56 protein-coding genes are annotated in these 49,828 nt (G+C 37.7%); 1 reads left to right on the top strand and 55 read right to left on the bottom strand.

What is annotated here, in order from left to right:
- Positions 1-111: 111 nt before the first annotated feature.
- From FJ218_02895 to FJ218_02880, 4 genes are all read right to left on the bottom strand, one after another.
- The gene (locus tag FJ218_02895; GenBank protein MBM4165859.1) at positions 112-468 is read right to left on the bottom strand and encodes a YraN family protein; all 357 of its coding nucleotides are present in this window, start codon (positions 466-468) and stop codon (positions 112-114) included.
- 27 nt (positions 469-495) lie between these two features.
- Entirely contained in the window at positions 496-1,098 is a 603-nt protein-coding gene (locus FJ218_02890) for a ribonuclease HII (GenBank protein ID MBM4165858.1), read from the bottom strand.
- Between the two features lie 71 nt (positions 1,099-1,169).
- Positions 1,170-2,669 (bottom strand): hypothetical protein, encoded by a 1,500-nt coding sequence (locus FJ218_02885; protein ID MBM4165857.1) that lies wholly within the window; start codon positions 2,667-2,669, stop codon positions 1,170-1,172.
- Between the two features lie 39 nt (positions 2,670-2,708).
- Positions 2,709-3,227 (bottom strand): redoxin domain-containing protein, encoded by a 519-nt coding sequence (locus FJ218_02880; GenBank protein ID MBM4165856.1) that lies wholly within the window; start codon positions 3,225-3,227, stop codon positions 2,709-2,711.
- Between the two features lie 178 nt (positions 3,228-3,405).
- Here FJ218_02880 and FJ218_02875 point away from each other — a divergent pair, with 178 nt between their 5' ends.
- Positions 3,406-4,593, top strand: coding sequence for a cysteine desulfurase (locus FJ218_02875; protein MBM4165855.1), 1,188 nt, complete (start codon positions 3,406-3,408; stop codon positions 4,591-4,593).
- A gap of 32 nt (positions 4,594-4,625) precedes the next feature.
- Here the strand turns inward: FJ218_02875 and FJ218_02870 are convergent, their stop codons facing one another.
- From FJ218_02870 to FJ218_02620, 51 genes are all read right to left on the bottom strand, one after another.
- A complete protein-coding gene (locus tag FJ218_02870) occupies positions 4,626-4,919 on the bottom strand; it encodes a hypothetical protein (GenBank protein MBM4165854.1) in 294 nt (97 codons plus the stop codon).
- Positions 4,920-5,090: 171 nt separating this feature from the next.
- A complete protein-coding gene (locus FJ218_02865) occupies positions 5,091-6,614 on the bottom strand; it encodes a HAMP domain-containing protein (GenBank protein MBM4165853.1) in 1,524 nt (507 codons plus the stop codon).
- An 87-nt stretch (positions 6,615-6,701) separates the two neighbouring features.
- Positions 6,702-7,385, bottom strand: a complete 684-nt coding sequence (locus FJ218_02860; protein MBM4165852.1) for a response regulator transcription factor — start codon at positions 7,383-7,385, stop codon at positions 6,702-6,704.
- A gap of 198 nt (positions 7,386-7,583) precedes the next feature.
- Positions 7,584-8,312 (bottom strand): hypothetical protein, encoded by a 729-nt coding sequence (locus FJ218_02855; GenBank protein ID MBM4165851.1) that lies wholly within the window; start codon positions 8,310-8,312, stop codon positions 7,584-7,586.
- A 30-nt stretch (positions 8,313-8,342) separates the two neighbouring features.
- A complete protein-coding gene (locus tag FJ218_02850) occupies positions 8,343-9,140 on the bottom strand; it encodes a chemotaxis protein MotA (GenBank protein ID MBM4165850.1) in 798 nt (265 codons plus the stop codon).
- A gap of 42 nt (positions 9,141-9,182) precedes the next feature.
- Complete coding sequence (gene flgL, locus FJ218_02845) at positions 9,183-10,211, bottom strand: flagellar hook-associated protein 3 (protein ID MBM4165849.1); 1,029 nt, start codon at positions 10,209-10,211, stop codon at positions 9,183-9,185.
- A gap of 7 nt (positions 10,212-10,218) precedes the next feature.
- On the bottom strand, positions 10,219-11,784 hold the full coding sequence (gene flgK, locus FJ218_02840; GenBank protein MBM4165848.1) for a flagellar hook-associated protein FlgK: 1,566 nt from the start codon (positions 11,782-11,784) through the stop codon (positions 10,219-10,221).
- Between the two features lie 12 nt (positions 11,785-11,796).
- Positions 11,797-12,279, bottom strand: a complete 483-nt coding sequence (locus FJ218_02835; protein MBM4165847.1) for a flagellar protein FlgN — start codon at positions 12,277-12,279, stop codon at positions 11,797-11,799.
- A 2-nt stretch (positions 12,280-12,281) separates the two neighbouring features.
- Complete coding sequence (locus FJ218_02830) at positions 12,282-13,124, bottom strand: murein transglycosylase (GenBank protein ID MBM4165846.1); 843 nt, start codon at positions 13,122-13,124, stop codon at positions 12,282-12,284.
- A gap of 10 nt (positions 13,125-13,134) precedes the next feature.
- The gene (locus FJ218_02825) at positions 13,135-14,235 is read right to left on the bottom strand and encodes a flagellar basal body P-ring protein FlgI (protein ID MBM4165845.1); all 1,101 of its coding nucleotides are present in this window, start codon (positions 14,233-14,235) and stop codon (positions 13,135-13,137) included.
- A 6-nt stretch (positions 14,236-14,241) separates the two neighbouring features.
- Positions 14,242-14,838: a flagellar basal body L-ring protein FlgH gene (locus FJ218_02820; GenBank protein ID MBM4165844.1), complete on the bottom strand. Its 597-nt coding sequence runs from the start codon at positions 14,836-14,838 to the stop codon at positions 14,242-14,244.
- A gap of 18 nt (positions 14,839-14,856) precedes the next feature.
- Positions 14,857-15,540, bottom strand: a complete 684-nt coding sequence (flgA, locus tag FJ218_02815) for a flagellar basal body P-ring formation protein FlgA (protein ID MBM4165843.1) — start codon at positions 15,538-15,540, stop codon at positions 14,857-14,859.
- Positions 15,540-16,334, bottom strand: coding sequence for a flagellar basal-body rod protein FlgG (flgG, locus tag FJ218_02810; GenBank protein MBM4165842.1), 795 nt, complete (start codon positions 16,332-16,334; stop codon positions 15,540-15,542). Before flgG ends, flgA begins: the two co-directional genes overlap by 1 nt.
- Before the next feature lie 56 nt (positions 16,335-16,390).
- Positions 16,391-17,158 (bottom strand): flagellar hook-basal body protein, encoded by a 768-nt coding sequence (locus tag FJ218_02805; GenBank protein MBM4165841.1) that lies wholly within the window; start codon positions 17,156-17,158, stop codon positions 16,391-16,393.
- Between the two features lie 6 nt (positions 17,159-17,164).
- Complete coding sequence (locus FJ218_02800) at positions 17,165-18,175, bottom strand: hypothetical protein (protein ID MBM4165840.1); 1,011 nt, start codon at positions 18,173-18,175, stop codon at positions 17,165-17,167.
- The gene (locus FJ218_02795; protein ID MBM4165839.1) at positions 18,165-19,202 is read right to left on the bottom strand and encodes a hypothetical protein; all 1,038 of its coding nucleotides are present in this window, start codon (positions 19,200-19,202) and stop codon (positions 18,165-18,167) included. The genes FJ218_02800 and FJ218_02795 overlap by 11 nt, the downstream gene beginning before the upstream one ends.
- A complete protein-coding gene (locus FJ218_02790) occupies positions 19,199-20,083 on the bottom strand; it encodes an HDOD domain-containing protein (protein MBM4165838.1) in 885 nt (294 codons plus the stop codon). The genes FJ218_02795 and FJ218_02790 overlap by 4 nt, the downstream gene beginning before the upstream one ends.
- Positions 20,076-20,849: a FliA/WhiG family RNA polymerase sigma factor gene (locus FJ218_02785; GenBank protein ID MBM4165837.1), complete on the bottom strand. Its 774-nt coding sequence runs from the start codon at positions 20,847-20,849 to the stop codon at positions 20,076-20,078. The genes FJ218_02790 and FJ218_02785 overlap by 8 nt, the downstream gene beginning before the upstream one ends.
- A gap of 21 nt (positions 20,850-20,870) precedes the next feature.
- Positions 20,871-21,110, bottom strand: a complete 240-nt coding sequence (locus FJ218_02780) for a hypothetical protein (protein MBM4165836.1) — start codon at positions 21,108-21,110, stop codon at positions 20,871-20,873.
- Positions 21,111-21,173: 63 nt separating this feature from the next.
- A complete protein-coding gene (locus FJ218_02775; protein MBM4165835.1) occupies positions 21,174-21,998 on the bottom strand; it encodes a MinD/ParA family protein in 825 nt (274 codons plus the stop codon).
- Entirely contained in the window at positions 21,991-23,310 is a 1,320-nt protein-coding gene (flhF, locus tag FJ218_02770; GenBank protein MBM4165834.1) for a flagellar biosynthesis protein FlhF, read from the bottom strand. Before flhF ends, FJ218_02775 begins: the two co-directional genes overlap by 8 nt.
- Complete coding sequence (flhA, locus tag FJ218_02765) at positions 23,300-25,324, bottom strand: flagellar biosynthesis protein FlhA (protein ID MBM4165833.1); 2,025 nt, start codon at positions 25,322-25,324, stop codon at positions 23,300-23,302. The genes flhF and flhA overlap by 11 nt, the downstream gene beginning before the upstream one ends.
- A gap of 163 nt (positions 25,325-25,487) precedes the next feature.
- Positions 25,488-26,606, bottom strand: coding sequence for a flagellar biosynthesis protein FlhB (flhB, locus tag FJ218_02760; protein MBM4165832.1), 1,119 nt, complete (start codon positions 26,604-26,606; stop codon positions 25,488-25,490).
- Positions 26,607-26,608: 2 nt separating this feature from the next.
- Positions 26,609-27,379, bottom strand: coding sequence for a flagellar biosynthetic protein FliR (gene fliR, locus FJ218_02755; GenBank protein ID MBM4165831.1), 771 nt, complete (start codon positions 27,377-27,379; stop codon positions 26,609-26,611).
- 4 nt (positions 27,380-27,383) lie between these two features.
- Complete coding sequence (fliQ, locus tag FJ218_02750; GenBank protein ID MBM4165830.1) at positions 27,384-27,653, bottom strand: flagellar biosynthesis protein FliQ; 270 nt, start codon at positions 27,651-27,653, stop codon at positions 27,384-27,386.
- Between the two features lie 7 nt (positions 27,654-27,660).
- Entirely contained in the window at positions 27,661-28,410 is a 750-nt protein-coding gene (fliP, locus tag FJ218_02745) for a flagellar type III secretion system pore protein FliP (protein MBM4165829.1), read from the bottom strand.
- A gap of 7 nt (positions 28,411-28,417) precedes the next feature.
- Positions 28,418-28,831, bottom strand: a complete 414-nt coding sequence (gene fliO / locus FJ218_02740) for a flagellar biosynthetic protein FliO (GenBank protein MBM4165828.1) — start codon at positions 28,829-28,831, stop codon at positions 28,418-28,420.
- Positions 28,832-28,833: 2 nt separating this feature from the next.
- Complete coding sequence (gene fliN, locus FJ218_02735; protein MBM4165827.1) at positions 28,834-29,184, bottom strand: flagellar motor switch protein FliN; 351 nt, start codon at positions 29,182-29,184, stop codon at positions 28,834-28,836.
- A gap of 65 nt (positions 29,185-29,249) precedes the next feature.
- Positions 29,250-30,299: a flagellar motor switch protein FliM gene (gene fliM, locus FJ218_02730; GenBank protein MBM4165826.1), complete on the bottom strand. Its 1,050-nt coding sequence runs from the start codon at positions 30,297-30,299 to the stop codon at positions 29,250-29,252.
- Positions 30,275-30,748 (bottom strand): flagellar basal body-associated FliL family protein, encoded by a 474-nt coding sequence (locus FJ218_02725; GenBank protein MBM4165825.1) that lies wholly within the window; start codon positions 30,746-30,748, stop codon positions 30,275-30,277. Before FJ218_02725 ends, fliM begins: the two co-directional genes overlap by 25 nt.
- Positions 30,749-30,767: 19 nt before the next feature.
- Positions 30,768-30,968, bottom strand: a complete 201-nt coding sequence (locus tag FJ218_02720; protein MBM4165824.1) for a flagellar protein FlbD — start codon at positions 30,966-30,968, stop codon at positions 30,768-30,770.
- A gap of 82 nt (positions 30,969-31,050) precedes the next feature.
- Positions 31,051-32,484: a flagellar hook protein FlgE gene (locus FJ218_02715; GenBank protein ID MBM4165823.1), complete on the bottom strand. Its 1,434-nt coding sequence runs from the start codon at positions 32,482-32,484 to the stop codon at positions 31,051-31,053.
- Positions 32,485-32,595: 111 nt separating this feature from the next.
- On the bottom strand, positions 32,596-32,988 hold the full coding sequence (locus FJ218_02710; GenBank protein ID MBM4165822.1) for a flagellar protein: 393 nt from the start codon (positions 32,986-32,988) through the stop codon (positions 32,596-32,598).
- A gap of 4 nt (positions 32,989-32,992) precedes the next feature.
- On the bottom strand, positions 32,993-33,661 hold the full coding sequence (locus FJ218_02705) for a flagellar hook capping protein (protein ID MBM4165821.1): 669 nt from the start codon (positions 33,659-33,661) through the stop codon (positions 32,993-32,995).
- Positions 33,662-33,677: 16 nt separating this feature from the next.
- The gene (locus tag FJ218_02700; protein MBM4165820.1) at positions 33,678-35,747 is read right to left on the bottom strand and encodes a flagellar hook-length control protein FliK; all 2,070 of its coding nucleotides are present in this window, start codon (positions 35,745-35,747) and stop codon (positions 33,678-33,680) included.
- Positions 35,748-35,753: 6 nt separating this feature from the next.
- Positions 35,754-36,353, bottom strand: coding sequence for a hypothetical protein (locus FJ218_02695; GenBank protein ID MBM4165819.1), 600 nt, complete (start codon positions 36,351-36,353; stop codon positions 35,754-35,756).
- A complete protein-coding gene (locus FJ218_02690; GenBank protein ID MBM4165818.1) occupies positions 36,350-36,805 on the bottom strand; it encodes a hypothetical protein in 456 nt (151 codons plus the stop codon). The genes FJ218_02695 and FJ218_02690 overlap by 4 nt, the downstream gene beginning before the upstream one ends.
- A complete protein-coding gene (locus FJ218_02685) occupies positions 36,802-38,190 on the bottom strand; it encodes a FliI/YscN family ATPase (protein MBM4165817.1) in 1,389 nt (462 codons plus the stop codon). Before FJ218_02685 ends, FJ218_02690 begins: the two co-directional genes overlap by 4 nt.
- A gap of 5 nt (positions 38,191-38,195) precedes the next feature.
- Entirely contained in the window at positions 38,196-38,891 is a 696-nt protein-coding gene (locus FJ218_02680; protein ID MBM4165816.1) for a hypothetical protein, read from the bottom strand.
- Between the two features lie 2 nt (positions 38,892-38,893).
- Complete coding sequence (gene fliG, locus FJ218_02675; protein ID MBM4165815.1) at positions 38,894-39,940, bottom strand: flagellar motor switch protein FliG; 1,047 nt, start codon at positions 39,938-39,940, stop codon at positions 38,894-38,896.
- A 2-nt stretch (positions 39,941-39,942) separates the two neighbouring features.
- On the bottom strand, positions 39,943-41,586 hold the full coding sequence (fliF, locus tag FJ218_02670; protein ID MBM4165814.1) for a flagellar M-ring protein FliF: 1,644 nt from the start codon (positions 41,584-41,586) through the stop codon (positions 39,943-39,945).
- A 9-nt stretch (positions 41,587-41,595) separates the two neighbouring features.
- Entirely contained in the window at positions 41,596-41,886 is a 291-nt protein-coding gene (gene fliE, locus FJ218_02665; GenBank protein MBM4165813.1) for a flagellar hook-basal body complex protein FliE, read from the bottom strand.
- Positions 41,887-41,924: 38 nt separating this feature from the next.
- Positions 41,925-42,428, bottom strand: coding sequence for a flagellar basal body rod protein FlgC (flgC, locus tag FJ218_02660; GenBank protein MBM4165812.1), 504 nt, complete (start codon positions 42,426-42,428; stop codon positions 41,925-41,927).
- 7 nt (positions 42,429-42,435) lie between these two features.
- Positions 42,436-42,846 carry a flagellar basal body rod protein FlgB gene (gene flgB / locus FJ218_02655; GenBank protein ID MBM4165811.1) on the bottom strand — a complete coding sequence of 137 codons (411 nt, stop codon included), beginning with the start codon at positions 42,844-42,846 and terminating at the stop codon, positions 42,436-42,438.
- 157 nt (positions 42,847-43,003) lie between these two features.
- A complete protein-coding gene (locus tag FJ218_02650) occupies positions 43,004-43,306 on the bottom strand; it encodes a hypothetical protein (GenBank protein ID MBM4165810.1) in 303 nt (100 codons plus the stop codon).
- A gap of 536 nt (positions 43,307-43,842) precedes the next feature.
- Positions 43,843-45,162 carry an FAD-dependent oxidoreductase gene (locus FJ218_02645; GenBank protein MBM4165809.1) on the bottom strand — a complete coding sequence of 440 codons (1,320 nt, stop codon included), beginning with the start codon at positions 45,160-45,162 and terminating at the stop codon, positions 43,843-43,845.
- 130 nt (positions 45,163-45,292) lie between these two features.
- Positions 45,293-46,135: a presqualene diphosphate synthase HpnD gene (gene hpnD / locus FJ218_02640; GenBank protein MBM4165808.1), complete on the bottom strand. Its 843-nt coding sequence runs from the start codon at positions 46,133-46,135 to the stop codon at positions 45,293-45,295.
- Positions 46,126-47,061, bottom strand: coding sequence for a squalene synthase HpnC (gene hpnC, locus FJ218_02635; protein MBM4165807.1), 936 nt, complete (start codon positions 47,059-47,061; stop codon positions 46,126-46,128). The genes hpnD and hpnC overlap by 10 nt, the downstream gene beginning before the upstream one ends.
- Before the next feature lie 46 nt (positions 47,062-47,107).
- Positions 47,108-47,605: a YajQ family cyclic di-GMP-binding protein gene (locus FJ218_02630; protein ID MBM4165806.1), complete on the bottom strand. Its 498-nt coding sequence runs from the start codon at positions 47,603-47,605 to the stop codon at positions 47,108-47,110.
- Positions 47,606-47,706: 101 nt separating this feature from the next.
- The gene (locus FJ218_02625) at positions 47,707-48,882 is read right to left on the bottom strand and encodes a caspase family protein (GenBank protein MBM4165805.1); all 1,176 of its coding nucleotides are present in this window, start codon (positions 48,880-48,882) and stop codon (positions 47,707-47,709) included.
- Positions 48,883-48,891: 9 nt separating this feature from the next.
- Positions 48,892-49,752, bottom strand: a complete 861-nt coding sequence (locus FJ218_02620) for a hypothetical protein (GenBank protein MBM4165804.1) — start codon at positions 49,750-49,752, stop codon at positions 48,892-48,894.
- Positions 49,753-49,828 lie beyond the last annotated feature (76 nt).

Raw genomic sequence — 49,828 nt, 5'->3', positions numbered from 1 at the left:
TTTTATATTTTAGATTGGGATAAGATGGAGTCCACCTTGCTTAATAGAATCATTGCATCTTAAAAACTTTACGTTGGTATTAAAAAAAGGTGGACTCCATCTTTCCGCATTTTAAAATGCTTCTATCAAATGTCGAATTTGAATTTCGCCGTTGTTGTTTTCAATTGCGATTACGTCGAAGCGAGATTCTTTGAATTGAATTTCGGGATGTTTGAATAAAAATCCTTCGGCGGTTTTGCGAAGTGCTTGTTGTTTCTTCGGCGTAATGGATTCTTCAGGAGTTCCGTGTGAATCGTTTGTTCGTGCTTTTACTTCAATAAATACAAGTATGGAATTATCTTTCGCAATAATATCAATTTCTCCGTGATGAATATTGAAATTGCGAGTAATGATTTCATAATTCTTTTGTTGAAGAAATTTTACAGCGATGTCTTCGTAGTTGTTGCCGGTGGTTTTTGTGTTTACCATTTCTAATTATCAATTGTCAATTGGAAATTATTTCCATCCCTTCACAACAAAACTTTTTCGGTGAAACTCACTCAATCCGAATTTTCGTATTGCTTCTACGTGCGCTTTTGTCGGATAACCTTTGTGTTGTGCAAAACCGTAATGCGGCAAATGTTGGTGAAGTTCTTTCATCATTCTATCGCGTGTAACTTTTGCTATAATGGAAGCGGCGGCAATTGAATAACATTTCGCGTCTCCTTTAACAATAGTTGTAAATGGAATATTTGAATCTTTTGAAAATCTATTTCCGTCAATCAATAAATGCTGCGGTGAAATGGAAAGTTTTTTTACCGCCCGATGCATTGCTTCAAATGTCGCATTGAGAATGTTGAGTTCATCAATTTCTTCGTGCGATACAATTCCGACACCGACAGAAATTGCGTTTTCGTAAATCTTGTCAAATAATTCTTCGCGTTTTTTTTCTGAAAGTTTTTTTGAATCGTTAATTCCGTTCAAAGAAATATTTTGGGGAAATAAAACTGCAGATGCAACAACCGGTCCTGCAAGAGGTCCGCGTCCCACTTCATCAATTCCAGCAACGAAATTCATGTTGTTGTTCCAAAATTCGTTTTCAAAATTCAAAGAAAGCATAAAGCATAGAGCGAAGAGCGAAGAGCGAAGAGAAGAGATTTTACTCTATGCTCTACGCTCGTTGCTCTTTGCTAAAATTGGTTGATGAGTTGAATATGAATTTTCATTTGCGAAAACGTATCGCCTTTTCCCAATGCAAAACTTACGCCGAGTAAACCTACACGGGTTTCCAATCGAACGCCGGCTCCGTAACCGAATAAAAATTCTTTTGTGGAAAAAAGAAATGGAGCAAGCGCTGAACGCGAATAATACCCCGCGTCAAAAAATCCGAAGAAAAATGATTGCTGCGAAAACAGAAAACGATATTCGGTATTCGACCAAACAATACTCGAAGCGAGAAATTGTTTTTCTCTGTAACCGCGAATTGTTGTTGCGCCGCCGAAACGAAACAAATCAGAGAATTCAAGTTTTGTGCTTTTTATTTCTTTCGTGTGAAGCGCCACAGAAAGTACCTGATGTGTTGTAGGAGAAAAATATTGCTCGACGTTCGTAAACAATCTTTGTAGAGAAAAACGTGACGACGCGATCGTTTTATTTCCCCATTCAATTTGTACATGGTACAAACCTCCATTGGTTGGCGAGAGAATATCATCGCGTGAATCGAACTGTGCTTGTATTCCGCCGGTAATTATTGTATTTGAGAACACTGATGAAGTGGTTGTAAGCGATGGAAGTGTTTGTTCATAAGAAAATATTGTGCCGAGAGAAAAACTTTCGTTGAACAAAAAATCTGTATTCACATCAGTAACCCTCTGGACAAACGTGGAATCCTGTTTTCGCTGAGCGAATCCAATAATTGCGGAAAGTGGAATGTTGAACAGCCACGGTTCTGAATATCGCAACGCAATTTCTTGTGTGAGTTCACTTTCGCGTTGCCAATGAATTGTTGCTTTTCGCGCTGTGCCAAATAAATTCCGCATCGAAATATCAATTTGTCCTGTAACGATTCCGTGCTGATTATTTGTAGAAGGAACGTAACCAATAATCCCATTGAAATTATTGAACGAACCTTCTTCGACTTTGATGAATAAATTTCCTCCGTTGTTATCGAGTAAAAGTTGCGGTTTATTTACAGAAGAAAAAATATTTAAACGGCGAAGATTTTTTTCAATACGGTTGATTTTCGTTTGGTTGTAGAGTTCTCCATTGTTCATTCGCAACTCACGAAGAATGATATCGCGATTGGTTTTTTTATTTCCTTCGATGGAATATTGTTCGATGTACACAATTTGTCCTTCGTTGATTTCAAGTTCGATGGAAATTCTTTCTTCGTTGTTTATCGAAAGTAAAGAAATATTGGCCACCGAAACAGAAGTAAAAGGATAGCCGTTGTTTTCGTATAACTGAAGCAACTGTTCAATACAGTTTTCAATTATTGGTTCGCTTAGTTGTACTTTGATTGATGACGCGAAGTGCTGCAACAGATATTCTTGGGAAAAAGCAGTATTTCCCGAAAATAGAATTGTGTCTATGTTGTAAGATGGAACAGTATCAACAACGCCTGAAAAATGTTGAAAAGTTCGTATGTTCGGTTCACTTCGTAAAAAAGAAAAACCGAAGAAAGAGGACAAGAAAAAAATGTGCGCAAATTTTACAAAGAAAATATCTGTTTATTCCTCAACAATTTTTTTAACTTCGTTGTGCAACTCTTCACGATGTTCGTCAACTTCATCCGATTCAATGACACTCACGATTTTTTGATTCGGAGCAATGATAAACGTAATGCGGTCTGTACCGCCTAATCCACCCGAAACGCCGTACGCTTTCATCGCAACTTTTTTCTTATCGCAAAGTAAATCAAACGAAAAATTATTCTTGAAATAAAAATTGCGAATTACTTCTTCTCGTTCTGAATTTATTCCAATCACTGTCATCCTCGATTGACGATAGAAACTAAAATCCAATTCAAAATTTTTTAAGTGAATAACGGAATTTTTATTATTACTTCTTCCGTAAAAAGCCACAATCACGTAACTTCCTTTGTAATCGGAAAGCGATACTTCATTTCCTGCTTGATTTTTAAGAGTAACATCCGGTGCTGTTTCTCCTGGTTGCAACGCATCGCTTGCGCAACCATTGAATAATATCAATGAGATTATGAATAAATACCAATATGTTTTTTGAGTCATATAAACTTCTCCCACGAAATTGATAGTTGTAAATAATACGGGTGCATTATACAAAACTTTTTTTAAAATGCAAACGATAAAAATTTAAAATTATCTTTATTCAATTTTTTTCATCTATTCATTATATTAAAAAAAAAATTTCATTATCATAAGATAATATATATTTGAGAAAACTAATATGCAACGCATTTACTTAGATTACGCAGCAACCACTCCGTTAGACCCGGAAGTGTTTGAAGCAATGAAACCCTACTTCAATGAAAAATTCGGCAATGCTTCTTCGATTCATTCTTTTGGACAAGAAGTGAAAAGCGCACTTGAAGAAAGCAGAACAATTATAGCATCTTCTCTTTCGGCTATTCCATCTGAAATTATTTTTACTTCGAGCGGAACAGAAGCGAATAATATTGCACTTAAAGGTTTTGCACAACATTTACGAAAACAAGGAAAACAGCATATCATCGCATCACCAACAGAACATCACGCCGTGCTGAATTCGTGCGAGTATATAAAGAACACGGGAATTATTGTTTCGTATTGTTCGGTTAATGCATTCGGCGAAATTTCATTTGAAGAAATTCAAAAACTTTGCACAAAACAAACCGGTCTTATTGCAATTATGCACGCCAATAATGAAACCGGAACTATTCATTCAATTGAAAAAATTGGTGCATTTGCTAAACAAAACGGAATATTATTTCACACCGATGCAGTGCAATCGTTTGGCAAAATTCCTATAGATGTTAGTAGAATGAATATTGATACACTTGCCATTTCTGCACATAAAATTTATGGTCCCAAAGGAATCGGCGCATTGTATATACGTCGGGGTATTGAAATTGAACCGTTGTTTCACGGAGGAGGACAAGAACGAGGAAAACGCGCGGGAACGGAAGCAGTTCCACTCGTGATTGGTTTCGGAAAAGCAACGATGCTGATGAATCAACATCGTGAAGAAGAATTTCTTCGAATGAAATTATTGAAATCTCTGTTGAAAGAAAAACTCGTTAAAGAAATTTCTCCATTGTTTGGAAACAACATTCTTCTATTCAATGGAAACGACGAAACTTCATTGTCAAATATTCTCAGTATTTCGATTGATTGTTCGCAAATAAGCATCGATGGTGAAATGCTCCTCTTGAATATGGATATGAACGGTGTAGCAGTTTCCAGTGGTTCTGCATGCACATCTGGTAGTATTGAACCATCGCACGTTTTGCTTGCAATGAAACGAGATATAGCAACAACAAAAGCAACATTGAGGTTTTCCTTCGGTCGCTGGACAAGCGAACAGGAAATTCTTTCTGCGGTTGCAATTTTAAAACGTTCACTCGTAAATCTTATTCATAAAAAAAGCACGAAATAGATTTCGTGCCTTGGAATTTATGAGAATAGCAGTTACTTTAAACGATTTTTTTTAGGAAGAACTTTTGTTGAATCGTTTCTGTTCATTATCGTTTGTTTGTAGTGCAATTTTAACACGTTTCCACACAAAATACAAACTCCAACGCTTTCGCTTTGCATAGCCGGATGATGAGTACAATAATAATTATCTTTGTTGCTCGTTTTTCGTTCTAATTGCTTTGCCCTCATTAACCGCTCTTGTGGAGTTAGTCTATGAATGTCTGAAATTTCTGTGCTTTCTTCCTGAACTATGGTAGAATCAACAACTTGTAGATTGATTGAATCCATAGTTGCTCTTTGAGATATATTTCTTCCATAGTTGTTTTGTGCAATCACATTTGCAACAATACCGCAATAGAAAAAAACAAAAAAAGAATGTAAAAGAAGTGTACGCACTGAATTTAAAAAAATTTTCAGTGCAATATATCAAACGGAATGTATGACGAGATTAACAACGAGTTAAGGATTGTTAATCGCAGAATGTATCGTTGAATTGTTATCTAAGGGAAATTTTATAACAAACGTTGTTCCCGAATTTACTTCGCTGTGAACGAGAATTCTTCCGCCGTGCATTTCAACAATCCATTTTGCAATAGATAGCCCCAAACCTGTTCCTCCCATTTCTCTTGAACGCGCTTTGTCAACACGATAAAAGCGGTTGAAAATTTTATGCACTTCATTTTGAGGAATTCCAATTCCAGTGTCTTCTATCTTAAATACTGCCGTTCCGTCCAATCTGTACAGTGCGAGAATTACTTTTCCGTTTTCGGGAGTGTACTTAATCGCATTATCGAGGAGATTTAAAAACAATTGTCGTAACCGCACTTTGTCGCCGAACAAACGAATTTCATCATTTTGTTCTAACACAATAGAAATATGTTTTGTCTGCGCAAGCAATTCACCATCTTCAAAAAGTTCTGAAGTGAGTTCGTTCAAATGCACTTCTTCACACGACGGCTTATACATATTCAAATCCGATTTTGAAAGCAACAAAAGTCCCTCAATAATACTATTCATCCGTATTGTTTCTTCAAGAAGAGAGAGAAGAATTTCGCGATGCTCTTCTTCAAGGTTTTCATTGTGTAATGCAACTTCAATTTCTCCACGCATAATAGTCAACGGAGTACGAAGTTCGTGCGAAGCATCCATAGTAAATTGTTGCGTCAGTTCAAATGAATTGCGTAATCGCAGTATCATTTCATTGAACGTTGCGATGAGTCTTCCGATTTCGTCATCAACAGAATGGTGCGGAATTTGTTGGTCAAGATTTGAAGCGGTTATTTTTTTTGCCGTTTCTATTACTTCGTCAATCGGGCGTAATGATTTTCTTGCAATGAACCATCCTCCAATCAGTGAAAATACAATGGCGATGGGAGAAATGAAGATTAAGTTCGCGAAAAGATTATCAAGAATTGTTTCTATTTCTTGCATGGGATATGCAACCCAAACTTCTCCGTTGACGTCTTTTGCGTATGCAAGACGACGTTCTTCTCCGTTCTTCGTTTGATATGTTGTAAGAACTGCATCTCCGAATGTTGCTGTGTCGCGTGGAATAAACAGTGAATCATCTGGCTCTAAATTTTCCGAGCGATAAAAAACTAATCCTTTATTGTTTTTCACGTAGAGAAAAGTTTTTTTCGGATTCCGCATCGCTTGTTCATAAATTTCGTACCAAATGGAATCCGCTTCTGTCCATTCGAATAAATACGGAGAAGTTGTTACCGTATCTTTTTTTGTAACAATATTTTTGGGAGTGAGCGTTTTTTTCGGTGGGGATTTTTTTTTCTTCTTTTTTATTTCTGCACGCTGCTGTAAATACTGACGCAACCATCCAACTTGACTGCGTAACGAAACATCAAGCGATTCCGAAATCGTTTCCTTTGTGTAGAAATATGCCGCAGTTCCAAACAAGGAAAGCGTAACTGTGAGTACCAATGCGTACCACAGTGTAAGTTTCGTGCGTAACGAAAAATGAAGTTTCATTCCTTAATAAAAAAATTTGAATGAAACGAGAACGAGGTTTTTCAAAAAAAGAAAAGGGAAAAAACTTTTTTCTGTCGTACAAACAATCTACATTTTCTCATCGGGTTCTTTCATCATATAGCCAACACCGCGAACGGTGTGTATCAAACCTTTTTCGAAACCGTTATCTACTTTTTGACGAAGATGGTTAACATAAACGTCAATAATGTTTGTTCCCGTATCAAAATTGTAATTCCAAATATGTTCAGAAATAAGCGTACGGGAAAGCGTGCGATTTTTATTGCGCATAAAATATTCGAGGAGGGAATATTCTTTCGCAGTAAGTTCAATCATTTTTTCTCCGCGTTTGGCTTTATGTTTCACAAGGTCAAGTTCCAAATCTGCGACTCGAAGCGTTGGAGTTTTTTCTGCTGCTCCGCGGCGAAGAAGCGAGCGCACGCGTGCAAACAATTCTTCCATTGCAAACGGTTTTGTCAAATAATCATCAGCGCCGCTATCAAGTCCGCCAACACGGTCTTCGACAGATGTTTTGGCAGTTACGATGAGAATGGGAATCGTTACTTTTCTTGCTCGCAATTCTTTCACCAGCGAAATTCCATCTTTTTTCGGAAGCATTATATCTATGATGAACAAATCGTACGGTTCAGATTTGGCAAGTTGAAATGCAGAATCGCCATCGTGAACAACATCCACTGCGTAGTGTTCTTCCTCAAGTCCTTTCTTGATGAACTTCGCTACTTTTTTTTCGTCTTCAACAACTAAAATGCGCATTCTATTTTCCTTTTATATTTGTGTGAAAAAAAATTGCATGCAAAAATTAAATTATTTTTGTGTGAAAACCAATTATTTGCCAAAAAATAATTCATTCTTTTTCGACGTTTCTCTGAGCAACACGGAGTAAATAACTGCTATTCGAGAAAATAAAAACCCCAATTTTTACTTGGGGTTTTTCATGTGAATCTGTTTTGGCTATTCTTCGTTTTTTACAGTTGAACTTGTTTGTTCGCCAGTAATCAAAGAAATTTCAACTCTTCTGTTTTTCTTCTTTCCATCAATTGAATTGTTCGGAGCAATTGGCTTAAATTCACCATATCCTTCAACTTGAATTAACTTCGGGTCAATATGAAGGTCGCTGATTAAGTAGTCTGCTGTGCTAAGTGCGCGTGCTGTTGATAAATGAAGGTTGGAAGGAAATTCAGCAGTCGAAATAGGGTCATTATCAGTATGTCCCTCAATGGAAATTTTTAATCGCTTGAATCGTTCAATCTGGTCTTTGATAATCGGAAGCGTTGCTACCAGTGCTTTACGAACTTCTGTTTTTAAAGCCCGATTGCCGGATTGAAAACTTACATCACCTTTCATAGTGATGTTCAATTTTCCAAGTTGTGTGCTGATTTCTATTATATCACTTAAACCAGCGGAATCCAATGCTTTTTTAACATTTTCAATTTGTTTTTGGTCGCGAATTGACCTTGCGAGAGATGGGTCAATGGAGGTCCCGGCTCCTTCAAGCACACCTTCTCCGCCGCCAGATAAATCATCGCTGAAAACTCCAGAAAGCGCTTCCATAACTTGTTTTGAATCCATCTTTTCGAATGACCATAAAACAACAAACAATGCGAGTAACAATGTAATTAAATCTGCATACGTTAAAAGCCATCTTTCATCTGCATGTTGTTCTACATGTTTCTTTTTCATACAGTTTAATTATTTATGAATGAACAAAATTTATTTTTTTTCTTGTTTACTTGCCGGAAGCATACTGTACAGTTTCGCTTTAACAATTGAAGGCGCTTCGCCTTCTTGTATTGCTATAACGCCGCGCATAATAACATCCATATATTCTTCTTCTTCTAAATGAATATTTTTCAACCGGTCGCCAATAGGGAGAAAGACAAGGTTTGCTAAAAATATTCCCCACAATGTTGCAACGAATGCGGTAGCAATATGAGAAATTAATTTTTCGGAATCGCCGCCGCCGCCGCCAGCAGCCGCGAATGTTCCTATTAATCCGATTACTGTTCCAATAATTCCCATCGTGGGAGAATATCCTCCCATTTTATTGAAGATGGTGATGTTCACGTTATGACGTTCTCCGACAAACGTCATTTCCGTTTCTGCAATAGAACGAATCACATCGGGGTCATTTCCATCAATTGCTAACCCAAGCATCTTTTTGAAAAATGGTTCCTTTATTGTAGGCAATTCTTTTTCCAATGCGAGAACTCCATCTTTTCTTGCGATGGCTGCGAAGTTTACCATTTGATCAATGGATTCGTGAAAATTGAACGTCAAAGGATTGTATGCTTGTCCAACGAGTTTTGGAATTGTTGTAAATCTTTTCCACGATTGACCAACAATCGTAGCAGACATTGTTCCTAATCCCACGATGAGAATTGCCTCTAATGCAGGGGCTCCGACGAGCATTCTCATTTTACCATGTCCAATGAACTTATATGCAACAACAATTCCGCCTACTCCCATAATGAAACCGATGAGAGTCATCATATCAAATTTTCTATCCATACGTATCGAACTTTCTAAAAACTATAACGTGGTTAAATGTAATTATCGTAAAAAATCTACAAGTGATTTCGGCAAAATAGAAGCGCCCATTTTATACGCCGCCTCTAATTGTGTTTGTTGTTTTTGTAATTCGACAACTGCTGACGCAATATCCGTATCTTCCCGTAATGCGCGCATATTTTCCAATTCGATTTGTTCCATATCAATTCTCTCTTTTACCGCATCCAATGTTTGCAATTGCGCTCCGATTTTTTCATTCACTTTGATAAAATGGTCCAGTGCTAATTTAACTCGACTCATCATATCTCCATCAGTTGGGTCGCCTGCATCTAACGCATCACGGATATCCAACAATACTTGAAATGCAGAATCCGATGTTTCGTTAAATGCTTCTGCTGCGGTAATATTCATCTGAATATTTATTCCATCTCCAATGGGAACTTCAATGGCGGCGATATTCATTTGCGTTGTTGTTCCGTCTCCAACTTCTACATCTAAAAAAGAATCTTCAACACCAGTTAATCCATCTGGATTAAAAACAATACTTGTTGTTCGCTCGGCATATATTGGGTCTTCTTGTAGTTCAACGCTTCGTAAATATGGCACCCAAGGACGGTCATTTCCAAGGTCATCGGAAACAAGCACGGTAGAGACTGTTTGTGAACCGCCAAAAAGAAATTTGCCGTCGTTGGTTGAGTTTGCAATAACAGTTAATTTCCCTACTAAATTTTCAAATTGCTGTGCGTAAAACGGGCGAGCGTGAAGATTCGTTGAAGTTGAAGCGGCAATGAGATTTTCCAGTGCATCTTGAAATACATGTACTGCTTGGTCAATTGCTTCAGAAGTTACCAATAAATTGTTTGAAGCAATTTGAATGTTATCCAAATACTGTTTGTTTCTGTCGGAATAATGTTTGTTCCGTATAAGAAAATCAGCATCAAGTGGACGTTCAGATGGGCGTGTAAATTGCTTTCCCGATGCTAACTGCACCTGAAGTTGGTCAGTACGAATTTTATTTTTCGTAATGTTTGAAAGAAAATTGGAAACAAATGTATTATCTGAGATTCTCATAAAATAATTATACCATATTTAAGATTGTTAAATACATATCATTCACTGTTGCCACTATTTTTGCCGAAGCGTCGTATGCTCGTTGAAACTCCACTAAGTTTTTCATCTCTTCATCAATAGAAACACCTGAAATTGCTTGTTGTTCCTGAACCATTCTTTCAAGAACTATTTGCGATGCTTCTTCCGAATTTGTTGCGCTGAAGATTGCAGTTCCCAGTTCATCAACACTTTTTCTGTTATATTCTTCAAACGTATAGCGAAACGTATCGGGATTATTCGGGTCTTCGATTACAAATTGAAGATTCGCCAAGTTTGCGATGCGAAGTGCTATAGCGTTACTTCCCGGAACTCCATCTTCTGCTGAAGCCGCAACTCCATCAGGATTAGACAATATATCTTTCGATACATTAATAAATTTTGCAACGGTGCTATACGGATCGCTCTTATCTGTAATATCTATACTCCGAATATCATCGGGATCTGTATATACATCAGCGCCGCTTCCATCATATCCAATGGTGAAAAGCGGAAGTTCAGAAGTCATTGTTCCCGATTCGGGATTGAATCTTCCATATCCTAATAAATGAATTTCGTTCACTTTTGCAGCGAATGATTGCGCAAGTGTATTGATGCGCATTATTCCCGGAACCAAATGCTCATTATATGTTTTTAAAAATCCGTTCAATTGACCGGAAGTAATATTGACAGTTCGATTTTGCGGTTCCAATATTGAATCTTCGTTGAACGGAGGAATAGTAATTGCAAGTCTATCAACGGTGAACGGGTCTTCTTGCCCTTCAAAATATATATCTTGAGTAATCTGCTCCATCTGCAATTTTGATGCGCCTCCACGTGATGCAACAACAATTCCTCCGATAGAAACTAACACGGAACCTTTCGAATCTTCGCTGACTTTTACGTTTGCATATTTCGAAAGTTCATCAATGAGCAAATCTCTCGTGTCTTTTGCATCGCTTGCATCAACGCCAACAGATTGCAAACGGAGAACTTCTCTGTCTGCAATAGCAATATCTTCGGCTAATCTATTAATTTGATTTAAAATTTTTTCAACTTCTTGATGCGTTTCTTTTTGCGCACTTTCATATCCTTGAACAACATTATGAAATGCATCTGCAACTCGTTTTGCTTGATTAATAACATTTATACGTGGTCCAACATCTTCGGGTTTTTGCGCCAATGTTTGAAATGCATTGAAAAACCTTGTTATCTGCTGTCCTAAACCGTTTATTGTTAATTCGTTGATTTTCGTTTCTATACGCGACATTGTTTGTCGTTGTGCGCTCGCATCTTCAAATGTGCCAGTCGAAACGCGCACATGTTCATCAACAAATGCGTTGCGAATTCTTCCTCCATTCGTGGAAATAACTCCTGTTCCCAACAATCCTTGATTTGTTTTTAAAACTTCTCCTGTACGGAAATCAACACGTTGTCGTGAATATCCGGGAGTTGATGCGTTTGCAACATTGTGTCCTACAATGTCCATTCCAAGACGTTGAGCATACAAGCCGCGTTTAGCAATTTCGATGATATGGTTTAAACTTGGTCCAGGCATAAATATTGTAATTTAATATTTTTGATCTATCAGTTGTTTTGAAAAACTTGTCGTAATTGTTCTTATCATATTCTGTGCATAATGCATCGAGTGTTCTAATAATAGAGAATTTACAGCATTGCGTTGAACGACACTTGCAACAGCAATTCGTAATCGTTCACGTACATCTCGTAATTTTATTTTCATTCCTCCGCGATTATCCATTACTTCCATCAATCTATCAAACGCATTCGGCGAACCAATATACTTTTCCGCAAGTGTTCCTTTCATTACATTTGCAAGCAATCGTTGTCTATCTTTTTCATACGCTCGCATCCGACGATTGATTTCCGTGCAACGTTCAACAGTAATTTCAAGCATATCTCCAGATAATGTAATGAGCGATTCCTGTTGTTCCGTAAGAATATGGAATAATTCTTCAGCGGTTTCCGATTCCATAAGCATCAATTTTATGAGTTGCTCAACAGGAGATAATTGTATTGGATGAACGGGCATTGTTATTCCGGAATCTGAAAATATTTCATATAGTTCATCGTACGTTTTACGTATTGCTGCGTTTCTTTATACGGCGGAATTCCTTTGTGTTTCATTACAGAACCTGGACCGGCATTATACGAAGCGAGTGCTTTTTCAATATCACCGTCAAAATTATCTAACATCAACTTTAAGTATTTTGCTCCTCCCATTATATTATCAGAAGGATTCCAAACATCTTTTACACCCATCTCTGCCGCTGTACTATCAATAAGTTGCATAACTCCTTTTGCATCTTTCGGCGAGCGCGCATTCATATTCCCTCTTGATTCCGTTGCTATCACTGCTTTAATTAAATTCGAATCCAACGAATATTTCTTTGCTGCTTCATCAATAATATCATTGTATTGCTCAACTCGTTCTCGTAATGTTTTTGCTTCTCCAGGCAAAGGACGCGGAGCCGCATTTATCGGAGTAAATTCTTGTACTTCTTTACTCACATTACGTTTTGGAGAAACGCTATTCATTTCGGAAGATTGCGAAGAAGCAGTAATCGTTGTAGGCAAATGTTCGCCGGTAATTTTGTAATATAACATATCGCCAATTCCGAAGCCACGACTCTGAGCAAGTTTGCTTGATAATTCCATATCAAACATTGAATTAACAACATCTCCACCAAAATTTTCTTCACCAAATAATCCTGATTGCTGAACCGTACTACGCATACTTTTCAGCATTTGATTAAGAAACATTGCTTCAAAATCTCGTACAGCGCGTTGTAACTTTATTTTTCTCTGAGGGTCAAGTTCTACACGCGGTTTTTGCGCAACTACGTCTTGTAATGGTATTGATGTATGGATGCTCATTTTTTCAAAACTAAATAATAATCAATTCCGCTTTTAATGCACCTGCTTCTTTCAACGCCTGAAAAATAGCAATAATATCCCGTGGTTTTACGCGCAACGAATTCAACGCTTGTGCAACATCTTGAACCGTCGCTGCACCACTAATTGCTTTCACCGAGGAAGTATCTTGCGACGCAGAAATTGCAGAGAGTTCCGTCTGAACCGTATTTCCTTTTGAAAAAGGACCAGGTTGCGAAATTACTGGAACCTGTTGTATTTCAATAGTAATTCCACCGTGAGAAATTGCGGCAGGCAAAATCGTTACATTGCTTCCGGCAACAACGGTTCCAGTTCGTTCATTGATAACGACTTTTGCAGCAACATCAGGAGAAACTTCAAACGATTCCACCTGTGCAATAAACTGCACTACTTTCGATTCCGATTGAAATTCTGCAGGAACATTCATAGTAACAGAAGATGCATCGCGTGCAAAAGCAATTTCACTTCCGAATTTTGTATTTACCGTATCAGAAATACGTTGCGCCGTTGTAAAATCCGGTTGAAAAAGAACAACTTCTACTTTCCAATCCTGTGTATGAAAATTTGTTGGAATTTCCTTGTCTAAAATTGCACCCGATGGAATTCGTCCCGATGCAGTATGCGAACGACGAAATTCACTTCCACCAGCAGTTGCGCTAAATCCACCAACGGAAATTGGACCTTGCGCCATCGCATAAACTACTCCATCAATTGCAGAAATTGGAGTGAGTAATAATGTTCCTCCTTGAAGACTCGTCGCATCACCCATCGAAGAAACTATTACATCAACTGTTCCGCCTTTTTTTACAAACGGAGGAACCGTTGCAGTAATCATAACTGCGGCAACATTACGCAAACGCAACGCATCTTGAGATACTGTTACTCCGAATCGTTTCAACATACTTGATACAGATTGAAGTGTAAATGCGGAACGTTGCGTGTCGCCGCTTCCGTTCAAACCCGTAACTAATCCATACCCGATGAGTTGGCTGCTCATAACACCGTTCACATACGCAATATCTTTGACTCGAACTGCAAAAATATTATTGACAAGAGTAATGATTGTAAATAAAACTGCAAAAAATTTTTTCATATTGATTTAGAAAATCCAATGGAAAATACGTGTTAACCAACCGGGTTCACGTGCGCGGTCAACCATTCCGCTTCCTGAAAAAACTATCACTAAATCCGTTACATTGGTTGATAAAACACTGTTGTCTGCTTGAATATCCGAAGGACGAACGATACCGGAAATCTCTATTCGCTGTTCTTCGTTTCGTATAGTTATTGTTTTTGTTCCGTAAATCCGTAGATTCCCATTTGCAAAAACCGAATCAACGGTTGCGCTAATCGTAGCACGTACATCTCCCCGATTTGCAACAGAACCTCCGCCGGAAAACGCATTACCCGTTCCTAAAGACATATCGTTGCTGATTTCAGGAATATTTCCGATCCCGGATGATGCCGCATTTGCGTTTAACGTCAAATCGCTTGAACGTTCTGTTGTCGTTGTCGCATTATTAATTGCACTACTCACTTCGAGGATTGCAACAGTAATAGCATCACCAACTCTGTTTGCTTTCGTATCGCTAAAAAGAGAACGCGCAACGTTTCCTCTCATATCCTGCGAAAATGTTTCTCCGCAAAATACGAATAACAATATACTAATGCCTAAAACGTATGTTGTACGTATCATATTTTTTCCTTTCTCAAATTATTGAATAACGAGAACTGAACTATCATCTAATATTTTTACTTTGACTAATTCTTTTGAATTTGATAACCGAACGGAAATAATTTCGTTCCGACTTCCGTCCTGTTGCGCTTCACCGAATGTTGAAATTGAAACCGTCGGTGTTTTTGCAATTACTCGCACTGTTTTTCCTTTGAGTACAATCGGTATTTCTTCCAGCATTTCTTTCAGTAACGTTTTTCCCGGAAGTAACGATTTCGTCGCTCGTTTTGAAATACATTCTTCCTTTATCGAATAAAACGGTTGTGTAATAGACGTTGTTTCTATTTTCCGAACCAAAATATCGTGTTCAGAAAGTATTTCTCCTTTTGCAATCAAACGCGATGGAGAACAAACGTTGGCAAACCTACGAACATTCAGTGATACTAATATCCGCTTTTCAGTTTTACCTTCGCTGACAATTTCCACGGGCAGCGTTACCTTCCCGCGAAAAATAATATTTTTATCAGGAACTACATTCACTTGATATGTTTTTTTTTCTATACGAATATTGGAAAGAGTATTTCGGAATTCCACCGTTACATCTTCTTTCGGTAATCCTACTTCTTGAAATACAAATCTTTCTACTGTTTTTTGAATTTCTTCGAAAGAAATTACTGAAAATTGTATTTCAGAAACAAACCATAGAAAAAAAAACAAAATCATTATGTACGTTTAAGATTATTCGCTACAGATAACATATCTTCAACCGTACGTATAACTTTGGAATTGATTTCATATGCACGTTGAGCAACAATCATTGCAACCATTTCTTCAACAATATCAACGTTTGACGTTTCAATTTCTTTTTGCTTTACTTCGCCAAATCCTTCGTCTCCTGCTTTTCCTAAAATTGGCGGTCCAGATGCAATGGTTTCTTGATATAAATTATTTCCAATAGCACGAAGCCCTGCCGGATTCACAAATTTTGCCAATTCAATTTCACCTGCAAGTTCCGGATTAATTTCTCCTGGAATCAGCGCATTCACTTTTCCGTCTCGTGAAACCTGAATGTCGCGAGTGTTTTGCGGAAGCGTAATTCCCGGCTCAACTAAATATCCCTGCGATGTTACCAATGTTCCGTCACTAGTAAGTTTTAAACCTCCGTCTCGCGTATATGCTAATGTTCCATCTGGACGACGAATTTGAAAAAATCCTTCGCCTTCGATTGCCATATCCAATGGATTATTTGTTATCAACGGATCTCCTTGGGAAAATTGTCGAACAGTACCAATAGGAACTACTCCATTTCCTACTTGAACTTCAACAGGTTGTTGTGTAGTTTGCCCTTGCGGAGATGCGCCTGCAATTTCCAATGTTTGATACATCAAATCTTGAAATTCAGGTCGCATTTTTTTGAACCCAGCAGTGTTAACATTCGATAAGTTATTGGCGATGATTTCAATGCTCATTTGCTGCGCAGATAATCCCGTTGTTGCGGCGCGAAGTGCTCTATTCATACTATTGTTTATTTATATTGTGAATAAAAAAAATAAAATTTGTTTGTAAAAAAAAACTACGACGACAATCTACCAACTTCCAATGAACGACTTACCGATTCGTCTTGCGTTTGAATTAATCGTTGACCGGTTTCAAATTGGCGCATAAGTTCTATCATTTCAACCATTTCTTCGATTCCATCAACGTTAGAACCTTCAAGAAATCCTTGACGCACAAAAACTTTATCTGGGTCAATCGGAATCGGTTCAACATTTTCTCTTGGCATAAAAAGCGAAGCGCCAACTTTTTTCAGTTGCTCTTGGCTTGCAAACCCAACTATTTTTAATTGTCCAATGTAAATATGCTGAACAAAAATTTCTCCTAATGGAGTTACAGCAATATCTTCTTTTTTTAAATTCGTAAAATTCGGAAACGTTATTGCACTGTCGTTTTGTCCAAGAACAGTATATCCATTTTTCGTTCGTAATTCACCATCAGGAGATACCATAAAGTTTCCTGCGCGAGAATAACGTATTCCATCGGGAGTTTCCACGACAAAAAAACCTGGACCGTCAACCGCAAAATCAAATGCGTTGCTCGTTTGTTGAAGTTCTCCTTGTGTAAAATCGGGTACTTCGGTAACCTTTGTTCCCGGGAGATATTCTCCCAATCCTGTGTCGTATTGCTGAACTGTCGGTTCACCTTCGTTCAATAATTCAACGAACAATTTTCCGCGTTTGAATCCTATGGAATCAACGTTCGCTAAATTGTTGGATATGACTTGCATTCGTAACATAAGTGGACGCATAAATTTTGCAGCAGCGTCTATTCCTTCAATAGGCATATAATTTTATCCTTTCGTATGATGATATTCTAAATCTTCGAGATGACGAGCCAAAAGAACTTCGCCTTTCCCGATTCCTAATTTTTTTGCTATTACACTTGCATCTTTTTTTCGTCCCGGTTTATTCTGTGCATCCGTCGTTCCAATCATTGTCGCTTGATAAGAATATTGCGACGAAACCACCGATGGTTTTCGATGCGTCATCATTTTCATTGCAAGTTCCACTTCTCCATTACCTCGCCCGAATTGCCTTGCTAAATACACAGTTTCATAATTTACCGCATCATTAGCCGATTCTATCTCTTCAATCAGTTCATCTTCTTTGTCAGTTATCTGATTAGTTTCTCTTTCACTAATTGTTGCAAAAATATCGTGCTCTTTTTTCTTCGGTTGTTGAATTGCCGGAACAATCTCTTCATCAACACTTCTCGTAAATGTGGAGATCGGGAGCTTTGATTTATTAGAAAAATATCCGGTCAATTGCAAACCGAGCAATACAAACGCTCCAATGATAACGAGCAACGCTAACACAAAAACAGAGCGAACAAACACTCCGTTTTCTTCCTTCACTGAAGCAGGAATTGGTTTCTTTTCTTCTTCTTGAACTTGCGAATCATCTCTTGAAGTATCCGCTACGTTATTCGTTTCTGATTGGTGCAATGTTGAATCCGGTGTATTTCCATTCAGTGTTTGCTGAATAACGTTGTTGTCCGTAATTATTGCTTTATTGCGCGTTGGTCGTTCTCTTTTTACCTTTTCTCGAATCGTTCGTTTCTTCTCAATATTTTTGTTTTCTTCATTTTGCACCGAATTATTATTCGTTTGAATTGTTGGAATTATTTCTTCTTTTTGTTGTTTAGAAATCACATTCCCTTTTCCAACATACGATTGTTTTTGAGAATCCAACGGCGAAACTTTGTGCGACGGAATAAAATCAACACGTTTATCTGCTTTACTTATATGACTAAAAAACACAAGCATTGCAACGAAGCAAAATATAAGACTTTTATTGCACATATTCTTTCTTCAACGGTAAAAAAACATTGAGATTGATTCCTGAATCGCCGCTCTGTACCAAAATATCTCCGTGTTGCAGATGAAAAATATTTTTCGCTGAAAGATATTTTTCATTTTTTTGAAACTCTTCGGTTTTTGAATGTAATGCAATTTGTACAATAGCAAAATACGCTGTTCTCACAAGTCGTATTACAATAACCTCTTTCGTTTCGAGCGATTGTAATAACGAAGTAAACGCATCTCTCATCAAATAAGTGTTTCCGTTGATAAAAGGAAAATCATTGGTATAACTCAATGAAAATTTTTCTTTCCCGTTAAAATCAATACATCGCTGCAATAATTCTCCAAGTGAAATTTCTTCCGAATTTTGTTGAGTTAATTTCATTCGTAATAAATAATACACGCCAACGGATGCTTGATTTGCGAGAAGTTGTAGCGCACGGCGCTGGAGATTCGTATAATCTTCTACCTTTTGTTTTACTTGTACGATGATAACGCCCAATTGTTTTTGCGCTAACAACATCGGAAGTATTACATACGATTCAGTTATCGGAGCGGGCATATCGTTCTGTGGAATAATAATGACGGATTTTTCTTCCATCACCCAAGATGCGATTCCACTCTTGAGAAAATCTTTCATTTCACTGGTAAGTACTTTTTTTTCGGGAACAAAAGGGACAAACGTATTTTTATCTGATTCCATCAAAAACACATTGAGTTCCTGAACGTGCACCAATTCGCAAACAAAGTTATATAATTGGTTTAACAGTTTTTCTGGAGTTTCTGATACTGAAAGAACATACGAGCGACGTTGCAACGACATCATATCATTAAAAAAATACGTTTGACGAAAAGTACTTAATGCATTCGGTGTTATCTCGTTTTTCAACACATCAATAGTTTTTTCGAGTGCTTTGATATACGATTCGCGCTGTTCCATCACTTCTTCAAGTTGCGGAAGCACTGTTCGCAACAACGATACTTCTTCGTTTGTAATCGTAGTACGTTCTTTGGCAACCTGTTTCATAGCGTAACCGTTTCGTTACTCAAAGAAATTTTTTCCACGCTGTACATATTTTCTTGATGGAGAAAACGACGTTCAAAACCAGCATATCGCGATTCTAACAATTGCACTGCCGAAGCGTTATACGTAGAATGAGAATCGAACAATATTTTTTCCGATGAATAATTGTTCGAAAAAACTTCTGCGCAATGCACAATAGCAGAAAGTAGTTGGTATTTTCTTGCATTTGTCGGATTGTGATGAAATGTAATTGATTCCACAATTGATGGTGAAAAATTCCAACGTTCTGCAAGCCATCCGCCAACAATGGCGTGATGATATTCTCCGAAAATTCGTTGCTCTTCTTCTTCAAATGTTGTTCCGGTTTTTTTAGTATTATTCATTATTATGGAAAACTCATTCGCAAACTGATATTGAAAAACTGCTATTCCTATATCGTGAAGCAGTCCGGCAGTAAATGCTTCTCCAACAACAGGGTATTCGACATCCCGCGCAATTCGTTTCGCAATAACCGCGGTCGAAAACGAATGTTCCCATAACGATTGAATCGAACATTCAGATTTCTGTTCAAAATGCGAATGAAGAATTTGCAATGCAATTATTTCTTTGATGATATCGAATCCAATAATAGAAAGTGCAAACTCAACGGTGCTAATTTTTCGTGGAAATCCGTAAAGCAGCGAATTTGCTTTCTTAAGTATCTGAACAACAAGCGAAGGATTTGTTTCTATTGCGCGAAGTATATGCAACGGCGTTGTTGATGGTTCTTCCAACAGTTGTAAAATATCTATAGAAAACGAATCAAGCACAGGAAAATGGGACAACGTGTTTAATCTGTCTCGTATTTCCTGCTCAGTTAATGTATGTTGTTTCTTCTTATGCATTATATACTACACGTAATTCTTTACGAAGTGTTGCTAACGCTTCGTAGTGAATTTGCGATACTCGAGATACTGATAATTTCAGTACTTGCGCTATTTCAGTGAATGAAAGTTCTTCGTAATAAAACAACGCAATAACGATCTGCTGTTTTTTCGGAAGCGCTTCTATTCTTTCGACGATCATTTCTTTTGCTTCAACTTCAGTAATCAACTGACTCGGGTCCAGCGAACCTTCATCAATAAATTCATCCATATCAGAAATATGTCCGTTCTTGCGTAAATGATTTCCATCTCCAGTAGTAGTTTTCTGCGCTTCATCAACAACTCTGTCGTAATCTGAAAGTGTAAGCGATAATTTTTGAGCTACACGTTCTCGGTACTGTTCAAATTGACGATACTGTAATAATTCTGGATTGTTTTTCCCTTCCTCTCGCATCTGTTTTCGAACTGCGCGGGGAACCCAATCTATTTTTCGTACTTCATCTAAAATGGTTCCGCGAATTCTGGGAATAGCATACGTTTCAAACTTGACCATTTTATTCGGGTCAAAATTTTCTATAGCTTCATTCAATCCAAGAATGCCAAAATGCAACAAATCTTCGTTCGATAAAACATACCCACGCGCCAAATGCAAATGGTGAAGTACATACCGTACTAATCCAAAGTAGCGAAGAATCATTTGCTCTTTGGAATTCTTATTTTGCCTATCTTTCCGAAATTCAATATGCATTGAAGTATCTTCGAGTTGCGGTAATAAACCTTCTCTCACGACAATAACCTGATTCTGTTATTATTGTAGTGTGCCAAAACCACTCGGCTGAGTTGCTGGCGGTACTGTTATACTTGGCGACTGTTCACCTGGCGTCGAAAGTTTTCCCGCACCATTGCCATCACCGTTTTCTTTTTGTTCGGTACCAAAAGCGGCGAGACACAAAAATGCAAGGGATAATGTACTGATGAAAAAAAGAAACGAGTACGTTACTATATCAACTATAGAGTATCCTCGAGTTCCATATAACACACCAGCCATACAAAAAATAAAGAGACCAAATTCAGTAATAAATCGAATCATATTTTTGACAACCTTTCAGAGTTAATTATATGTTTTGGGTTGTTTAATAATTGTTTGCGCTATTTTTTGAATTGAAAGAGCAGAAGCAGAACGAGGAAATCGTAATATCACCGGCTGCTGCTCCAGTACTGCGTGATGTACGTTTTTATCGTACGGTACGAATCCTAAATAATTTATATGTGTTTTTAAAAAATGATTAACAACCATTTGCAATTTTCTTCCTGTTTCTTCCGCATCCAACGGAGACCATGCTGCATTGACAATTAAATTGAGTTTTAGTTTTTCTGATGATTCAAGACATACTGTTTTAATTACAGCATACGCATCCATTACGGCAGTCGGCTCGGGAGTAGTAATGACTAATGCTTCATCCGTATTGATTACTGATGTTACTACTTCAGAATTTAATCCTGCGCCCGTATCAAGCAGAATATAGTCATACGGCTGTTCCAACGAACGTAAATCTTCGAATAATTTTAACTGAACTTCCGTATCAATGAGCGGAAATCGAATGTCTCCGGAACTTCCCGGGATGATGCGCATAGTCTTCCACACAGGAACTGCAACTTCATCAATTGTTTTTTCTCCTCGCAGTACATGACTCAAACGATACGTCGGCGTCATTCCTATTAATACATCAAGATTTGCTAAGTTTGAATCCACATCCACGAGAAGCACGCGTTTCCCTAACCCTGCAATTGCAAGAGAAAGATTCAATGAAATCATACTTTTCCCGACTCCGCCTTTTCCACTGGTAACTGTTATCAGCTTTGGTGTTACAACTTTAGAAAGTTCTTCTCTATGGCGAGAAGCAATCGTACGAAGTTTTGCTGCTTGGTCAAACATCGTAAATTACTCCGCGAAAAATCATTGTTGCTATTTTCAATGAATCTGCTATAACGATATCGTCGGGAACAGTTTGTCCCGTAGTGATATATGAAATAGGAATTCCGGTTTTGTACGAAATATTCAACAACGGACCAAATGTAGCAGATTCATCTACTTTCGAAAAGACGAGGCGATTGGGTTTTGCAACGTCAAATCGTTCGCAAATATCTATCATTGTTTTTTCATTCGAAGCGGCGGAGAGAACGAGATGAACTTCGTCGGGGTCTGCAACATCGAGAAATTTTCGTAATTGTGTTAGTCCTTTTGTTTCCCGCTGACTTCTTCCAAATGTATCAACAATTATGACGTCTTTCGTCTTGTGTTTTCTGATTGCTTTTTGCATTTCACCGGGACGATACACTACATCCATTTCAATGTTTGCAATTGCCGCAAACGTTCGCAGTTGTTCAATTGCTGCAATGCGGTACGTATCAGCAGAGATCAACGCAACGTTTAATCCGTTGAATAACTTGTTGATTGCCGCAAGTTTTGCAATCGTCGTTGTTTTTCCTACACCTGTTGGACCAACAAACACAACAACTTTTGCCCTTCCAAGTTTTTGCTCAATGGCACCTGCAGTTCGAATCATTTTTGCCATCTCGGATAACAACCGCTGTTCAACTAATGTATCGTCATCAAGTTGCTCTCCGCTCAAATGCGCATAAATGGATTGAACAATTTGCGCCGCAAGTTGCTCGTTCACATCTTGTCCGACAAGTGTAACAAATGCCCGTCGTAAATGATCGGGAAGACTTGGCATTTTACTGTATTTCAGTTGCTCAACTATTTCTCGCAATGTATGTTTTACATCGTTTAATTCATCTTTCAAATTATGCAAATCCGAGCGTGATGTCGTCGGAAAGTCTATTTTGTTTCCGCGCTGCTTTCGCTCAACATCTTTCGATAAATTCGACAGAATTTCTGTAACATCTTCTCCTTCTATGTTGCCGTTTTTTGCCGCAGGAACACCGCTAATTTTTCTCGTTGATTCATCTAAATTCGTTGTATCAGATTGAAAGCGAGACAGAATGTAGTCAAATGTTTTTTCGGAACCTGGGTTTGCAGAACGTTGGTTCCCAATGTCCAGTACATCCAACACATCATCTTCAACTCCTGCGGTTATTTCTAACAAATCTCTGCCAAGAAAACTGAACAAACCACCGTGTGGCACTTTTCGTGTGTTTAATATAATTGCATTGTCACCGAACTCCGTTTTCATTTGTTCGGTAACTGAACGCAACGTTGGTCCTACAAATTTTTTAACCTTCATCGTTTATCTCCACTTTACCGATAAATTCAATTTCCATTTCCGGCGGCAATTCTGTAAATGAAAGCACGGATACATTGTGAAATGTTGTATGAATCATTCTAAAGAAATACGGACGAACTGTTGCCGCACAAATAATGATTGGCAAATAACCAGTGGCTATCGCTGTTTCCATCGCTTTGGTTAATCCCGAGTGAATGGAACGAATGAGCGACGGCGATAACCCAAGACTTGGACCGATTTCTTTTTGTGATTGCACCGCCAAGATAATTGCTTGCTCTAGTCGAGGACCCATCGCAATTCCATGAACAACGCCGCGTTCGTCTTGATACAAACGCGCAATGGTTTCCGAAAGAGAATGACGAACATATTCAGTGAGAACGTCAACATTTTTTGTTACACGCGCATAATCAATTAACGCTTCTAAAATTGAGACGAGGTCGCGAACAGGAATACCTTCTTTCAATAAATTCTGTAATACTTTTTGAACCATACCTTGCGGCAATAGTTCCGGTGTCAATTCTTCAACAATTGCGGGATAATCTTTCTTTAAGTTCTCAATGAGTTTTCGAACTTCTTGACGCCCAAGAATCTTGTATGCGTTTCGTTTTATGATTTCCTGTAAGTGTGTAGATAATACTGCCGATGGTTCTACAACTGTATAACCGGAAAGTTCTGCGCGCTCTCGCTCTCGTTCCGCAATCCATACTGCAGGTAATCCAAAAGCAGGGTCGCGAACTTCAATTCCATCAATGTGTTCTCCGATTTCACCGGGACTCATCGCTAAAATTCTTCCTATTCGGAGAAAATCTCTTCCTGAAACATTCCCGCGAATTTTGAAAACGTATTCATTCGGTTCAAGTTGCAGATTATCGCGTACACGAATAGCAGGAACAATAATTCCTAAATCAATAGCAAGTTGTTTTCTCAAATTTCCGATTCGTTTGAATAAATCTCCTCCTTGCGATTCATCAACAATAGATATTAAACCATAGCCAATTTCCAATTCCAACGGGTCAACTTGCAAGTATTCCTCAACTTTTTCTTCACGTTCAACAACGGGAGTAATTGGCGGTTGTGCCTTTTCTTCTTCTTGCAATAGTTTTTCTTTGGTTGTCAAGTATCCTATTCCTCCCGTAATAAATGCAAGTAAGAGAAACGGAATCCCAGGAAGTCCCGGAATAATTGCAAAGAACAGCAACGTACTTGCGACAACATACAGCACTTTGGGATTTCCGAAGAGTTGTTGCTTTAACTCAATATCAAGCGTACCTCCGGAGGAAGAACTTCTCGTAATAACAATACCGGCTCCGGTTGCTACAATCAATGCGGGAATTTGTGTAACTAATCCGTCTCCAACAGTGAGCAATGTGTATTTTTGAACGGCATCTGTAAATGAAAATCCTTCTTGTAACATTCCAATAACAAGTCCGCCTAATAGGTTCACTATGTTTATAACTAATCCGGCAATCGCATCTCCTTTAACAAATTTACTTGCACCATCCATCGCACCATAAAAATCCGCTTCTCTCGCAATATTTTGACGGCGTGTGCGTGCAGTTGCTTCGTCAATCATTCCGGCGTTTAAGTCAGCGTCAATTGCCATTTGTTTTCCCGGCATTGCATCCAACGTAAATCGCGCAGCAACTTCCGAAACACGACCTGATCCTTTTACGATGACGACGAATTGAATAATAATGAGAATAATAAAGATGATAAATCCAACTACGTAATTTCCTTTTACTACAAACGAACCGAACGCTTGAATCACTTCGCCGGCGTATGCTTCTCCTAAAATTAAACGCGTTGATGCTATATTCAACGACAAGCGAAACAATGTGAGTAGAAGAAGAAGTCCGGGAAAAACGGAAAACTCAAGGGGAGTTTTTAAGTACACTGAAACCATTAGTGTAATAATGGAAAGTGTTATGTTGAGCGTGAGTAAAACATCAAGAAATTGTGGAGGTAATGGAATGACAAGCACGGTAATGATTGAAATCACTCCAATTGCAATCATTACATCGGTGTTCGTGCCGAGTATCTCAAACGCACGCAATATTCCTGTTCGCGGCAAATGAGGTGATGAACCGTTGCCGTTTCTACGCCCGTTTCGTGATTTACCGTTTGTTAAACCACCTTCGAGTGCTACTGTATTTCTTCGTGCTGCTGCTGCCATTATTTTAATTCAAACCAAAACCGAATCGCGTGTTTTTCAAACGATAAACGTATGCTAAAATTTCAGCGACTGCTTTGTATAATTTATCGGGAATTGTTTCTCCCACATCAACCATTTTGTATAACGATTGCGCCAGCGGTTGGTCTTCAACTATTGGAATATTGTGCAAAATTGCAATCGCTTTTATTTTTTGTGCAAGTAGTTCTGCGCCTTTTGCAATAACTTTCGGTGCTTCCATTTTTCCCACTTCGTATTTCAATGCAATAGCAACGTGTGTCGGATTTGTAATCACGACATCCGCTTTCGGAACTTCTGCAATCATTCGTTTTCTTGCCATTGAACGCTGAATACTGCGAATGCGCGATTTTAAAAGCGGGTCTCCTTCTGTTTCTTTTGTTTCTTCTTTTAATTCATGGCGCGTCATACGTAACTGGCGTTGATGTTCTCTCCATTGAAACATATAATCGAGTAACGCTAACGCCAAAAATGCAAGTCCCATCTTTAATCCAACACTTACGGAGGATTTTCCGATGAATGACATCACAATGCCGATGTCGCTATCAAGAACCATAATTGATTCGTTCACTACGCTTTTTAATGAAAAATAACCTACTACTGCTACAATAATAATTTTTAAAACACTTTTTGCGAGTTCTTCTACCGAACGACGCGAAAAAAATATTCTTTTGATTCCTTTAAGTGGGTCAAGTTTATCCCAAGAAAATTCTAATGTTTGTGTTGTAAAAAGAAATCCTACTTGCGCTATACTTGACGCTAACCCTATTAACATTAATATTGCTACAATCGGTAGTATGGTCGAAATAAGAGTTACAAATCCCTGCAAAAAAAATCGCTCAGCATTAACCATACTAATTCGCGATGCGCCAGATTCCATAAAAATTTTTTTTGCTGCATCACCAAGATTGACAATTGCTGCAGAACCCATAAAATACAATAACAACAATCCGAAAATAAGAATGAACGCAGAATTTACTTCTACGCTTTTTGCTACTGCACCGCGTTGCCGCGATTTTTCTCGTTTATGCTGCGATGGTTCTTCCGTTTTCTCCTGACCGGAGTCTTCACCGCCGCCGCTTTTTTCTCTCGTATCGTCATCTGCCATTGCTACAACACTTTCACAAGTTCAAAGAAATTATCTTCAAAGGTGAGTAATAACTTTTTAAATACAAACACCATTAACGGTGAAATAATAAACAGCACAATTAATCCAACGGCTATTTGCAACGGAAATCCAACAAGAAACACATTCATTTGCGGAACAACTCGTGCAAGAATTGCAAGCACAACATTCGTGAGAAACAACGCGACAACCGCAGGCGCAGAAATTTTTACTGCAACCACGAACATTGTTTTCGATAATGTTATTACTTCTTTATAGAGCGATTCGCTCAATTGAAAATGTCCGATAGGAACGTAACTGTAACTTAATTGTAATCCTTGTAAAAGGAAATGCGGACCGTTGATGACAACAAAAATCAATAACGCAATCACGTAAAAAAACTTCGAGAGTACGGTAACTTGTTGATTCATTCCCGGGTCAAACATTTGCGCAAACCCGAGTCCCATATTAAACGCAAGAAAATCTCCTGCTACTTGAGCGCCAGCAAAAAATATTCCTGCTGCAAATCCCATTAACATTCCAATACACGCTTCCGAAAAAACTGCAATGACAAACGGCGCAAGTTGTAACGGAATTTGCTGTTTCATCTTGAACACAAACGGATAAAAAATTAGCGCAAGGAACAAACTCAATACTATTTTTACTTGCGGAGGAACTGCTTCGTGCCCAAGTACAGGGGCAATCATTACCATTGAACCAATGCGTACGAACAATAATAAAAAGAGAACGAATTGTGATAACAATATATCCGACATTACATTATCGAGCCAAATCCGGAATTTTGAGAAATAAATTTGTGGTAAACGTAATTAACACTTGCAACATCCACGGCAACGTAAAAAACATCACGATTGCAATTCCAATAAGTTTAGGAACAAACGTCAACGTATACTCCTGAATAGAAGTTGCCGCCTGAAAAACTGAAATCAGCAACCCAATAACGAGTGAAACAACTAACGCTGGACCACCAACTAATATCGTTGTCCAAAAAAAATCGCGTGCAAGACTGATGACAAATTCTTCCGACATAGTTTATCTATTGAAAACTTCGCATCAACGAATCAATAACCAGATGCCAGCCATCAACCATAACAAAGAGCAACAGTTTAAACGGAAGCGAAATAATTACCGGCGGCAACATCATCATTCCCATAGACATTAAAATACTCGTAATCACTAAATCTATAATGATAAACGGAATAAAAAGAACAAATCCGATTTGAAATCCAATACGAAGTTCATTCAGTGCAAATGCTGGAATTAATACGTGCGTTGGAACATCTTTTCTTGAACTCGGTTTTTCAACGTTTGCCATCTTGGTGAACAATTCCAAATCTTCTTCGCGCGTATGCTTAAACATATATTCGCGAATCGGTTCAACGCCTTTGATATACGCCTCATCTAACGTAATTTCTTCTTTCAGATACGGTTGCAACCCTTTGTTATTCACTTCGTTCCACGTTGGTCCCATAATAAAAAACGTCAGAAATATTGCAAGACCAACGAGCACTTGTGACGGAGGAACTTGCTGAACTCCAATCGCTTGTTTAATAAAATGCAGTACGATAATTATTCTTGTAAAACACGTCGTGAGAATCATCAACGCAGGAGCAAGAGAAAGTATCGTCATCAAAAAAAGAATTTGCAACGTAACTGCAACTTCTTCCGGTTTAGTTGACTTCCCTACTTCAATTCCAATTTTAGGAAACGGGAGTTGTTTGTCTTGAGCAAAAACAAACGTTCCTGCTGCAAAAAGCAAAAATACAATCAACCACAATTTTCTCATAGTGGTTTCAAGATTCGTTGGTATCGGAAGACTGAAAAACAGAAAATTGGGTCTTCTTCTTGTTTCGCCAGCCGATAATGCCTAAATACTCTGTGAAATATTCGGTAAACGATTTCGAGGAAATTTGTTGCGCGCTTTCAACGTGCTTCATTAATTGCGCGCTTTCTTCTGCGGAAAATTCGGAAAGTGAATGAATGGAACTATCAGTAACTCCAACAACTAAAAATTTATTCGCTGCTTTTACAATATAAATAGATTTCTTGGGATGGAGTACGAGTGTGCCAAGAATTTGCATATCGGCACCGATAGAAGGAGCACGCGTTTTTGAGAACATATATTTCTTCAAAAGAAATAATACTAATCCCATAAAAACGAGAACAAAAATAAGCGAAAATATTGCTTTGAGAGCAATCCATTCCATCGCTACTTTCCTAAACCTTTCAATCGTTCAGAAGCATCTACGAGATTCGTAATGCGTACTCCGAAATGTTTATCAATTACGACCACTTCTCCTTCTGCCATTTTTTTCCCGTTAATCCAAATATCTACTGGTTCCGTAGAATATTTATCGAGTTCGATGAGAGAACCTCGCTCCAATTCCAATATATCTTTTATCTGCATATTCGTTCTTCCCAATTCTATATTGAGAGGAAGTTTCAAATCTAAAAGTATATCAAATTTTCGTTCTTTCTCTTCGAATTTTGGTCCCGGGTGAAGTGGTTCAAATTCGGCTTTATGGATTTCTACACCAGATGATTCCATTTCTGGAGACATTGGTGTTGTTTCCGGTGATTCTGAAGTTCCGACTGGTTCTGTTGCAGCAAATCTACTGTGTGCCATTAGTACATTTCTCCTTTTGAGATGTTCTCTGTTTCTTTTCTTGAAATTTTTACTGAATAATTATCGTTTGAAAAACCTGGTTTTGCATAAAATTTTATTTTCCCTCCAACTAATACTCGTACTTCTCCGCCAATTTTCGTATCCAATCGTAACACATCACCAATTTCCAAATCCATCATTTCTTGAATAGTAATTGATGCTTTTCCCAATTGAATTCCAACAGGAAGTTCAGTTTTTTCGATTCGTTTCTGAAGTTCCGGACCCCATGAATCTCTCGATTTCCCGCCCCGTAACGTAACTTTTTCTTGTCCTTCTAATTTTTCGAGTACGTCTTTGACGGCGGCTGTTGGAAAACAAACATTCATTCTGTAATGCTTATCTCCTATTGCAATGTCAAATGCCATCACAATAACGTTTTCATTTGAAGGTGTTATTTGAGCAAAATCCGCTCTACTTTCATACCGTTCTAATCGAAATGTCAATGGCGCAAGTCGTCTCCAAGCATTTTGTAAATCTGTAATTCCTCGTTGAATAAATCCTTTGACTATACTTTGTTCAATTTTTGTAATTTGACGAATATCATTTCCGGATTTCTCAATCGGTTCAGAAAGCGAACCGCCAAGTAATCGTTCAACAAGTGCTAATATAAGTTCCGGTGTATATTCTAAAATTGCATAAGAACTTGATTCTTCAATACGAAAAATGTATAAACAACGCGGCCCAGAACTTCCAAGCGAGTATTCATTGTAAATGACTTGTTCGATATTTTGCAATCCGACGGAAACCATCATTTGCAACCGCGAAACCAAATATGTTTTAAACGAATCTGCAAAGTTTTCGTGAATTGCCCTCAACGTTCGAAGCCGTTCTTCCGATAAACGATGCGGCAAACGAAAATCGTGCGATTCTATTATTTTTGCGTCTGCATCCACATCAGTCATTTGAGGACGAATTTGACCCGATGCTATTCCGCCAAGCAGACTATCTATTTCTTGTTTTGAAAGTATTTCCACCAGGGTATTCTTTATTTTAGTGGTTGAAAAACAAATGTCTTAAATAATACGTCTAACACTTTTCCTTCGGTAACAAGCGCATCAAATTTTTCACGTAATTCTTCTTTGAGTTTTGGAAAGTCATTATTTAATTCTTCATACGTTTTTGAACGAAGTACTGTGTTTAATATATCTGCAATTTTTGCTTGTCGCAACGCTAATTCGCCTGCAGATTTTTTATTTGAAACTTCAACCGAAACTTCTGTTTTTAAGATATACGTACTTCCAGAAGCGCTTGTAATGTTTATCAAAAATTTTTCTTTTATTTCCAATGTTTCTACTTTTGTTTTTTCTACGGCTACTTTCTTTGAAGAAACACCGTCTCCCGATCCTCCATCAATTTCTTCAGTACTTGCGGTTTTATTTTTCGATGAATACAAATACCATCCGCCGCCGCCGATGATGATGAGCAATAAAATTATGATAATGGTGCTTGACGATTTCATAGTGAATTCTTGGTGGAAATTAATTAATGGTTTCAGTAAGTAAATGAATATCTCGCCGATATTTCAACACTTTATCTACAATACTTTTGACATCTTCTTTGACGAGATGCGTTTTTCCATTGTCCATATGGATAGCAGTATCAGGTGTTGATTCAACGAATTCAATCATCTCTGCATTGATGATTATTTTTTGGTTATTAAATCGTGTTACTTCTATCATTTTTTTTACATAACATGATGTGCGGTTTGTGAAATAATGCACAAACCGCACATTACTATTTTACATTACGAAATATTCAAAATTATCGCTTCATCGAAATTAAATCTTGAATAAGTTCGTCGCTTGTCGTTACGACTTTTGCATTCGACTGAAATCCACGCTGTGCAAGAATGAGATTGGTAAATTCCTCAGTCAAATCAACGTTGGATTGTTCCAGAGTCCCGCCGCGAATACGAGTAGAATTCTGAACACCGGCAATGGAAAAAATCGGCGAACCGGAATTACCCGTTTCACCAAATAAATTATCTCCTATTTTTTCAAGACCGCTGACATTATCAAATTGTGCAAGCAAAACTTGAGATAATGTAAGCGTCTTACCGTTCGAGAACTTACCGGTTATTTTTCCGTTTTGGTCTATAAAGAAATCTTCAAGCAATCCTGAAGCGTATCCATCTTGTTTTCGCACGGCAATTGACGTCTGTGCTGTATTACCCGTTACTCCATCTAAAGGACCCCACGTACTTGGTACTGCAGAATCAAAATCTGGGTTAACGGTTCCGAATTTGAAAATAACAGGTTGAACATCAACTCCTCCAAATGTTGTATTGTCGAATTCATACAACACTTCACCGGTATCATCAACTCCATCACTGTTTAACGAACCATCTTGATTGAACGTTAAAGACGCAAGTTCTTCATCAAGTTCGACAGTGATATATCCAGGTTCAGTAATATTCGGATTGAGCGGGTCATTTACTTCCATTTGAACGCTCTTTAAATTAACTGTCCATGTTTGATTATCTCCAGCGCCAAATTCAGTATCTTTTACGAACTGCAACGTAAGATTCAAACGATTTCCTAATGAATCATACATTGGCGTTGTAACTGTAACAATAGTTGGAGTACCATCACCAATATCAGCCGGCGCACCTGGATCCAAATTACCAAAAAGTGTAATTTCAGAAGTTTGTCGCGCTGCAATTTTTTGTGCTCGATTTATTGCTAAATCTGTTAAAGCAGCACCCGAAACAGTTGCATCTCCTGTTGGAAATTCTCCAAATTGATTAGCAATTCTTCCTTGTAAAATTCCACCCGTAGAAGGATTGATAAGTCTTCCATCGCCATCTACGGTAAAATTACCTGCGCGAGTGTATAGTATTGAATCATTGATTCGTACAGCAAACAATCCATCGCCTTCGACAGCAATATCCGTTGCTTGACCTGTTGCTTGTATAGTTCCTTGTGCAAATAAGTTATCTATACTTCCGATCGCAGTTCCTAAACCAACTTGAATGGGATTAGTACCGCCGCGAGCCAATCTCCCGCCGCCAATTGCTGTTGCAGGAGGCGGAGTTGCTGAACTTAACGTTTGTGTGAACGTTTCTGCAAACGTTGCACGTCCTGTTTTGAATCCAATGGTATTAATATTTGCAATATTATTACCGATAACGTCCATCATTGTTTGGTGTCCCTTAATACCGGAAACACCCGAAAATAATGCTCTGATAAATGACATATAAATTATCCTTTCAGAATAATGTGAGAAAAAACGAATAAACGTCTGTCATTCCGTTCATTCGAGGGCTTCCTCGCAAAAGGTCCAGCCCTTTGTTAATTAAAAAAAAACTTAAATAATTACCGTACTATCTATATTGGTAAAAACGTGTTCGCGAATACTTTGCGAATCCATCGCCGTTACAACTGTTCGGTTTTTTACACTTACAACTAATGCGAGATTATTCATTAGCAATAATGAATCGCGAGAACCTTTTTCTTCGGCACGTGTTACGGCGTTTTCTATGCTCGTAATATCACGCTCGTTCAATTCTATTTGTCTATTCTTCAATCGTTCTTGTGCATGAGCAGAAAATTTTACTGCACGCATTTCTTTTTGAAGAATAGACTGAAACGATTTTGAATCAGCAGAAGGGGAAATTGCTAATTTATCGCTTAACGCTTCTATTCCACCAATCGGTAAAAAAGGCGGCTGTACACCGTTGATAATCGGAGTTTCCGTCATTTTTCTATCCTCCGTACGAAACTTCTAAAATGTCAGAAAGCCGAACTTCAATTCCATCAACCAAAAATACTGTTCCGTTTTGGTCGTATCGAACCGAATTTATTTTGCCAAACATAAATTGTTGCGCACTAATGTTTCTCCCCTCACTATCTTCAATTTCAAAACGATAAATTCCTTCATCTACAATTCCATGATTATCGTCTTTTCCATCCCATACGACAACGTTTTCACCCACTCTGTTTCCTCCTCGAAATTCACGTATTAAATTATCACTTTCATCATAGATTTTTACGGTAACTTTGGAATAATCCTTCGTAAGATTATATCCAAGACGCATTCCGTTTCCACCTTGCCAATAAAATTGGTCGGAAGCCGCTTTTACATTTTTTCCGACAAAATTCGACGCTAACGCATTATTGATGGATGAAGTGAGAATATAGTTCGTACTCATACTTTCCTGCAAATTATCATTCATATTTTGCAGTTGTTCCAAGCCGCTGAATTGAGCAAGTTGCGCCGTAAATTCCGTTCCTTTCATTGGATTCAACGGGTCTTGATACTTCATCTGTCCTACTAGTAATTTGAGGAAATCATTCTTTCCAAGCGTTCCTGGCGTTCCTCGTGTTTCCGTTTGTGTTGTCGGAAATGATTGATTAACTATTCGTTGTGGCATAATATTTTCTTTTTAATTAAACTGTATATTCCATCGTATTGTAACCGAAATAGCGCGCAAATTGTTTTGCGCGTTCTTCATCGTACGGACGACTCTGTTGACGGTTTTGCTGTTCTGTTTGAGAATCGTCGTTGTGCCGAAATTGCTGCTGTGCATTCGTGTTCTCGTTCACATCAATTTTTTTCATTTCTATTCCGCGAATCAGCAACGCATCGTGTAAAACCGATAAATTTGTTTCGAGCGCTCTCTTTACTTCAAAACTGTTCACGAGGATATTTGCACTCATTTTTTCACCATCCGATTTCACCGAAAGAACCAATTCGCCCAAATGTTCAGGATGCAGACGAAGCCGTATTTCGGAAAGTTGTTCCGTAACTTTGAACATTGCGGATTTACTTACATCTTCGATTACTTGTTTTGCCCACTCATTCGATAAAGCGTTTGAATATCTCGACTGAATTTCGTTGCGCTGCGTTCCGACATCTTGCATACGATTGCTTGTTTCGATAGCATCGTTTCGAGTAAATTGTTGCAATGGTTGTTTTTGCTGCGTTGTTTCTTTTCCCAAAGAAATTTGTTCTTCAACAACCGTTGTATTCAATGTTGGAGATAACTGTTTCTCTGCTGCGTTTTCTATGTTCAAAGAAGTTGCTACGTTCGAATCAGCAATTTTTTTCTGTTCAAAATTTTTAGGAATGTTTTCTGAAACAGTTTTGCTCTCATTCACAAATTTCGTTTCGACAGGTTGTATTGTTTCTGAAAGTTTGATTTCGCTGTTTCCATTGGTGTTCAACTTCGTTCTATCAACCGTAATTTCATTTTGTTTCCTATTTGCAATCGCAGATTTTTTCGGCAAAACGTTTTCTACTGTTTCTTTAAGAATTGCTGCTTGCGATTGCATAAAAATCGTCGAAGTATGCTGCGCGGAAGATTCCTTCACAAAGGAAGAAGTGTCTACTTTGTTTGTTTCCAATTTCCTCAGTTCAGTCAAAACATCACTCTTTTTCGATAATGCAGGTTTTTCTTTGTCAAACAATTGGGCAAGAGTTTTGATTTCCTTCGGCAAAGAAAAATCAGTATCTACTTCATTCTGATGAACAATGTTTTCAATCGTAACATTCGACGGTTGTTCTGATACATTTTTTGCAATATTCTGATGAACAGAAAATTTTGGTGTATCCTTTGTGCTTGTTTTCGCCTGAGTCTCCAAAGTAAGATTTTGAAGTATCTCTTTCGAAGCAACAAACGTAAACTGCTGATGCTTGTCATCTTGAATTATTTGAGTGTGTTCTCTTGTTGGTTGTTGAACAAATCGAACATTCTTGTTTTCACTTGCCGGGGTTGGAATGTCCGCAATTTTTTCCTTCGGTTGAAAATTGACATTCTCGACTTGTTGAAAATCTATGCTCGCGTTTTCGACAACAGTTTGTGTAATCGTATTATTTGTATTATCGGATGTTGTGCCAAAGAAATGTTGTTGAACGTGTTGTTTTATCGGAGTAGATATATTTTCAACTTGCTTATTATTTGTAAAAACTTCTTTGTTTTCAGTTGTTGGAACATTCTCTTGTTGTTGAGAATATTCCGGAAGAACTATGGATGTTGCGCGAGAAATAATCGGTAGTTCTGGTGTTGTTGCAACTGATTGCTGTGGCGTTGGAGAATGTTTTGCTTGAAATGATACATTGGTGTTTTCAGAAAACTGTTGAATCGGAACGATGCTCTGAGCAAATGATTGCACCGCAGTACTTTCTTTTCCGGAAATCTGGATTTGAGTATCAACATTTTGTTCAGCAGAATGTTGAACTGTTTTCACTGTTGCATTCGTTTCTCCTTCGGTTTGTAACAGAATATCATCAACACGTATTTCGAGATTTTCTGTATTGCTTATTTGCTTAGTAGCATTTCCAGAAGGACGTTTCACCATATCCGATGGAACTCCTTCAAATTGTTCATTTGTCGTCATCATTTCAAACAACATCTGTTGAAATTCAGAAGACGCTTCGGATGTTTGCTGCGAAACAGTTTCCGAGGGAATCTCTGCAGGTCCGTTGAATTGTCTAAGAAATTGGAGGAATACAGACATAGTTTTTTAATATGTATCTTTTTTTAATCCTAAAATTTTTTGAACTCGTTCCGGCGGTAACAGTTGAAGAACTTTACTTGCCTTTCGTTCTTTGAGCATAAAAATTATTTCACGAACGGCATTATCGTCTTTTGTCATATCAAGCAACTCGGCAATTTTTTCCGGCGGCATTGATTCATAAAGTTTCAATAATTTTTTTCGTTCTTTATCGCTTACAAATTGCGACTCTATTCCCCCACTTGAAATACTGCCGATTGGACCGCCACTCTGTATATTACCCGTTGTTCCAGCCGGCTGTTCATTTTGAGAACTTGGTTGCGTCGGATCAGTTACAAATATTTCATTCGAAATTGGAAGAGACGCATTATTATCTTTTGGCTTTTGTTTCGTTTTCGTTCGTATACCTTGTTTGGTAGAATCTTTTTTCAACGCAAGTAACGAATCATATTTTATCTTTGAAGAATCAACAATTACTTCTCCACGCAGAACGTTATATATACGAGGTAAACTATACTTATTCGTGTCTTCTAAAATGTATAAAACAAGTTCTGCCGCTATAATTAAGAGAACAACGCCTATGATGTAAAAATATAACGTGTTTTTCATTCGCCTATTTTTTTTCTCTCGCGGTTACCGAATTCATCTATTATTTTCTGCACTTTCTCATCTTCTTCTTTTTGAACTTTTTCTTCGTGCGTTTTTTTCAGCGATTCCAACATATGACGTGATTGCCGTTTGTTCACTAATTCACCACGCGCGTGTTTTTCTTTATGTTTCAAATCTCCGATAACTTGTTCTTGGTCAGTAATTTTATTGGAAAGCGTATCAATGAACGCTTTACTTGTTTGCAATTCCGTTGCACGAACGCGTACAATAGCCGAGTCTTCAATCACCGCTAATTCAATTTCATCATTTAATTGTGTAAGGACACTATTCTCCCGCTCTTTATCTTGCCCGATTTTAAATAAATCGTGCTGCAACCGACGTTCCTGGTATTCGCGAACCGTCAATACAGTTTGCAATCGAAATTGCGAATCGCTGTTCATGATGTTGCTCATTTATTTTTCGGTGGTGTTTGATTCATTAATGCAAGAAGACGCTGAAGACTTTGCTTAAAATCAATCTTTTCATGCGAGCCTTGTCGAAGAAATGCTCTCATTTCTTCAATATAAGCAAGCGATTCATCTATTTTGGAATTGCTTCCTTTTACATACGCACCAATGTTCACAAGGTCTTCCGCTTCATTATATGTTGCAAGCAAATCTAAAAAACGATGGACGGCTTTCCGTTGTTCTGCAGATACAATCGAAGGCATAATTCTGCTGATACTTTGCAAAACATCTATTGCAGGATAGTGTCCCGCAGAAGCAAGTCGTCGGGAAAGAACGATATGACCGTCTAATATTGCTCTTGCATTATCTGCGACGGGTTCATTTAAATCGTCCCCTTCCACAAGAACAGTGTACATTGCCGTAATACTTCCGACATCAGAATTCCCCGTACGCTCAAGGAGTTTTGGAAGCAACGCAAAAACCGAAGGCGTATATCCTTTTGTTGTTGGTGGTTCACCGATTGCTAATCCTACTTCACGTTGAGCAGTTGCAACACGTGTGATAGAATCAAACAAAAACATAACATTCAATCCTTGGTCGCGAAAATATTCTGCAATAGTCGTAGCAATAAACGCTGCTTTTAAGCGTACTAATGCTTCTTGGTCGCTTGTTGCAATGATTACAACTGAACGTGCCAAACCTTCTTCGCCAAGTTCTCCATCAATAAAATCCCGAACTTCTCTTCCTCGTTCGCCTATGAGAGCAATAACATTGACATCGGCATTCGTATTTCTCGCTATCATTCCTAAGGTAACACTTTTCCCTACGCCGCTTGCAGAAAAAATTCCGACTCGTTGTCCACGACCACACGTAAGCAACATATCAATGGAACGAATTCCGGTTACAATCGGCTCGGTAATTCTTCGTCGTGTCAATGGATTGGGAGGAAGCGCATAAATTGTTCGCATTTCTTCTCCTTCAATCGGTCCTTTTTTATCCATTGGTCTTCCAAGTCCGTCTATAATTCTTCCCAGTAATGATTTTCCAACAGGGATAGAAAAAGTTTTTCCGCTTGCAACAATTTCACTTCCCGGACTAATTCGTGATGTTCCACCAAGTACCATTGAAAGAACTCTGTTTTCTTTAAAACCTACAACTTCAGAATAGCATAAATCTTCGCCATCGTGCGATTTCACGACACATACTTCGCCAAGTGAACAATTGGGTCCTACGGATTCGATAACAAGTCCAATAACTTGAGATACACGTCCATTTACTTTTAATAAATCAACATTTTTTAAGCGAGACAAAAATGCATCGCTTTCTTTATTGAAGTCGAGCAAATAACGCGAACTTGCAGTTTCTGTTGTTGTTGTTTCTATCGTGTTCATCAACGTTATCGTTGTTCAAAGAAAACGTCTTCAATTTGTTTTAATTGCGTAGACAATCGTGCATCTACATTTCCCATATCACTTTCTAAAATACATCCTCCGGGTTCTATTTTGTCGTCAATTTCTATGATGATGTCATTAATTGAATCTACTTCTTGCATCAACGATGAACGATGCTCACGTAACATTGCTTCATCTTCTTGATTGATACGAAGCCGAACTTTATTCACTCCGACTACTCTGCGTATTGCATCGCGAACTTGTGCAACAATAACGTCATTGGCGATAGATAATTGTTTTCGAATAATTTTTTCTGATATCGCAATAGATAGTTTGGGAACAATTTGTTCAATACGTTCTAACAACATCTTGTGTTCATGTGATAACCGTGAAAGAATGGCATCAAATCGTTTAACGGTTTCTTGAGTTTTCAAATTTATTTGAAAACCAAGTTCCTGTTCATATTCTAATCGCGCTGTATCATATCCACGTTGAAATTCTTCATGAAGTTTATCAGAAAAATGCGTTACGCCAACATTGATTTCTTCTAAAGATGAAATTATCTGCTCCGAAGTAAAAACCGATTCATCGGTTTTTACTGCTATCGGTTCTTCAACAATTTTATTTTTCAATCGCACGGATGGTGATTTGATTATTGAAACGTTCCGAACCGGAGAATGAATTTTAACAATTTCTATCATTGCTATACAAACGTTTCTTCCATTCCACCGCGACCCGCAATAAATATTTCGCCTTTATCTGCCAACGCTTTTACAATATCCAAAATACGCACCTGTGCATCCTGAACATCTTTAACACGAACAGGCCCCATATAATCCAACTCTTCTTTCACTAATTGACGCATACCTTCGGACATATTTTGGAATATTTTTGCTTTCAATCGTTCGTCGGAAACCTTTAATGCCATTGCCAAATCACGACGGTCAACATCGCGTAATATGCGCTGTATCCCGCGATCATCTACAAACAATAAATCTTCAAAGAGCAACATTAGTCTCTTAATTTCTCCAGCAATTCCGGGTTCTCGTTTTTCTATTTGTTCCAATACACCTTTTGCGACAGCAGAACTGCATTTATTCAAAAGTTGAGCAACAACACGAACTCCACCAGTTGCACTTGCATTCGTCGTAAGTTCTGCTTCTGCAACATTTCCGATTACTTCTTCCATCTCTGCAAGAAGAGTTGGCGCAATTTTTCCCAAAGTTGCCATTCGGTAAACAACATCGCTGCGTAAATCATCATCCATTTGTAACAAAACTTGTGCTACGTGTTCAGGTGCAAGTTGAGAAAGCACAATAGCAATAGTCTGCGGATGTTCTTTTTGTAAAAATGTTGCGAGTTGAATACTGTCTACTTTTTTCAAAATGTTGAATCCACGAGTCATCGTCGGTTGTGCTTTCGTTTTGACTCGCTCCAATATTTCTGTTGCTTTCAAAAATCCCAATGAACTTTCGAGCAATTTCCCTGCATATTCTACGCCCCCTTCGATAACGTATTCTTGCGCTTGAATCATTTGTTTAAATTCTTCAAGAACCGTGGATACCATTTTTGCGGGAACGGATTTGATGTTACTAATTTCGCTCGTTATTTTTTCTATTTCATCAGTGTTTAAACGCGACATGATATTGGAAGCAACATCCATATCAATGGAGAGAAGCAACAACGCCGCTTTACGTGCGCCGCCAAGTTGCTCTAATTTACCTTCTTTGGGTGCTGTTGGAATAGACATAATTATTTATTTTCTGAAAGCCAAACTTTGAGAAGTGAAGATGCTTCTTCTGGTTTATCTTTGAAATATGTTTTAACTTTATCGCGCGTCACTTGTTGCGCTTTCATTTCCTCCTCGCCTAATTCTTCCGCTTGCATTACTTCTAATGCTGTTGCACCCTCTTCTAATGTTGCTGGCATTGTAACTGCGTTATCAGGAACAATTTTTCCTTTCACCACTTTAACTCGTGCAGCACGCTGTAATGCTACTGCCGCTTCCAATTCTTTCTTGAATCGAATTCGCCGCGCTATACTGAAAAGGAAAAATGTTGCGCCTAACATTAAGAAAAGCATCAAAATTGTACTGGGGTTTTTTAGTTGTTCCACACTCCACATCAATAAATCTGGTTGTTGTTCTTTACCGAATAATTCTCTATCGCTAAAAAATTGCATATTAACTACTGCAATTTGGTCGTTACGGTCGCTGGAAAAACCTACTTGTTTTTTTACCAATTCGGTTATATCGCTTATTTCTTTTTCTGTCATCGAATGATAGATGGCAACAGTATCAAAGTCGCTTCCAAACATACCGGCTTTAGCAATGACACTATCAGAATATCTACCGTTCACGACAACGCTTACGCTTATTCTTTTAATATCCCCACCGCCGGAAGTGCTATTCTCAATTGATTTTCCTATTTCGTAATTGATGGTGGAGTTCGAATTTGTGGAAGTTATATATTTTGAATTGATGCGCGAAGTATCATTCGTTCTTCCTTGCTGTTCCATGATTTGTTCACTGCGAACAACTTGATTTTCCGGGTCAAATTTTTCTTCAACTTTGCTCACCTGCCGAAAATCAATCTCGGTAGATATTTCCACATAAGAATTCCCTGGACCCAGTACTACATCGAGCATTCCTTGCACTTTTTGAGAAAGCGTTCCTTCTATTTGACGTTGAATATCCATATTGCTTGAAATCGCGCCTGCTGCACTGTTACTTGCGCGCGCAGAAGAACGCAATATTCCCCGTTTATCAAAGATGCGTACATTCGATGGGTCAAGTCCTTCTACACTGCTTGCAACTAAATGTGCAATTCCTTGTGAAGTTTCAGAGGAAAGAACTAAACCTCCTTTTGTTTTCAACCAAACTGATGCGGTCGCAGGTTTTTGGTCTTCTCTGAAAAATCTTTTTTCCGGAAGAACAATATGAACTCGCGCAGCTTCTACATTTTCTATTTGTAAAATCGTTTTCGTGAGTTCTCCTTCCAATGCGCGAACTCGATTTATTTTTTGCGTTTGGTCAGAAATTCCCAAATTAGTTTTATCGAAAATTTCGTACCCAACAATGCTTGAACCAGGAAGACCATCGCCTGCTAATGATAATCGCAATTCGTACACATCATCTGCAGGGATAAGAATTGTTGAACCTTCATTGTCTAATTGATACGGAATGCTTTTTTCTTGAAGTTTTTTTACGATTTGGTTTGCATCCTGTTGGCTTAAATTGCTATACAAAACCATGTACGATGCGCCACCAAAAAATACTAATCCAATTATCACAGCAACGACAGCAACAGCCGTTATAACAATTACGGCTCGTTGTTGAACTGTCAATCGCTTGAAAAATTCTTGAATTTGTTGTCTGAGACGATTAAAAAATTCCATAGGTTATCATCAAACCTGTATTCTCATCAATTCACGATACATATCAAGCGCTTTGTTCCGAACTTCCAGCAGTAAATCAAAACTTGTGCGCGCTTTTTCGATTGCTATCATAACATCATGAATATTGGCAGCTTCTCCGCTTACCATTTGTTCTACTGCTTTTCCTGCTTGTACTTGAAGCATATTTACATCGCCAACGGCTTCCTTTATAACATCAACAAAATTTGTTTTCGGCTGTTGATGCATGTTCGGAATGCTATTGGGAATCAGTTTCAGTTCTTGACTAATGCGTTCTACCATTTTTCACCTCGAGATATTTTAAAAACTACTATCATAACTTAAATTTGTAAAGAATCCTTCATCATATTTTTGGAAGCATTTATTGCAACCACATTTGCTTCAAATGCTCGCGATGCCGCAATCATATCTACCATTTCTGTTACAATATTAACATTCGGTTTTTGCACCATACCATTCTCATCGGCATCGGGATGAGATGGATTGTACTCAAGAAGCGGTTCACTTTCATCTCGTATTATCGTTGTCAGCAATTCTCCCGTAAGTCCATCATCTAAAGAACCGGGTATTTTTGGGTCCTGAAAATGATTGGCATCGGAATTGGCAAGTTTTATCTGCGAGTTTCTTAAAAAACCAAGAAAACCACCATCCGCTTCTGAATGAAAATGCGGAACAACTATTTTTCTTTTGTAAACTCCGCCATCGCTCGTACGCGTGGTTTCTACGTTTGCAAGATTGTCGGCAATAACATTCATCTTTCGCCGTTGGTACGTCATTCCCATCGCGCTCATATTAAAGCCGGAAAAGAGTTGGTCAATATTCATAACTTAATTATCCTTTGATTGCTTTTTGAAGTTGCTGAAAAATCCCCGCGGTTGCCTGAGAAGAAAACTTAAATTGAATTTGATTTTTTGCAAGTTCTGCCATTTCTCTGTCAATATCTACATCATTAGTACCGCTTGCCATATGATTTCCAAAGTTTATTTCATTGATTGTAGAACTTAAATTCTCAACGGATGCTTTTCCGAGAGGGATATGATTTTCGTTCGTTCTCGCCCCAATCAACCTACTGCCGCCGAGTGCATCTTGAAAATATTCTTCAAACTTTACTCGTTTGGTTTTATACCCCGGTGTTCCAATGTTCGCAATATTGTCAGCAGTAATTTGATGACGAACGAGATACGCATCCATCGCTTTTTCTAACAATGGAACTTTAGTTTTGTCAAAAAATGAAGATATCATAATTTAATTATTTTGTTGATTTGATGTTTTTGAAAATTAGCAATATTTATACCACAATGTTTTTTGTTTGAAAATCGAAAAAAAACATATTTTAAGAACTTTACATTTGGTTAAAGAATTGTATTTGGTTAATTCTTGGTTAAAATTAGCCAACCGTTCACTCATATTTTAAATTCACTGCACTCGAACGCCCACACTTACAAGAAAACTCTATTGAATCAACAACTCCTTCAGAACGACGAATGACAATTATCGGTTGGTCTTCATCGTCGCCGGGAGTTACGTGAATAGTTTTTTCTCGATTATGCTGAATACTTTTTGATTTAAATACATTTCCCGAAGCGCGAAATCGTACTCCGGAAATTTGTCTCATCGTTCCAAATTCAACAAACGGTTTTGTTTGATGCCCAGTATTTTCAGTTTGTGAAAACTGAAGTAAATCTTTTACGTCTTTCTTCATATTTGTTAATTCTAAATAATCGTATTGAAAAGGATATTATTTCATCTTTAATAGTGAATGCCCACGCATCCTGTCGCGAAAATCACTTGCTTTAATTCGCAAAAACTTCCCGCATTCCCGCGAACTATGAACAAACACAAGTACGCCTCCATACGATAAATCAGAAACCGGCTCCTCGTGATGTAATGAATAATTATTGAGAGAAATATTTTTGTCTCTTAAAAATTCATTTTTGGATTTCCATGCTTTTCCACAGTATTCGCATTGATGGAACAAAAAATGATTATGGCGAATCAGTTGAACGTTTTTTAATAGTGGAGATTTCATCCTTACTCTCTTGAGTTTCGATGATGTAAAATAAATATGTTTTACGAAATGTAAAACGTGAACTTACAGATTAGTTATTGAGTAAATTCGTATCAACCGTTCGATAGGCGAGTATCAAGGATATTAGGAATGATTTATGGGTTACTTTTATGTTTCTGGGTGAAATATATAACGTTTTTTTACAAAAGTCAATAGTAACTAAAAAAAAATTAAAATATTTTTTTTGCAACTTCAAACCCGCTTTGTATTGCTCCTTCAATTGTTGCGGGAAGTTTCGTATTTGTCCAATCACCAGCAAGAAGAAAATTTTCGTACACAGTTTCTGTTTTTGTCCGAAGAAATTCAATTGATGGAGAAGATGAAAATGTTGCTCGCTTTTCCTTTATAATAAATGAATGAAGCATATTTTCGCTCGTTGCTTTCGGAAAAATTTCTTGCATTTCATTCAAACATAATTTTTCAATTTCGCCTTTCGATTTATCAATCAATACGTATGCACCACTGATGACAACGGAAATACATTGTGGTAGTTTATTTTTATTTTGTAAAATTTGTTCCCGATTAAAAATCCATTGTATAGTTCTACCGCAAACTCCAACAAAATCTTGTTTCATTACTTCTCTATCAAACCAAAAATAGGCGGAGATAATCGGAGAAGAAGAAAATTCCTTCAAATATGAAAACTGTTTTTCATCCGTTTCAGAATTTTCTATAATTCTGTCAAGCGCAAAGTATGGAACGCAACTGACAAAATAGTTTGCTTCTATTTTTTCACCATTATGATATCGCGCTGAAATAAATTTACCATTTTTTTCTTCGAGGGAAACTACTTCATTGTTTAAAAAAATTTCCACTCCACTTTTCTCCAACAATTTTTCCGCACGTTCAACATACAGTTCCGTTTGTCCGATTGTCGGAATGAGGATACGTGCATTTCCTTTACTTGAAAAAAAAACTGACTTAAGTGAACGCGCAAATAACAATGCTGATGCTTGTTCCGGCAATTCATTCATTACAGCAATAGCAATTGGAAACCAAAAATTATTTTTCGCTTCTTCCGATTGATGTAACGAATTCAACCAATCTTCAACTGTTGAATCAACAATTTCATTTTCGTTCGATGGAAATTTTTGAATAAAGTTCCCAACGTTTTTCAAACCAATTCTGCTTATAAGCGAAAGTCCTTTAAACTTCAACGAAACAGATATTTTTCCTGTTCCAATTTCAAATGTCGAAAATCCCTTGTCTTCAGACCAAAAATTCAAATGTGGTTCTTCTTGCACAGAAAGAAATTTTCCTGTTCCAATAATATCCAAATATTCAAGAGTGTTTGTGTACGCGCCAACGAGAACGTGTTGTCCATTATCAATGATATCGCCGGTTTCTTTGTGCATAAACGAATACGTTCTGCCGCCAAGTTTTCCGCTCGCCTCAACAAGTGTTATTTTCTTAACGCCTTTTTGTGAAAGTTTTACAGCGGTTGCAAGTCCGCTCAAACCCCCACCGATAATGAGAACGTCAGTTTTCACTTGTTGCTATAGAATAAAACTGATTGAGAATATCAAGCAATTGAAATGATGAGTCGAGGAACAGTGGAGCGCTGAGAAATTGTGACTTACGAACTCCAAAATACTTTATTTCTTTAATTCGATATTGGGTTTATCCAAAGAGGCGAAGTTTTACCCAATATTTCATCGCTATCAATATGCGCAAATATTTTGGCAAGGATAATTTTCTTTCGAATACATTATAGCGAAATTTCTTGATGCGGATAAGTGTATGATAGTAAACACGCTCCATAATTTTTGCAGCAAACATTGAGCGTTTTTCTTCATGGGGAAGTAATTGCATTGCTCGTTCATAAAATTCTTGCGCTCGCTGTGTTTGAAAATTCATGAGCGCAACAAATTTATCGTTATACAAATTCTTGAGCAATTCATTTTCGGAATAATTGAATCGCTGCAAATCTTCAAGCGGAAAATATATTCTTCCTTGCTTTGCATCTTCTTTCACATCCCGAATGATATTCGTGAGTTGCAGTGCAATTCCCAAATTCAGTGCGTATTCTTTCGTCTGTTCTTTTCGCGCACCGAAAATTTCTATGCACATTAAACCAACAGAGGATGCAACATATTCGCAATATTGCTGCAACTCATCGAACGTTCGATAGCGCGTTTTGTTCAAATCCATTTCCACACCTTCAATAAGTTGATAAAAATATTCGATGGGAATGTTAAATTTTTTGGCAACGACAATCAATTGATTCAACAACACATATTCCGAATTTCCGTTTAATGCATTACCAAGTTCTTCGCGCCATTTTTTTAAAAACAACACGCGCAACGATGTATCTTCAATTTCATCAACAATATCATCAGTGCGACGACAAAATGCATACACTGTATTTAATGCTTCCCGCTGTTCTTTGGGAAACAACAAAAACGGAAGCGTGAAACTCGAATGACTTTCGCGGACAATATCAGCGGCAACCGTTATTCCCATCGTGCAGGTGATTCTGGATTGTGATAAAAACTTTTTGCAAACATTCCTTTGTAAAATACTGAAAGTTTATCGAACAAATTCAATTGTGGTCTTCGCGCAAACGCGTTGTAATTTTGTTTTTCAATCTTTCGTATAATTTTCATTCCGCCAAACCATACGAGTCGTAATTCCAAACGCAAATCTTTATCAACGCTTTCGAGTAATTCTGTTCCATCATAAAAAAGTTGTTTCGTTCTTTCTGCTTGAAATTTCATCAATTGAAAAAAACTATCATCCATAACTCCATCATTCCATTTCTCCGCTGAATAATCAAATCGTTTCATATCATCAAGTGGAATATAAAGTCTGTTTTTATTTTTATCAACAGAAACATCTTGCCAAAAATTTGCGAGTTGTAATGCAGTGCAAATGTTGTCGGAAAACTGAAATAGTTTTTCATCGCGATAACCGAACACGAGCAACACTAATCTTCCAACCGGATTTGCAGAGTGTTTGCAATAGAAAAGCAACTCTTCAAAATTTTCAAAACGATTTTTTGTTACATCCATCTTGAATGCTGTAAGTAAATCGGTAAATGGTTCTTTCGGAAGATTGAGTTTAAAAACAGTTTCTTCCAATGCAATAAAAATTGGATGTTGAGATTGATGCTGAAAACAAAGGTCAAGTTGCGTATTCCAATCTTCTAATTTTTCCATACGTTCTTCAACCGAAATATTTCCTTCGTCGGAATAATCATCAGCAGTTCTTGCAAAAGCATAAATCGCTTGGATGTACGGACGTTTTTCCTGCGGAAGAAATAACGATGCAACTGGAAAATTTTCGTAATGTGAATTTGTAATTCTTGCACAATAATCAAATGCATCGTCTATTTCTTTTAGTGAATGTGAAATGATGTGAGATGTGAGATGTGAGATATGTGAGTCCATATCAAGTCAATTCAAAATACTCACATCGCAAATCTCAAATCGCATATCATCTATAATTCGCAAACTGAACTGGAAATGGTAGGTCAGCATTCTTCACCATCTGAATTACAGACTGCAAATCATCTTTACTTTTTCCTGCAACGCGAACTTGGTCTTCCATTATTTGCGCGTTCACTTTCAACTTGGAATCTTTTATCATCTTCGTCAAAAGTTTTGCATCTTCTTTTTCAATTCCGACGCGCAGAGAAATCACTTGCCGCACGGTTGTATTTGCAGCAGGTTCAATTTTCCCAAACTTCAACGCTTTCAAATGTATTCCACGTTTAATCATTTTCGATTGCACAATGTCCACAACCGATTTCATTTTAAATTCGTCGTCAGAAATGAGAACAATTTCTTTTTCTTTCTCTTTCAACTCGATGGATGATTTTGAATCCTTAAAATCATAGCGTTGAATAATTTCCTTCCGCGCTTGATTCAGTGCATTATCTACTTCTTGAAAATCAATTTTAGAAACGATGTCGAATGAACTGTCTGATGCCATAAATTAGGTTTTAGGTGTTAGATTTAAATGTTATTTAGTTAGTTCGTTTGCTGGTTAGTTAGTTAATGGAAAAACTTTTTAGAAACGAACAAACGAGCAAACTACTTCCTCACAAAAATAAAATCTCCCCCTTCATCACCCGCATCATAAATCACGCCGAACTGCGGAACGGCGGGACCATTATTGATGACCGCTTGCTTGAAGTTGAGATAGAGATTTTCTGCGTCCAAATACTTTGCGGAATTTTCTTTCAAGCGTTTGAGCAAGTAATCCGCAAACACGCTTTTATCGGGAACGGCGGTTTTGAACGTGCCGCTCGTAATCGCTTTGCGGCTCGGCAGTTCATACATTTTTTGAATCGAAATATCCGGCTTCTCCTTTGCTTCGCGCGACTTAAAAATTCCTCCGCTGAAACACGCATCCGAAATTAACAGCGTATGTTTCGTTTTGATGCTTTTGATGTTGTCGCGAATATCGCTGTTGGAAATCCATTCCGCGCGGTCGTCCCAACTTGCGCTCGCGGGAAGCCAATATCCTTGACTATTATCCACATCCCAAAACCCGTGTCCTGCATAATAAATGAGCAGATTATCTTCCGCAGAAAGTTTTTTCTTGAGTTGCTGCAACGCAGAAAAAATATCTTTGCGATTAGGATTTTTCAAAAAATGAATTGCATTATTTTCAAATGTATAATTTGTCGTTAAAACATTTTTTACATTCTCTGCATCTTGCAATGGGTACTCCAAACCCATAATGCTTTTGTAATCTTGCACAGCAATAATAAGCGCATAATATTTTCCTTTGATAAATTGCGAATCGTTTGTTGTAATTAGTGTAGAAATTTTTTCTTCCTCTCGCACAACCGTAAACGTTTCCTCTGCCGTATTATTTTTTGTATCCGTTGCTATTATAGTGATTGTATTTTCTCTCATTGAAAGTGAAACCTCTCCCGAAAACTTTACCACTTTGCCGCTTACATTATATTGTTGCACTTCGCTATATGATGGCTCAGAAAGTTGCGCCGCTTTTCCATTAACAGAAACTAAACTCACTCCACTCTCATCACTTGCAAGACCAATAATTTCAAGCGATGATTCTTTAAGTGGTTTCATTCCGCGAAAGTTTTGTGGAGATAGGATTTTGATTGTTGGATATTTTGTATCTGCAACGATTTTCACGTTTTTTGGCTTGCTCGTATTAGTAATTAATTCTTCTTGAGCATAAACAATATTTATTACATTTAGTATGATGAAGAAATAAATTATTTTCTGTGACATACAATTCTCCTAAAAGTCATAACCTAAAACAATGTTCACTGAAACTGATTGAGAACCATTCATCCCAAATAATCCAATTTCATAAACATAAAACCAATTCTCATTTGAATAATCTAACCACCCAGCGCTAAAAGAAAAAGGTAATTTATTTGCGATATTCTGATAATTAACTTCATATTGATTGTTTCCAATTCCAGTACCGCCTTTTAGAAAAAACTTATGAGTTAAATAATATTTCAAATCGACAAGTAAACCTCCATCTTTGATTGGCCTACTTCCCCCCGAAGCATTCAAGATTAATCGAAATTCAATAGCAAATTCTTTGGTAAATCTATAACCAATTGCAGGTAAAAATAATAATGCTCCAAATGTTCCGGTAACAGATATCTTAATTCTTTCTTCATTTTTTGCATTATAACCTGTTGGCTCGCCATACCAGTTAGGCGGTCTATATTCTTCCCAATTTGTTTCTATAAATCTAATAAAGCCAACACCAAGCCCATAAAAAAGATACAAACCTTTTTGCACATTTACTTTTGCAGAAAGTTTGATAGTTGTCTGTTCGGCATAATATTCTTTCGTGTCTGCTAAGACATTCCAAATAATTTTCTTTCCTTTTCCACCATAAACACCGACTCCAACATCTCCACTCACACTTTTCGGCACAATCGTGTAAGTTTTTCCGCCATCAAGAGAAACTTCCATACTTACATCAAACGTCTCGGAGTTCAGCGCATCCACAATATCATACGTTACCCAAATTTCTTTTTCATTCACCACACGAAAATCCACATTCTCAATCCTCTGCGCAACCAGCGTGGAGAATGGCGCAAGGAGGAGAAAAGCAAGTATGTATGTTTGTAGTTTCATAAAATATTTTTATAAACCTTAATAGCAAAATGTATTTCCAATCGCTCTAACCTTATCACCTTATATTATCCATTGC

It is taken from the genome of Ignavibacteria bacterium (assembly GCA_016873775.1).
In the GTDB taxonomy this organism is placed as follows: Bacteria; Bacteroidota; Ignavibacteria; order UBA10030; family F1-140-MAGs086; genus JAGXRH01.
This window is presented reverse-complemented; position numbering and strand designations above follow the sequence as displayed.

Coding starts and splice junctions, on each gene's coding strand:
- FJ218_02895 (MBM4165859.1), bottom strand. CDS start 468: ATGGTAAACACAAAAACCACCGGCAACAACTACGAAGACATCGCTGTA.
- FJ218_02890 (MBM4165858.1), bottom strand. CDS start 1,098: ATGCTTTCTTTGAATTTTGAAAACGAATTTTGGAACAACAACATGAAT.
- FJ218_02880 (MBM4165856.1), bottom strand. CDS start 3,227: ATGACTCAAAAAACATATTGGTATTTATTCATAATCTCATTGATATTA.
- FJ218_02875 (MBM4165855.1), top strand. CDS start 3,406: ATGCAACGCATTTACTTAGATTACGCAGCAACCACTCCGTTAGACCCG.
- FJ218_02870 (MBM4165854.1), bottom strand. CDS start 4,919: ATGGATTCAATCAATCTACAAGTTGTTGATTCTACCATAGTTCAGGAA.
- FJ218_02865 (MBM4165853.1), bottom strand. CDS start 6,614: ATGAAACTTCATTTTTCGTTACGCACGAAACTTACACTGTGGTACGCA.
- FJ218_02860 (MBM4165852.1), bottom strand. CDS start 7,385: ATGCGCATTTTAGTTGTTGAAGACGAAAAAAAAGTAGCGAAGTTCATC.
- FJ218_02855 (MBM4165851.1), bottom strand. CDS start 8,312: ATGAAAAAGAAACATGTAGAACAACATGCAGATGAAAGATGGCTTTTA.
- FJ218_02850 (MBM4165850.1), bottom strand. CDS start 9,140: ATGGATAGAAAATTTGATATGATGACTCTCATCGGTTTCATTATGGGA.
- flgL (MBM4165849.1), bottom strand. CDS start 10,211: ATGAGAATCTCAGATAATACATTTGTTTCCAATTTTCTTTCAAACATT.
- flgK (MBM4165848.1), bottom strand. CDS start 11,784: ATGCCTGGACCAAGTTTAAACCATATCATCGAAATTGCTAAACGCGGC.
- FJ218_02835 (MBM4165847.1), bottom strand. CDS start 12,279: ATGCCCGTTCATCCAATACAATTATCTCCTGTTGAGCAACTCATAAAA.
- FJ218_02830 (MBM4165846.1), bottom strand. CDS start 13,124: ATGAGCATCCATACATCAATACCATTACAAGACGTAGTTGCGCAAAAA.
- FJ218_02825 (MBM4165845.1), bottom strand. CDS start 14,235: ATGAAAAAATTTTTTGCAGTTTTATTTACAATCATTACTCTTGTCAAT.
- FJ218_02820 (MBM4165844.1), bottom strand. CDS start 14,838: ATGATACGTACAACATACGTTTTAGGCATTAGTATATTGTTATTCGTA.
- flgA (MBM4165843.1), bottom strand. CDS start 15,540: ATGATTTTGTTTTTTTTTCTATGGTTTGTTTCTGAAATACAATTTTCA.
- flgG (MBM4165842.1), bottom strand. CDS start 16,334: ATGAATAGAGCACTTCGCGCCGCAACAACGGGATTATCTGCGCAGCAA.
- FJ218_02805 (MBM4165841.1), bottom strand. CDS start 17,158: ATGCCTATTGAAGGAATAGACGCTGCTGCAAAATTTATGCGTCCACTT.
- FJ218_02800 (MBM4165840.1), bottom strand. CDS start 18,175: ATGTGCAATAAAAGTCTTATATTTTGCTTCGTTGCAATGCTTGTGTTT.
- FJ218_02795 (MBM4165839.1), bottom strand. CDS start 19,202: ATGAAACAGGTTGCCAAAGAACGTACTACGATTACAAACGAAGAAGTA.
- FJ218_02790 (MBM4165838.1), bottom strand. CDS start 20,083: ATGCATAAGAAGAAACAACATACATTAACTGAGCAGGAAATACGAGAC.
- FJ218_02780 (MBM4165836.1), bottom strand. CDS start 21,110: ATGGCTGGTGTGTTATATGGAACTCGAGGATACTCTATAGTTGATATA.
- FJ218_02775 (MBM4165835.1), bottom strand. CDS start 21,998: ATGTTTGACCAAGCAGCAAAACTTCGTACGATTGCTTCTCGCCATAGA.
- flhF (MBM4165834.1), bottom strand. CDS start 23,310: ATGAAGGTTAAAAAATTTGTAGGACCAACGTTGCGTTCAGTTACCGAA.
- flhA (MBM4165833.1), bottom strand. CDS start 25,324: ATGATTGCAATTGGAGTGATTTCAATCATTACCGTGCTTGTCATTCCA.
- flhB (MBM4165832.1), bottom strand. CDS start 26,606: ATGGCAGATGACGATACGAGAGAAAAAAGCGGCGGCGGTGAAGACTCC.
- fliR (MBM4165831.1), bottom strand. CDS start 27,379: ATGTCGGATATATTGTTATCACAATTCGTTCTCTTTTTATTATTGTTC.
- fliQ (MBM4165830.1), bottom strand. CDS start 27,653: ATGTCGGAAGAATTTGTCATCAGTCTTGCACGCGATTTTTTTTGGACA.
- fliP (MBM4165829.1), bottom strand. CDS start 28,410: ATGAGAAAATTGTGGTTGATTGTATTTTTGCTTTTTGCAGCAGGAACG.
- fliO (MBM4165828.1), bottom strand. CDS start 28,831: ATGGAATGGATTGCTCTCAAAGCAATATTTTCGCTTATTTTTGTTCTC.
- fliN (MBM4165827.1), bottom strand. CDS start 29,184: ATGTCTCCAGAAATGGAATCATCTGGTGTAGAAATCCATAAAGCCGAA.
- FJ218_02725 (MBM4165825.1), bottom strand. CDS start 30,748: ATGAAATCGTCAAGCACCATTATCATAATTTTATTGCTCATCATCATC.
- FJ218_02720 (MBM4165824.1), bottom strand. CDS start 30,968: ATGATAGAAGTAACACGATTTAATAACCAAAAAATAATCATCAATGCA.
- FJ218_02715 (MBM4165823.1), bottom strand. CDS start 32,484: ATGTCATTTATCAGAGCATTATTTTCGGGTGTTTCCGGTATTAAGGGA.
- FJ218_02710 (MBM4165822.1), bottom strand. CDS start 32,988: ATGACGGAAACTCCGATTATCAACGGTGTACAGCCGCCTTTTTTACCG.
- FJ218_02705 (MBM4165821.1), bottom strand. CDS start 33,661: ATGCCACAACGAATAGTTAATCAATCATTTCCGACAACACAAACGGAA.
- FJ218_02700 (MBM4165820.1), bottom strand. CDS start 35,747: ATGTCTGTATTCCTCCAATTTCTTAGACAATTCAACGGACCTGCAGAG.
- FJ218_02695 (MBM4165819.1), bottom strand. CDS start 36,353: ATGAAAAACACGTTATATTTTTACATCATAGGCGTTGTTCTCTTAATT.
- FJ218_02690 (MBM4165818.1), bottom strand. CDS start 36,805: ATGAGCAACATCATGAACAGCGATTCGCAATTTCGATTGCAAACTGTA.
- FJ218_02685 (MBM4165817.1), bottom strand. CDS start 38,190: ATGAACACGATAGAAACAACAACAACAGAAACTGCAAGTTCGCGTTAT.
- FJ218_02680 (MBM4165816.1), bottom strand. CDS start 38,891: ATGATAGAAATTGTTAAAATTCATTCTCCGGTTCGGAACGTTTCAATA.
- fliG (MBM4165815.1), bottom strand. CDS start 39,940: ATGTCTATTCCAACAGCACCCAAAGAAGGTAAATTAGAGCAACTTGGC.
- fliF (MBM4165814.1), bottom strand. CDS start 41,586: ATGGAATTTTTTAATCGTCTCAGACAACAAATTCAAGAATTTTTCAAG.
- fliE (MBM4165813.1), bottom strand. CDS start 41,886: ATGGTAGAACGCATTAGTCAAGAACTGAAACTGATTCCCAATAGCATT.
- flgC (MBM4165812.1), bottom strand. CDS start 42,428: ATGAATATTGACCAACTCTTTTCCGGCTTTAATATGAGCGCGATGGGA.
- flgB (MBM4165811.1), bottom strand. CDS start 42,846: ATGATATCTTCATTTTTTGACAAAACTAAAGTTCCATTGTTAGAAAAA.
- FJ218_02650 (MBM4165810.1), bottom strand. CDS start 43,306: ATGAAGAAAGACGTAAAAGATTTACTTCAGTTTTCACAAACTGAAAAT.
- hpnD (MBM4165808.1), bottom strand. CDS start 46,135: ATGGGAATAACGGTTGCCGCTGATATTGTCCGCGAAAGTCATTCGAGT.
- hpnC (MBM4165807.1), bottom strand. CDS start 47,061: ATGGACTCACATATCTCACATCTCACATCTCACATCATTTCACATTCA.
- FJ218_02630 (MBM4165806.1), bottom strand. CDS start 47,605: ATGGCATCAGACAGTTCATTCGACATCGTTTCTAAAATTGATTTTCAA.
- FJ218_02625 (MBM4165805.1), bottom strand. CDS start 48,882: ATGTCACAGAAAATAATTTATTTCTTCATCATACTAAATGTAATAAAT.
- FJ218_02620 (MBM4165804.1), bottom strand. CDS start 49,752: ATGAAACTACAAACATACATACTTGCTTTTCTCCTCCTTGCGCCATTC.